This window comes from Sellimonas intestinalis (assembly GCF_001280875.1).
In the GTDB taxonomy this organism is placed as follows: Bacteria; Bacillota; Clostridia; order Lachnospirales; family Lachnospiraceae; genus Sellimonas; species Sellimonas intestinalis.
Genome location: NZ_LGAJ01000006.1, coordinates 1 through 57671, shown reverse-complemented (window position 1 = coordinate 57671; position 57671 = coordinate 1). Strand labels below are relative to the sequence as shown.

Genomic DNA, 57671 nt, shown 5'->3' with positions numbered 1-57671 from the left:
CATCCACCGAATCGGGATCCTGCTCCACACGGTCAAAAATCCGCTTTGTCAGTTCCTCCATACGAGATATCTTCTCGGAAACAAGTTCTCCCGGAATTGCATCATTACATGCCCGGAGCTTTTGAATGTATGCCTGTCCTGCTTCCATCATCGACCGGATCTGTGGATCCATCTGCTGCCTTTTCTTTGCCCTCTCCTCTTCCATGGTCTTCTTTTCCCAAGCTTTCTTTTTTGTAGCTTCTTCCTCATTTCTTCTGACTTCATCCTGCTTCCGCATCAGTTCACGATATGCTTCATATGCATCGTGACTGGTAATGAGGCAGGTATTATTATCATCCAAATGCCCCTCTATAAACCAACGCTTGTCAATCATCCACTCCAGGTCTTTTAATACTGCCTTATCCTTCTTTCTTGTCCTCTTTGCCAGCTCACTGATGTTGCAGTATTCTTTCCCCTGTAACTCAGAAAGATAGCCCTGAAACCTCCGTACCCGTCCAAGCTTTTTCATCCCTACTATTCCGACACCGCCAAAAATCACAGTGAACATTACAAGAGAAAGGAACCCAAACATCACTCCCGTGCTGGATTCTATTAACAGCATAGTAAGACCTGTTAAAATCACCCCTACAAGAAAAGCTCCTCCAATTCCAAGCCCTATTATCGACAACGCCATTGCTGCGGCTTTCTTACCACCTGTCCCTGCATAGAGCATCGGTTGTTTCAATTTACTCAAATCTACTTTTGCCCAGTCATTACCTGCTGTGCCACACCCGTTTCCAGCAGTCCGGCGACGGTAGTCTTTCTTACTTTTCTTAAAACTGCCTGCCGCACTGTTGATTGTATCGGTAATCGTCTGATTCAGGCTTCGGAAATCCATCGAATCCACCGCATCCTGAACCGTACGCCTGATATCCTCTCCAAATCTGTCCCAATCGAAGTAATTCCTCATGTTTCTTCCTTTCTTCCGTCTCTGAAACGGATCCATGCAATCATTATACTTTATCATTTTCTTCACTTCAAGAGATTCCGCCCAGACAGAAAAAAAAGATTGGAATAAAAAAAGAAACGGAATGACCGTTCCTTCTATACAATGTGTAAAGACGGATACCGATATCTATATATCAGCACCCGCCTCTACTTTGATTCTTCAATCATTCTTTTACCTCTTTCTCCCGGATTTTGGTAATAAAGTTTACGTTTTTGGTGGTCCGTACCTCTCTTTCATAAACTTGATGTTCCGATACATAGCGCCTTTCTTTTCCCGGAACCTTCAACACCTGTGTTGAAAGAAATAACAACCGACTGTTTACGGCTCGCGTCCGTCCTACAAATCTGATCTGTTATTTTATAGTTTTACTATAGCACTCTTGATTTCTTTTGTCAATAGATTTATTTCTTTTTTCTTTATTAATTTGTTATTTTCTTTCCATGTCTAAAATTGTCTGAATTTTCAGTCAATTTTAGACATGACACAAATACCTAAAATCGGTTAAATCTGACAAGTTCCCCTGCCCAGGCACTATTTCATCCGCTCTCCAATCCCATTGATAAAATCATCAATGGACTGAAGTCTTCTCACACGTCTCAACTTCGTTTCGGTTAGCGTGCAGATATCTTCCAGCGCAGCCTCCACGATCAAATTACTGACACGGATTTCCTTTGGAGCGCCAAACTGTCCAATAAACTCGATCAGGCTGTCAGCCAGTACCGCAATCTGGTCTTCCTCAGGCTTCAAAAGCTGTGCTTTCATAATGATCTCCGTTCTGGACTCGGCGATAACTACCATTCTCATATTCCCCGGTCTGTCATAACTTTTGTCGTTCATTTTCGCCGCCTGATAGACGATATCCATCTCAATCACATAGCGGTTTCCCGGTACTTCTCTTAACGCCTCCCGCATCTCTTGATCATCCAGCTTCAACGTCCTGTAATTGAAGGAAATAAACGGAAGTTCCTCCGCGCCCCAGTAGTGGTTTTCTGTCTCCGGATCAATAGAATAGACATACATTTCACCGCCCTGGAAATCGACCTTGACTTCTTCACTCCGATATTTCAAAACCGCTTCCTCCAGAAGTTCCAAATAATAGCACATCCGATGTACCTCATCCTGATTCATACGGTATGGAAAATATCCTTCTTTACAGGAACGGAAATACAGCCACTGGTTTCTCCCTCTATATTTATATCCCGTCTCCTTAATGATTTCCCGTTCTGCCTCCGTCAGCTCTTCACGGTTCCCCCAGTAGCAAGTCAGATTACTCTGGTTTCCCATCGCAAACTCCGGTGTCAGATTGAGCCGCTCCCGATTCAGCATCATCATAAAGGTGTTGAGTTCCTCGTATCCTTCATACACAACAATCCCATAACACTCGCCGCCTCTTCCAAGGACACTGACAAAGGCTGCATCTTCCCGCTCGCCTTCGCGTAAACAGATCAGGTCCAGATCCCAGAAATCCTCCCATGGCTTTAGTTCCTTGATTCGAGTCGCCACATCATACAACTTTTTCCATTCTTCCTTGCTGGCTTCTTTCCTCATTCCTTTCACCTCAATTCCCTCTTCTTATAACTCTCAAATAGTTTTATGTACCTTCCTTTTGCAAACACCGTCAACCCGAACTTCACCGCTGAAGCGGATCATCTTTTTCCAATTATTCTCTATCAGTCTCAAATTGGTCTGAATATGTATTGCTACCTTCATATCCACATATACCCATTCTGAGAGAATTACAAATCGGCAACAGGAACTTCGCCTCATAATATTCTCCGTTTAATTTCAATCATACCACATATCAATATAGCTAAATTCTACCACAATTCTCTAACAAAAGAAAGAAAACCTCCCAAGGATCACGACAATCGGATGAATAATCCTGCGCTGCCTGTTTATCTAACGTTGTGTTCGCATCCTCACATCATCCGTCTGGTAATATTCCTTTCTTTTCACGCTACACTTCGGCATCTCTGAAATGCAGCTTTACATCTATTCTAATCGCATTTTGTGTGTATCCCAACTATTTTTAATGATAATCATTGAAAATTATATGATTACCGTAAATACTTCTCCACAATTCTTTGCACAATCGCAGTATCCAAAACACTTTTTTTCTGTCTCAAATGTTAGAATCAATCTTTCTCCCGGATATATGTCATTCTTTTCATTCGCATGCATTTTTCTGACAGCATTCCGAACGTATGACGGATCATCCATCCTTCCATCATGTTCCCAGTATATTTCCTGTTTTGTTTTTCTGGAAAGGAACGTAAAATCCGGATACACAATTCCAACACCTTTCAAGTACAAAGGCTTCTCGTATTGATACGGTATCGCATTTCTATAAAAGTAATCTGCCAGAATTTTTTTCGGATTAGGATCGTACTCGTTCGCCTTTCTCCGTTAAAATAATTAGCGCTCCTTCCCGGAATTCTTTCTTCTTATACTCCTCGCCAAACCAGTTTTCTAATTGCTGCTCTCATGTCAGCTCTACCGGCTGGATTAGCTTTTTTCTCTCATCATGTTCTTTTAAATAGATCTTTTCTATCTCGTCATCATCGTAATCCCTTAAAATTCTCCCGATCTGACCAAGTCTCTTTCTGGCTAATCTTACTATCCTTTCATCATAGGACTTCTGGGCAAGAGTTCAAATCCGTTCCTTCTTTGCTTTCGGAATATAAGAACCATTCTTTTCATTGTCATTCATATGATGGTAATACTGAACACTTTTTTGTTCTTTTGATAACATTTCTTTGAGATTTGCCATATGCCTTTCTCCTTTGCTTATTGATCTTTCATGGGTTTACGATTAAGAATTGATTTTAAAGCGATTAAACCGTACCTTTTTCTATTCTTTACGGTTATAAATTGACTTTCTGACATTTGGCCGTACGTACCTGTTCTCCCTTTAGCACGTGTATAAATGTTATTTTTGAGAATCTGACCGTACAACCTCCTGTCCGGATACGGTTAAAATCTGTCTTTTGGAAATTTGATGGTATGCTGCCCTGAAATAGTAAGGTCAAAAATGAGAAACTAAATATTGTGACTGTATCGGACCACCGTCCGTACGAATAAAGACTATAGGATAAAGATTCCGAATTTCAAAAATCCCGGGAGCCGAAACTCCCGGGATAAACAATCTGAATATTAACGTTTGGAGAACTGAGGTGCTCTACGAGCTGCTTTGAGACCGTATTTCTTACGCTCCTTCATACGTGGATCACGTGTAAGGAATCCGTTCGCTTTTAATACTGGTCTGTACTCAGCGTCAGCCTCGAGTAATGCTCTTGAGATACCGTGACGGATGGCACCAGCCTGTCCTGTGTATCCGCCTCCGTGTACATTTACTAATACGTCAAATTTATCTGTTGTCTCTGTAGCAACGAGCGGCTGACGAACTACAACCTTTAATGTCTCAAGTCCAAAATACTCGTCAATGTCTCTTTTATTGATTGTGATTTTACCTGTTCCCGGTACTAAATATACTCTTGCGATGGATTTTTTTCTTCTTCCTGTTCCATAATATTTTGCATTAGCCACTGTATTTTCCTCCTCTCAACCTTTCCTTAAAATGTCAGCACTTCTGGTTTCTGAGCTGCGTGATCATGCTCTGCACCTGCATAAACATGAAGTTTCTTGATCATTGCTCTTCCTAAAGGTCCCTTCGGAAGCATTCCCTTGACAGCAAGTTCAATTACCTTTTCCGGTTTCTTAGCCATCATTTCTTTCAGTGTTGTCTCTCTCATACCGCCGACATACTCGGAGTGATTGTAGTAGATCTTCTGATCCATCTTTTTTCCTGTCACTTTGATCTTGTCAGCATTGATTACGATTACGTAGTCACCTGTATCAACGTGCGGTGTATAAACCGGTTTATTTTTTCCTCTTAAAACATTTGCAATTCCAGAGCAAAGACGACCTAAAGTCTGTCCTTCTGCATCAACTACATACCATTTTCTTTCAATCTTATCTGGATTAGCCATATAAGTTTTCATTGGTTGACCTCCTGTTTACATTCTCTATTTTCTACTAACATTCATGTATCTATTGGGAAATCAGTCCGCTCCGGGGCTTTGGTGCAAACTGTTTTCTTCTCACGTCATACTTTTTTATTATATTATTACCTTCCTACTGTGTCAACCTTTTTTTGCGTTTTTCTTCCATTTTTCATAGTCATCTCATTTCCCTCCCTTTTCGGGCTCCACCCGTTGAATCTTGATTTTTAACATGGTACACTGTTACTGTTTATTTCTTTATATAGAATAACAGAAACCAAAAAGAATGAGGAGGCTTTTTATGTGGGCTTATCATAGTATTTTCTATCAGATCTATCCCATCGGATTCTGTGGAGCTCCTGTACACAACGACGGGCAGACCGTCTCCCGAATCCGCAAACTTCTGGACTGGACGGATTATTTGGCAGACCTGGGCGTAGATTCTATTCTCCTGAATCCGGTTTTCGAATCGGACAATCACGGATATGATACAAGGGATTTCCGTAAAATCGACTGTCGTCTTGGGACTAATGAGGACTTTGCCGGGGTCTGCCGCTCTCTCCATGCGAAAGGAATCCGTGTAGTATTAGACGGCGTGTTCAACCATGTAGGGCGAGGATTCTGGGCTTTCCAGGACGTACAGGAAAAGAAATGGGATTCTCCTTATAAAGACTGGTTCTATATCAACTTCAATGGAAACAGTGGTTATGATGATGGATTCTGGTATGAAGGATGGGAAGGACACTACGAGCTTGTGAAGCTGAATCTTAAAAATCCTGCCGTGGTGGATTACCTGTTAGACTGTGTCCGCTTCTGGATCGAAACCTTTGAAATCGACGGGCTTCGTCTGGATGTAGCATACAGTCTGGATCACGGATTTATGAGAAGACTGCGGAGTTTCTGTACCGAATTAAAACCTGACTTCGCTCTCATTGGGGAAGTTCTGTTTGGGGACTACAATCAGATCGTCAATGATGAAATGCTCCATAGCTGCACGAACTATGAATGTTACAAAGGGCTGTTCTCCAGTTTTAACGATATGAATCTTTTTGAAATCGCCCATTCCCTGAATCGTCAATTTGGCCTGGAACAGTGGTGTATCTACCGGGGCAAGCATCTGATGACATTCGTAGATAACCATGATGTTACACGGATCGCCAGCATTTTAAAGGATAAACGCCACCTTTATCCAGTCTATGGCACATTGATGACCATGCCGGGAATTCCGTGCATTTATTATGGAAGCGAATGGGGAGCGGAAGGCATAAAAGCTCCTGACAATGACTATGCTCTCCGGCCTTGCTTTGAGTCACCAAAGCCGAACGAATTCACCCAGTACCTACGGCGGCTGATCTCTTTTCGTCAGAAAAGCGACGCCCTGTGTAACGGCTCATATCGGAATGTCCTCATCACTAACCGTCAGCTCATTTTCGAGCGAAAGACAGACCGAGAGCGGGTATTCGTTGCTATCAATGCGGAAAACTCTGACTTTACCGCCAACCATGGCGAACTTCAAGGAGAGGTACAGGATCTCCTTGGAGGAGAACGTTTCCATATGAATGGACAGCTCACGTTAAAACCTTATAGTGTCCAGATCCTTGTGTTTGATCCGGCCTCTCACCCGGAATACGATTCTGCATGCATCCATGCATGGAATGAAAAAGAAACAGTGCCGAGTTGTGACGCTTTGGACTCCTCCTCAGAATCCCGTCAGGATCAAACAGAACGGTTGTCCCTTTCTGACCTCACTGTCGTTCTTGGGTCTGCTTCCCCACGACGAACGGAGCTGCTCGCCCAGGCGGGAATCGAACATACCGTACTCCCATCTTCCTGTGAAGAGCGGATCACCTCCTCCCGTCCTGAGGAAGTCGTGCAGGAACTTGCAAGGCAAAAAGCGGAGAATGTGTATTCTACATGGAAAGCTGCCCATCCTGGCGAATCATTTCTCGTCATCGGATCCGACACCGTTGTGGCAAATAATGGACAGATCCTCGGCAAACCATCCGGAAGAGGCGACGCTTACCAGATGATCTCTTCCCTTCAGAATCACATACACCAGGTATATACCGGGGTCAGTTTGATGCTTTATAATGGCACAAAAGAGAAGACGCATACATTCTACGAATCGAGCGATGTGGACGTCTATCCGATGTCACCGGAAGAAATTGGGGCCTACCTGAATACAGACGAGCCTTACGACAAAGCCGGCGCTTATGGAATCCAGGGCGCTTTTGCCGTCTATATCAAAGGCATCCACGGCGACTACAATACTATCGTCGGACTTCCTATTGCACGGATCTACCAGGAATTAAAGCGCTGGATCCGGTTTTAAGATCTGAAAACATGATATTCTGTATCGTATTTTTGGGGGCAGATTCCTGTATGAGAAATCTGCCCCCATTGTATGACTCTTTATTTTCTGTACCAAATCATCGTTTCATAAGGACGAAGTCTCCATGTCCCTCCCTGTGGTTTCGTGTAATCACTGTAATTTCCAAGGATACAGTCGTACCCGGTCAAATCCAGATCGATCTTCCAGTCGGTGTCTTTTCCATAGAAATGATTGACAACGATCATATCTTCGTTCTGATAGCTCCTTCTGTAAGCGAAAACGGATGGATGGTCTTTTGCTAGTGGGGTGATATCGCCGTATGCCACAACATCCAGCTCTTTCCTGATACGAATCAGTTTCTGATAATAAGCAAAGATCGAGTCATCCTCTCTCATCTGCTGTTCGGCATTGATCTTTATATAATTCGGATTCACCGAAATCCAAGGCTTTGTATCCCCGGACGTGAATCCTGCATTCGTACCTGCATTCCACTGCATTGGCGTCCGGCTGTTGTCCCTGGAATGAATCTGCAGAATCCGATAGGCATCGGACTCTGTTAATCCCTTTTCCTGGAGAATCCGAAAGTGGTTAATACTTTCTACGTCCCGGTACTGGGAAATATCCGTAAAGCCTGCGTTCGTCATCCCGAGCTCTTCGCCCTGGTAGATATACGGTGTTCCTCTCAGCATGTGAATCACTGTTCCCAACATTTTGGCAGATTCTTTCCAGTATTTATCCTCACTTCCGAATCTGGACACAACTCTAGGCTGATCGTGGTTGCACCAAAAGACCGCATTCCATGCATGGTGTTCCGACATCTGTGTCTGCCAGTCAAAAAGGATCTGCTTCAGTTTTCCAAAGTCCGCCGGCACCAGGACCCATTTCTCGTTTCCCATGAAGTCCACTTTCAGATGGTGAAAATTAAATACCATAGAAAGCTCTCCGGTATCGGCTCCTGCATACTGATAGCAGTTTTCCATGGAAGTACTGGACATCTCTCCTACTGTCACGATTTCCGCGTCAGTGCCGAATGTCATATCGTGCAGCTCTTTTAAATACTTGTGGATGTTTGGTCCGTCCGTGTAGAATCTTCTGCCGTCTCCCTCATAGTCATCCTCGAACTGACCTTTGCTGATCAGATTCACCACGTCAAATCGGAAGCCTTTGACTCCCTTTCCCATCCAGAAACGCACGACGTTCTGCACTTCTTTGCGGACATTTTCATTGTCCCAGTTAAGATCCGGCTGGGTCACGTCGAAAAGATGCAGGTAGTATTCATCGAATTTCTCCACATACTCCCAGGCGCTTCCGCCAAACTTACTCTCCCAGTTGGTCGGAGGCTCTCCGTTTTCCTTGCCTTTTTTGAAGAAGAAAAAGTTTTTGTAGTACGGGTCGCCCTCCATCGCTTTTTTGAACCATTCGTGACGGTTTGATACATGGTTGAATACCATATCGAACATCAGGCGTATTCCCCGTTTGTCCGCTTCACGGATTAACTCTTCCACGTCCTCCATCGTGCCATAACGTGGATCAATATTGTAATAATCCTCCACATCGTATCCGTTGTCATTCTGTGGGGATACGAAGAACGGTGTCAGCCAGATGTAGTCTGCTCCAAGTTCTTTGATGTAATCCAGCTTCTGGATCACTCCACGGAGATCACCCAGTCCATCGTGGTTGCTGTCATAAAATGATTTCGGATAAATCTGATAAACCGTACTTTTCTTAAAATCTGCTGTTTTCATCACGCGCTTTCCTCCCTTTTCTTCTTCATTTTTCTATTCAAATGAGATAACGGCTGTCTTTCCTGCCTCTGCTGTCTGCCCTGTTCTCATCTGGATATTTCGGGCAGTTCCTTCTCCTGTTAGAATCAACATGGTAGTCGTCGGATGTCCCGCAGCTTTAATTTTCTCCGGTTCAAACTGAATCAACGGTGCTCCGCATGATACATGATCTCCCTGAGCAACAAGGAGCTTGAACCCGTCTCCTCCCATGTCCACTGTATCGATTCCCACATGGATAAGGATCTCCATCCCATTGTCAAGGGTCAGTCCACATGCGTGTCCGGTCTCCGCCATGACAATGCTGACCTCCGCGTCCGCCGGAGCTACCACTGTCGTATCGGTCGGCTCGATTGCCACACCGTCTCCCATGACTTTCTGAGAGAATACATCATCATCTACTTCTTCAATCGGAATCACCTTTCCGCTTAAGATAGCTTTTATTTCTGTCAGTGATTCTTCCGGGGCTTTGTCTACTGACGCCGCTGTTTCTTCTTTTAGTACCGTCTCTGTCGCTGCTGTTGTCCCTTTTGCCGCAAGTCCTCTGTCTTCCTTAGAGAGCTTCTTCTTTCCCACAAAAAACGTGAGAACAAACGGTACAACGATAGCTTCTGCCATTGCCAGCAAAAAAATCAGGTAGAATTCCGGCTTGATGGAAATGATACCAGGGAGTCCGCCTACTCCGATACTTAATGCCTGCACGCCGCATCCGACAGAGATCATCGCCGCGATGGCAGAACCGATCATACCGCAGATCAGCGGGAATCCATATTTCAGGTTGACACCAAAGAGTGCCGGCTCCGTTACACCAAGATAACAGGAGATACATGCTGGAACATTGACCTGCTGTGCTCTTTCGTTTTTCTTCTGAAGAATGGACATTGCCAAAACGCTGGAGCCCTGCGCAATGTTAGAAAGCGCAATCATCGGCCAGAGAATCGTTCCGTCATACGTGTTGACCAACTGGGTGTCAATGGCATTCGTCATGTGATGAAGCCCTGTCATAACAATCGGCGCATAGAGCAGTCCGAACAGCCCAGCAAACAACCATCCGAAGCTGGACATCAGTCCACCATAGACAACATCCGCAATGGCGTTTCCTATGGTCCAACCGATCGGTCCTACCACGGTATGTGCGATGATAACTGCCGGAACAAGGGAACAAAACGGTACGACAATCATACTGATCACTTCCGGGCAGTGTTTCTTAAAGAATTTCTCCAGGTATACAAGGACAAATCCCGCCATCATGGCAGCAATAACTTGCCCCTGATAACCGATCATCTCTACCTTGGTAAACCCAAAATCCCATACCGGAATATCGGCCGTCGGTGTGTCCGCCACACTGAACCCATTTAATAGCTGGGAAGATACCAGGGTTAAACCTAAGATGATACCAAGAATCTGTGTCGTACCCATCTTCTTTGTGATGGACCATACAATGCCCACTGGCAGCAAATGGAATACCGCCTCTCCAATGAGCCACAGGAAATTATAAGTTCCCTCCCAGAACTGATACATATCTGCCAGACTCTTTGTTCCATTCTCGAAAAAATTGATCTCTCCGATGATATTGCGGAATCCTAGGATCAGACCGCCGCAGATCAGGGCCGGGATCAGTGGCGCGAAAATCTCACCAAGCGCACCCATCATCTTTTGTACTACATTTTGATTCGTCTTTGCGGCCGCCTTCGCCGCCTCTTTACTTACTCCCTCAATCCCAGCATAGGAAGTAAATTCATTGTAAAACACGGACACATCATTACCAATGATAACTTGATACTGTCCTGCCTGTGTGAAGGTTCCCTTGACTGCCGGAATCTCCTCAATGGCCTTTTCATCTGCCTTCTTCGGATCAACAAGTACGAAACGCATTCTTGTCATACAATGTGAAACAGCCTGGATATTTTTCTTGCCGCCGATCAGCTTCAAAAGCTGCTTCACGTCATTCTCGTATTTCGCCATGCTTCTCTCTCCTTTTCCATTTATTTTTACGAACTTGTTTGAACAACTTTAATATAGCACACTTGTTTAAACATGTCAATCATTTTTCTAAAAATCTACTTGCTTTCTGATCCCAATGTCCTTATACTGTATCTTAAGATGTTTAAACAAGAAAAGGGAGTGCAAAACATTGCCAAAAGCAAAGTATGATATCATCTATCACGATCTGAAACAGAAAATCGAAGACGAAACGTACGCCTATCAGGATCTGCTTCCATCAGAACATCTTCTTGTACAGACCTATGATTGTTCCAGGAATACAGTCCGGCGAGCTCTGGCTGAACTGACAGCCGAAGGCTATGTGCAGCCAATGCACGGAAAAGGCGTTCGCAATATCTTCCAGCCCGTGGATCAGGCTGCTTTTACCGTGGGAGGAATCGAGTCCTTCCTCGAATCCGCCATAAGAAACAAAAAGGTTCCATTTACAAAGGTACTTCATTTTTCTCAATTATCCGCCGACGAAAAAATCTCTAAAAAGACCGGTTTCCCTTTCGGCACCAAATTGTACTACATTCAACGTCTGCGTTACTTGGATGGAATTCCGCTCATTCTGGATCACAATTATTTCTGCATGGAGCAGGTAAGAGATCTGACCCCGGAAATCGCCCGCAATTCCGTCTATGATTATCTGGAAAATGATCTGGGGATCTCCATCTCCACAAGTAAGCGAACCATTACAGTGGAGCGCATGACCCAGGCGGACGAAACGTACCTGGATCTGAAAGATTATACCTGTCTTGCCGTCATCACCAATCAAACCTTTGACGACAACGGGATTCAATTTGAGTATACCCAGTCCCGCCACCGCCCAGACTACTTCCAGTTCCAAGATATTGCCGTCCGCAAAAAAAAGTAGAGCCGCCCGGATCTTTTCCGGACGGCTCCTGCCTTTTCCACATTCTTCCTTTAATTATTGACCTGGTGGTGCGGCGCATACGAATCCACTGTCAGCGCCCTAAAAGCATAGCCTTGTTTCCGGTAATGCTCAATGATCTTTGGCAGTGCTTCCACCGTGGTGTCTTTTGCATCTGTATCATGCATTAAAATATTGATATGCTTCGCCTGGGAAGACGTCGCATTTGCGATCAGCTTATCCACCGGAACATTATTTCCGCTTGCATCGGTGGAATCACAGTTCCAGTCAAAATACTGGTACCCTTTTTCCTGCACTTCCCTCGTGAGCTTCGTCATCAGTCCCGGAGCATATTTCCTACTGATGGTATTACTGGAACCGCCCGGGAAACGGATCAACCGGGACTTTTCTCCCGTTACCTTCTCGACCATGTTAGAAATTTTCTGTAAATCATCAAAATATGCCTGTTCCGACTCATAGACAGATGCATAGTCGTGGGTATATGTGTGAAGTCCTACAGCATGTCCTTTCTCATGCGCTATGCGGAGCATATCGTTTTTCTTTTGATTATGTCCTGTAACAAAGAATGTAGCTTTCGCCTTATATTTATCTAATATATCCAAAATCTTCTTCGTATTATCCGACGGCCCGTCGTCAAAGGTCAGATATACGATCTTTTCATTCCACTCCGGATTCGCCTCCACCGTCACTTTCTGAACGATCTCCTCCACATTGCCCGACCGGTCTCTGGCGGTATACACAGCTTTATAGATGCCTGGTGTAGCAAAATCGACGTGCTCCGAGTGAACCTCCAATGATGGCTTGGGATCCATATCATCTTTTACGGAGACTCCGCCTGTAAAATCCAGGCTCTTTCCCTGCTTGACCGTCTGATTCTGCACGCCCTGAATCTCCGGCTTCTGTGTATCCTTCTTTCTTGTAAGGCTGGCTTCCTCTATGGTCTGATTGCCGCTCGCATCTTCTGCCAGAATCCTTACGGTATACGTCCCCTCCTGGCTCCAGTCATCCTCCTTTTCAAAGCGGACTGAAACATCGGAGATGTCACTGGTCTTTTCCACAAAGAGCTCCGGCTTAATTTCCTCGGCGAGATCCGTACTGTAATCCTTCAACACAAGGGTCGGCGGCGTCGTATCCCGCACTTTCACAACGGCCTTCTCACGGTGGTCTCTCCACTCATAGACAACCGGATAATCTCCCTCTTTCGATGTATCCACTTCCGACCGCACGCTGACTTCACCTGGACTTCCAAGCCAGACCCTCGTAATATATGCCTGTGGGTCAAAAGGCTCTCCCATCTCCTGCTCCACCACGTCTCCCTTCAGCTTCAGAGGATGTGTAGAAACGTAGTAATACATCCCCCCGAATATCAGGACAGCAAGAGTCAGAACAGTGATCCCTACCCGCAGAAATAATTGTTTCTTTCTGCTCTCCCTGCTTCGTGTTCTTCTTTTGTGTTCATTCATAGCTTTTTCCATTTCTCTTTCGTAAGTTCATTTTGGGTACCCGTTTACTGTAGTTCCCAGAATAACACCCAGGATAGGGACCGTCAAGGAAACATTTTTTAAGAATTCTTAAATTTTATTTATAATATTCATATTTGTAATTTTTTTAATAAATTCACTATTTTCTTTTCTTTTTTATTACAGATTTGTTACCAATTTTTTTCTATCTGCTTCTATAAAAATGACAAAGTTCTTACCTCAGACCAGACTTCTTATCAACAATCAACTCACGAACGCTCCCCCTTTCTACCTATAAAAAAAGGACCCCAAAGAGTCCTTTTTTGTTCGTTCTATATTCTTGCCGCAAAATTGATGCCGCATTATTCCCCGCCCCTGTCTCTCCTTGTTTCTAGTTCTTTTACAAGTTGTTCCAGGTTTTTTTTGCCAAAGAATACTGTTTCACCGTCGATCACTATACAAGGAACGCTTAGGATTCCGTACTGTTTCTTTTCCTCCGGGAAATATCGAAGATCACACATTGAGGCACTGATCCCTGGATGACAAGAGGCGATCTTCTGCGCTCCCATCACCACCTCCGGACACATGGTACAGGACAGTGAGACGAAGATCTTGAGATCACAGTCCGGAAGTCCCCGGATCTTCTCTGTTAGTTCCCCGGAAATTTCCTTTCCCGGGCCTGCCGTATTATAAAGAGCCGAAAGAAAAGAATTGATTTCATGCCCTCCTGGAACGCCATAAAAGGAAATTCCGGTGCGGGTATCATCCGCCTTTCTGATCTCTAAGGAAGGCTTCTCCCCTTCTTCCTCCTCAATCTCATACCATACCGGATTCGCAAAGGAGACCAATTCCCGCATAAATCCATCCAGCTCCTCCCATAGCGCGTCACCCGCTTTTCGCTTTCCGACAACTTTAACCGGGGCCTCAAACCGTTCAAACAGGCTCTGCATCTGTTCCCTTAACGCTGGCTCAAAAAAGGCTCTATCCTTCCCAGAATTCCGGCCATCCAAATCCACATCTGACGTCATATTCGAACTCATATTCTGATCCCCATCAGAGGCTGATTTTTCATTCCGACATTGCTTTTTTTCGCTCTCCTTTGATACAGGCACCTTCGGAAGCCCCAGCTTTTCCCTCTGGACTGAAACATATTTCTCCAGTGAGGTGGCAGCCAAGGCTCCGTCGCTGACCGCAGTCACTACCTGGCGGAGCTGCTTGATACACACGTCCCCCGCCGCATAGACCCCGATCCGGTCTGTCTGCTGATCTGGCCCGGTCAGAATATATCCTTTCTCATCCAAGGCGATTGTTTCCTTTAACCATTCTGTAGCAGGCTCGTATCCTGCAAAGACGAATACTCCAAAGAAATCCCCTTCTTTCGCTTCGTAGACCACTTCTTCCTGTCTGTGCCTGTCCCAGAATACGACCCGGTTCATCAGGTTATCCCCGGATACCTCGCGGATCTCCGTCTCATAGTGTAGCTCGATCCCCGGATGGCGCTCCACTTTCTCCACAATGGATCTGGCGCAGCTCATCTCGTTCTTCCGCACCATGACATGTACCTGACTGGCGTATCTTGTCAGAAACATGGCCTCCTCGGCCGCCGCATAACCGCCTCCGATTACGAATACTTCTTTTCCTGTGAAAAATTCTCCGTCGCAGGTCGCACAGTACGCAACACCTCGCCCCTTCCATGTCTCTTCTCCTGGAAATCCAATCTTCTTCGGACTAGCACCTACCGCCAGAATAACGCCGAATGTCTGGATTTTTCCTATGCCAGTCCGCAGCGTCCATACATCATCCTCCTGTTCCAACGAATAGACCTCAGCTTTGGCAAAGTCGGCTCCAAAACTCTCTGCCTGACGCTTCATCTCTTCTGTGAGCGCCCTCCCACTTGTCTTGGGGACGCCTGGATAATTGACTACTTCCGAGGTAATTGTGATCTGACCACCGAAAGTCTCCTTTTCCAGCACGAGGGTACTGTACCTCGCCCGTGCCATGTATATCGCCGCCGACAGGCCTGCAGGACCGCCTCCGACAATTACCGTATCATATCGTTTTGTATATTCCATAGGTAATCCTCATCTTAAAGAAGACCGATAAGATCCAAGCTCGGTTTCAGTGTCTCCTGCCCCGGTTTCCATTTCGCAGGACACACCTCGTCCCCGTGCTCCGCCACAAACTGGAAGGCCCGGATTTTCCTGTAGAGCTCATCTGCGTTCCGGCCCACATTACCGTCATTCACTTCGTAGCCGACAATCTTTCCTTGCGGATTAACAATGAAAGTGCCTCGCTCCGCAACTCCGTCGCTTTCGATCATCACACCGAAATCCCTTGCAAGACATCCTGTCGGATCTGCCAACATCGGATACTGGATCTTCTGGATTCTCTCGGAAGCATCGTGCCATGCCTTATGTACAAAATGCGTGTCGCAGGATACACTGTATACTTCACATTCCATTTTCTGAAGCTCCCCATATTTTTCAGACAGATCTTCCAATTCTGTCGGACACACAAATGTAAAATCCGCCGGATAGAAGAAAAATACCGCCCATTTTCCAAGCACATCATCCTTCGTCACCGTCCGGAACTCTCCTTTCTGATAAGCCTGTACATGAAATTCATTGATTTCTTTTCCAATTAATGACATAATTAACCTCCTTTTAGTTAGTTTAAACTAACCACAGAATACCATATCCTTCCATGTTTGACAATAGGAAATTAAAAATTTAATAATAATTATTGTTTCTAATTATCCTATGTAGTGCAAGCGAATCACAAGAAGTATTAAGAAGCACGTTCCAGTATTATAAGCGATCACTAAGCTCCTTGATAGACTCGGACTTCGGATCGTCGCATATAAAAAATCAGAGAATGTTACTCCTCTGATTCTTCGATCGTCTGTAAAATTCGTTTCTTATAGAAAAGGAAACGGTCTGTGAGCTGAAAGTCATTCTGTCTCGGTCTTGGCTCTTCGATGCGGATCTCATCGACAATCCGCCCCGGTTTCCCTCCCAGAATATAAATCCGGTCCGACAATAAGACCGCCTCATCAATATCGTGAGTAATAAAAATCGTGGAAAGATGGATCTGCTCCATTACATCCAGATACCAGCGGTGCATGGCACGCTTCGTCAATGTATCCAACGCTGAAAACGGCTCATCTAAAAGCGCCAGACGGTCAGAAAACAAATACGTCCTCAAAAGTGCCGCTCTCTGCCTCATTCCACCGGAAAGCTGCGCCGGATACTTCTTCTCGGTTCCCAAGAGACCGAATTCCTCAAAATACGGCGCTACTTTCTGCCTCGCCTCTTTTTTCTTCATGCCGCCGATCACAAGCGGAAGCGCTACGTTATCCTCCACCGTACGGTATGGAAGAAGCAGATCCTTTTGTAACATATAGCTGACTTTCCCCGGAATTCCCGTGATATCTTCCCCATCTAGGAGCACCTGCCCCCGATCCGGAGTAAGCAGACCGGAGATCACATTAAACAGGGTTGTCTTGCCACCGCCGCTCACTCCAAGAAGGCTTACCAGCTCGTGATCTTGAATCCGAATGGAGACATCCTGTAAGACCGTTTTCTCTCCAAACGCCTTTGTCACATCTGACACTACTAAATCTGCCATGTTTCCTCCTTGCTATTCCGGAAGATAATCATTAGAAAATCCTGTATTTTCCGGAATCTCAGTCTCTGTCAGCCCATTCTCATTCAGCCAGTTATAGAACCGGTTCCATCTGTCCGGGTCGATATACCCCCATTTTTTAGCGTCCGCAACATACTGGTCTTTCAGATATTCCTGACTTGCCAAGACAAGATCCTTATCAAGCTCCGGCGATGCCTCGCACAAAACCTCCGCTGCTGCTTTCGGATTCTCAATGGCGTCTTCATATCCTTTCTTTACAGCAGACAAAAACTTCTTCGCCGTCTCCGGTTCATTCTTTAAGAATTCATTGTTTCCGATAATAACCGGTGTATAATAATCGAATGATGGGTTGACATCCCTAAACGCAAAATAATCTGTCTCAAGTCCTGCCACCTCAGTAGCAATCCCCGCCCATGCATAGAAAACCCAGATTGCATCGACAGACTTGGACTCCAGGGCAGAAACCTCGTCCGTCACCGTACTTGGAACCAGCTCTACCTTACTAAAATCACCGCCGTCTGCCTCCACGACATTCTGCATCATCGCCTTTTCGATCGGTGCGTCCCAGGTAGCGTACTTTTTGCCCTCCAGACCTTTCGGCCGGTCCATGCCCTCGCCTTTTCTGGAAATGATACCGGAAGTATTATGCTGAACAACTGCCGCTACCGCTGTCGTCGGAAGCATATCCTCACCTGTCACTCCAGGTGCCATCGTATCCTGAAAAGAAATTCCAAACTGCGCTTTCCCCGAAGCGACAAGGGCGTCTGCTCCGTCCTCCGGCGGCTGTACGATCTCAACGTCCAGTCCCTCATCCTCAAAATAGCCTTTCTCCTGCGCTACATAGAGACCAGTATGATTCGTATTTGGCGTCCAGTCCAGCACAAATGTAATTTTTTCTTTCCCCTCTTTTCCCTTTTCTCCCTCGTCAGAACCGCAGGCAGCAAGTGAACATGTCATACATCCTGCCATCAGTATCGCAATGATTTTCTTTTTCATCTGTCTTCTCCTCTTTCTGTTTGTTCCCACGCCATGCATTTCCTCTGCGCCAGATCCACCAGCTTCATCAAAACCAGGCTGATGACTGAAATCAGCAGAATCACCGCAAACATCTTGTCAAATGCAAAGGCCTTTTTTACTCTTGTCATGTATACACCAAGTCCGTTAAAACCGCCAAGCCATTCGGAGATTACCGCTCCCACCACGGAATACGATGCGGAGATCCGAAGACTGGAAAAAAACTGCCCCATCGCCTGAGGAAGCTTGATATACCGGAAAATCTGAATTCTGCCCGCTCCCATGGAGCGGAGCAGATTGATCATATCCGGATCTGCCGACCGAAATCCGGTCAGCAACCCGACCGTTACCGGAAAAAAGGTTACAATGACAATCAGAATCACCTTTGGAAGCATCTCATACCCAAACCACAGCACCAGAAGCGGGGCGACAGCCACCGTCGGAATCGTCTGTGTCACCACAATGAGTGGGTAAAACGCCTGATAGAGCCGGTCAAACCTGTCCATAACGACTGCCATCACAAAACCAAGCGCCACACCACACAGCAGGCCCAGGAAAGCTTCCGCAAGCGTCACCTTCGCATTTTCCATTAAAAGTGCAAATTCGCTGATAAACGCCTGTACGACCTCCACCGGAGACGGGAGCATATAACCCGGAACCAATCCCCCTGCGGACACTGCCTGCCATAGTACAAGAATTACGACAATAGCCGCCAGAGACCAGCATTTATTCGTGATGCTTTGAAACTTTCTTTTCAATGGACAGCACATCTCCTTCCGGTCTGTAGCTGACTTTGATGTAGGCAGCAACGTGCGGCGCTCCGGCACGCACAGCAATGTGCTGGCACTCCTTTACAATGTCCATCAGTTCATCATAGTCGCCCTCAATGGTTGTCTCAAACGGCCCTACATAATAATTCAGGCCCGTACTTTTGATATACGCAATGACCTCATCTACAATACGGATTAATTCCTCGTCATTTGCCGCATCCGGTAAGGATTGGATCGCTACACTTGCATTCATTTGTTTCTCCTCCTGTTGTTTATAAAATGTAAAAACTCTGCCGGAACAATCCGGCAGAGCCACCTCTCATCTATGGATCATGGATAATCAACTATCCCCAACACTCCATCTCTCAGATATGGTCCCTACGCCGGCATGATCCGGATCAGGTTTCAGGGTAAAGGACACACACGGTCCTACTCTCAGCCGGACTGCCTCCGGCTCCCCTTTGTCTTGTTTTAGTCTAAGCCCTGTCTTTCGCATTGTCAAGAAGTTTCGGCATTTTCTACGCCTGCTCCCGTAAAGACTCCTCAAAAGAGTCCAGAGAATAAAATGGAAACCCGGAGGCGATTACACGTCCCACGTTTCCTCTTCTTTGACAAGTATTTTCTCTATGGATCCGATGTACATGGTATGATAGTCCCGGTCCGCATACCATTTACTGTCATTTTCCTTGACGTCAAATCCTTCCGGACTCATAACCTGGTGGAACTGCCTTTTACAGAGAACAATCACCTTTGCCTCCTCAAAAGCCGCCGTCTGCTCCACATTACATGGCGTCAGACCCGCCTCCGAAATCTTGTCCCGGTCTCTCCCGGACACTGTACCGCAAAGGTTTAATGCATTGCGATATTTCTCATCAAAAAAAGTAATGGAGAAGTACTCTCCTTTGTCCACAAATTCCTTCGTATAACGGCTCTGACGGATATATACCGTAACCGATGGTTTTCCCCATATCACACCCATACCGCCCCAACTTGCGGTCATCGTATTACAATTCTCCTTCTCACCTGCTGTAATCAACATCCACTCTTTCCCGATCGCAGTGAACGGGTTTACCTTCCACTCTTCTGGTTTGATTTCTCTCCATCCCATCGTTTTCTTCTCCTTTCCTGCCATGTCCTCTGACCTTTTTCCTGCCGGATCTTCCAATCACTCCTCCAGGAAGTGCCGTTTCCGGAGCTCTTCTTCAATCGCATCAAGTACCTCTTCTGTCTCCGCACTGATTGTGTGAAAATGTCTCCCGCTTGTCACATTTTTCAGCGGACTGGACTGTCCGCTTCGGATCTTTTCCACAAAATCCTGTACCTGCTTTCTCGTACGGATCCCCAGTGCCGCCCGGAGCGTTCCGTAAACCTTATGGTGAATATATACGTCCTCCGCCGTTCCCCCGAAATCTACAATCACGTTCAGCTCTTCCATGATCTCATCGTCCGTATGCCGTACCTGGATCGTACGTCTGGCATATGAGCTTTTCTGGCAGACATAGCCCCTGCAGGTAGAAACAATATCATTTCCGGCAGCCCGCAAAATAGCAATATCCTGCACAATCACCTGACGACTGACGCTGTATTTTCCGGCAAGCTTATTCCCGGATACCGGAGTCCCACTTTGCTGTATCTCTTTTAAAATCTGCTGTCTGCGAAATTCTCCATCCATACTGTTCCGTCCTTTCCCCGGCACCGGTCCCTATGCTGCCGGATGCAGGTTTTTCAGTGAAATGTCCAGAATCGGAGCCGAATGGGTAAGGGCCCCGCTTGAGATATAGTCTACACCTACTGCCGCAAGCTGTGCAACGTTTTCTTTTGTCACATTGCCGGAACATTCCGTTTTGGCGCGCCCGTCAATATAGTCTACCGCATCCCGCATCATCTCCGGGGACATATTGTCAAGCATGATAATGTCAGCCCCTGCCTCCACTGCTTCCCTTACCATGTCCAGATTTTCCGTCTCAATCTCGATCTTTCTTACGAACGGCGCATATTCTCTTGCCATTTCCACCGCTTTCCTGACACTTCCTGCCGCTCCGATATGATTATCCTTTAACAGCACGCCGTCGGAAAGATTATAGCGGTGGTTATATCCGCCGCCCGCACGGACAGCATATTTTTCAAAGATCCGCATATTAGGTGTTGTTTTTCTCGTATCAAGCAATTTGGTCTTACTGCCTTCCAGGAGTTTTGCCACGCTTCTTGTGTAAGTAGCGATCCCGCTCATCCGCTGGAGATAATTTAATGCGGTACGCTCCCCGGAGAGGAGTACCCGGATATCCCCCGCCACAGTTCCCATCTTCTGACCTTTCTTTACCTCGTCTCCGTCCTTGACAGAGAGCGAAACCGTGACATTAGGATCCAACAAGGTAAATACCCGCTCAAAAACCCAAAGACCGGCAATAACTCCGTCCTCCTTACAGATCAAATCAACCTCCCCCATCTGCTCCTTTGGCATCACGGCATTCGTACTGATATCTTCACTTGTGATATCCTCCTCAAGCGCCTGCATAATCAATTTATCCGCCACTAATTTCATTGTAATTTCGTTCATTTTGCTTTCCTTACCCTTTCTATTTCCTCCAGAATTTCCCTTCGGTACTGCTGTGGAATACTTTTCTCTTTTTGGAGCTCTTCCCATGCTTTTTTTGCACACGAAACAACCTCTTCCAAATCCTCTCCTGTATCCGCCTCTTTATTGTTCAAAAGATGCCAAACTGCCCGTCTTGCAAAGACCAGGCTCTCCAGAAGAGAATTGCTGGCAAGCCTGTTAGCACCGTGTACACCATTACAGCTTGTCTCACCCACCGCATAAAGACACTTCAAAGATGTGCGGCTGTCCTGATCTACATGAATTCCGCCCATAAAATAATGCTGTGCCGGGACAACCGGAATCCAGTCCTTCGTCACATCGTACCCTTCCTCCAAACAATGCTCATAAATATGCGGGAAATGGCTTTTGATCACTTCTTCTCCAAGTACCGTCATATCCAGCCAGACATACGGCTTTCCATCCTTTTCCATCTGCTTTCGGATTTCTTCTGTCAAAAGGTCTCTTGGCAGTACTTCATTGGCAAATCTCTTTCCGTCTGCTCCATAGAGCTTGGCTCCCTCCCCACGCACCGACTCAGAGATCAGAAATCTCCTGCCGGATCGCTGAGAATAAAGGGTAGTTGGGTGAATCTGTATGTAATCAATATGCTCCAATTCCACATGATGACGCATGGCAATCGCGAGAGCGTCCCCTGTCAAATGTGGATAATTGGTGGAATGTTTATAAAGGCCGCCAATTCCTCCACTTGCAAGAATCGTATTTCCGGCTTTCAGAAAATATGCCTCTCCTTCCTTGTCCACCGCCACCACACCATGGCACTGCTGTTTTTTCTCTACCAGATCCAACATCGTCATGTGTTCCATGATCGTGATATGCTTCTGTTTCTTTGCTTCTTTCAGAAGCTTTCCTGTAATCTCCTCCCCCGTAATGTCCTCGTGGAATAAAATCCGTGGTTTGGAGTGGCATCCCTCTCTCGTGTAGACAAGCTCTCCCTCTTCCTTTGCGAAATCCACGCCGTAATCAATCAGTTCACGGATCACATCCTGGGAAGAACGGATCATAATATCCACCGATTCCACCCGGTTCTCATAGTGTCCGGCTTTCAGCGTATCTTCCATAAAACTGTCGTAATCTGACTCATCCCGCAATACACAGATTCCACCCTGAGCCAGAAAAGAATCACTTTTTTCGACCTCTTCTTTTGTGATCATCAACACCTTCTTGTTTTCCGGTATATGGAGAGCGGCGAACAGGCCGCTTGCTCCTGTCCCGACAATCAGGATATCTGTCTGTATTGTTTTCATTGCTGTACACTCCCCGATCATTTTGCAAGCTGTAACATCAGTTCCATCGCTCTATTTGCCTTTTCGCTGACCTCTCTATCCACATAGACTTCATTCGTCTCGTCACGAAGACAGTCCCGAATCTTCTTAAGCGTCACTTTCTTCATATCATAACAACACTGCTCTGCCTGGAGTGGATAAAACTCCTTTTCCGGATTCTGCTTTTTCAGTTCATATAACACTCCCAGCTCTGTTCCAATCAGGCAGGTCTTTGCTTCGTCCTCTGCCACCGCACGGATAATTCCTGACGTACTCCCTACATAATCCGCCAGCTCTGTCACCTCTTTCGGACATTCCGGATGAACGAAAACCGATGCTTCCGGGTGGACTTTTTTGGCCTGCCGTACCTCTTCCGCTGTGATCTGGTGATGTACCGGACAGTACCCGTCTCCCAGAATCACCTCTTTTTCCGGCACCTGAGCCGCCACGAAGCTTCCGAGATGTTGATCCGGAATAAAATAAATGTGCTTGTTCGGCAGGGCTTTTACTACTTTCACCGCATTTGCTGACGTCACACAGACATCCGCATACTGTTTTAACTTAGCGGTCGAATTAATGTAACATACTACCGCAAGATCCGGATATCGATTACGCATTGCCCGGATCTTCTCTACATCCGCCATATGTGCCATAGCACAGTCCGCCGCCGGATCCGGAAGCAGCACTTTCTTTTCGGGATTTAAGATTTTGGCGCTCTCTCCCATGAACGAAACTCCGGCAAAGACAAGGATTTTCGCGTCTGCCTCCTTTGCCACCTTGCTCAGATAAAACGAATCTCCGGTCACATCCGCAATTTCCTGCACCTCATCCGGCACATAGTAGTGCGCCAGTATCATCGCCTGCTTCTCTTTTTTCAGTATCTGTATCTCTTCTGTTAAAGAACTCATCTCGGTTTCCTCCGTCTGTTTACTCATTTACACCGCATTATACACCCTTTTTTTACATGTGACAAGACACATGTTTTTTGATTATAACAACTGGCAGGATAATGATATAGAACCACCTAAAAGAAAACAGCCGGCCGAAGAACTTGAAAAGCTCTTTGGCCGACTGTTTCTATGCGCTTATTCTGTTTATCATTAATGTGTATGCATAAACATCATGCCGAGCAGGATACCAAGTACCGTGAAAAATGCGGGTGTTTTCCCTCTGTACAAGGCATTCGACTCCGGCAGGATTTCACCGAAATTCACGTACAGCATGGCACCGGATGCAAAGCTCAGGCTGACTGCAAGTCCCATCTGACCCATGTCGCCGATCCAGTACCCCAGGATGCCGCCGGCTACAATTGCGGCTCCGCTCAAGGCGGTGAACAGTACTGCTTTTCCCCTTGTCATACCCGCTGCCAAAAGGGGCGCACAGATTGCCATTCCTTCCGGTACATTGTGGATTCCGATAAAAACTGCCAGTGTCATGGCCGGACTTCCAATCAGTCCGCCATGACTGATGGCGGACGCCCCAATGGTCATGCCCACCGGAATATTATGGCAGGCTACGGCAAACATCATGGCAATCCCGGCTGTCATCATCTTCCTGCTCATCCGGCTTTTGGCCCGCTTGGCCTTCTCATCCATCACCCGCTCCAGCAGATACACCGTCAGAAAACCGATGATGACAAAGAGGGCGATCCCGCCCTTAGACATTCCAGTCTCCAGTGCATCGTGAAACAGGTCCAGGCAGACAATACTGATCATCGTTCCGGACGCAAAGCTTAACAACAGGCTCATCGCCTTGTTGGAGCTCTTCTTTACTGTGGAACTAAGCGCCGCTCCGATCCCGGTTCCTCCAATCCCCGACAATGCTGTCAATACTATAATCATAATAAGCATATTCATATTATTTCACCACTATTTTACGGAAATTTTTCTTTCCTCTCCTCAGGACAAAATCTTCATTAAAATCTTCCTTCGTATATGCAGTGAATGTATCTGTCACCTTTTTTCCGTTTACGGCTGCCCCACCTTGCTGAACAGCACGTCTTGCTTCAGATTTGGATGGCACCAGTCCGCTCTTATGAAGTAAAGTCAGAATATCAATCTTTCCGTCTGTAAAATCTTCTTCTGTAAGTTCACAGGTCGGCATTTCCGCGGCATTTCCGCTGGAGAAAAGCGCTCTCGCACTATCCTGGGCTTTCCTGGCCTCTTCCTCGCCATGAACAAGCTTTGTCAGCTCGTACGCCAGAATCTCTTTTGCCTGGTTTAACTGGCTGCCCTCCCAGGTATCCATCTTGTCGATCTCCTCCAGCGGAAGAAAGGTCAGCATCCGAATACATTTGAGTACATCGTCATCCGCTACATTTCTCCAGTACTGGTAGAATTCAAACGGTGACGTTTTCTCCGGATCCAGCCATACCGCACCAGACTGGGTTTTGCCCATCTTCTTACCTTCGGAATTCAAAAGCAGCGTAATTGTCATAGCACATGCATTTTTTCCTAATTTCCTGCGGATCAGTTCCGTACCGCCAAGCATATTAGACCACTGGTCGTCCCCGCCAAATTGCATATTGCATCCATATTTCTGGTACAGCATGAAGAAATCATAACTTTGCATAATCATGTAATTAAATTCCAGGAAACTTAATCCTTTCTCCATTCTCTGCTTGTAACATTCTGCACGAAGCATATTATTGACACTGAAATGCGGCCCTACTTCCCGCAGAAAATCCACATAATTGAGATCCAGAAGCCAGTCCGCATTATTGACCATGAGCGCTTTTCCCTCTGAGAAATCAATAAAACGGCTCATCTGTTCTTTGAACTTGTCACAGTTGTGCTGAATCTGCTCTGGCGTCATCATCGAACGCATATCGGTTCTTCCGGACGGATCTCCTACATAGCCGGTTCCGCCTCCGATCAGAGCAATCGGCTTGTTCCCTGCCATCTGGAGACGTTTCATCAGGCAAAGTGCCATGAAATGTCCTACATGAAGGCTGTCCGCAGTCGGGTCAAACCCAATGTAAAACGTTGCCTTTCCATTGTTGATCAGCTCTCTGATCTCTTCTTCGTCTGTCACTTGGGCGATCAGACCTCTCGCCTGTAATTCTTCGTAAATCTGCATCATTCTTACCTCTTCTTTCTTTTATTTATGATAGAAAACAAAATATCATAACTCTTTTCTGTTCTGCTTCCTTTTATTTGGGATAATTACCCGGAATAAACCTGCCTTCCTTTTCCGCCTGTTCCACAAATCGGTTGACTTCTTTTCTTGTCTTCAGCACAATCAGCTTTGTGCCGGAAAGCTTTTTCATGTACCCGTAATAGTGTGCTTTGCTTCTTTGGTCAAAATTCCATATCCGCTTTAAAAATCCCGGATCAAACTTCTCAGGACATCCTTCATTCATGCTTGGCCGCGGTTTCCCGTAGCCCGTCAGCACTCGTTTCAGCACACTCAGAATACAGAACCAGCGTGGGAAATCCAAATAGACTATAGTATCACATACATCCATCCTGTGCTCCACTGTCCGAGGGAAATTCCCATCCATGATCCACTCCGGCTTCCGGATCTCCGCCTCCGTAAGCCGGTCAAACTCCGCAAAAGGCTTGCGCTTCCATCCTGCATCCCAGGACAAAGCGTCCAGATAGACAACCGGAAGATCCATAATCCTGCCAAGCTTCTTCGCAAGAGTGGATTTTCCACTCCCGCTGCATCCAATGATAATCATCTTTTTTGATTCCTGTCTCTTCTCTCCCCGGCAGGCCGGGTATCGCTCCTTCCTTGACTCCTCCCTGATGAATACGTCCAGCTTGTCCTTTAGCCTGCAAAACCTTCGATAGATCGGCGGCGCAATCTTCCCTTCCTCTCCAAGCCTGCAAAACTCATCAAGGCTCACCCATCTGGCATCCACAGTCTCACCTTCCTGGAGCCGGATCTTCTCCACCGGAACAGATTTTCGGACAACATAGACATCGATAAACGCAGCTTCTTCCATCTGAGAATCCAGGAGATGCAATTCATTCTCCCGCACCCGGATTCCGGTCTCCTCAAAAAGCTCCCGTACCGCAGCAGTACGGCTTTCCTCCCCGGCCTCCAGAGCTCCTCCTGTGTTCTCCCAGGTTCCCGGATATTTCTCTTTATCCGGTGAGCGAAGCGTCAACAGGATTTCATTTTGCTCATTGATGACACATACCACTACTACAATATGAAATTCTCCTTTTACTATCGGCTCTCTCCGGCCTGCCTGTTTCCCAAGCGGCCGCCTGTTCTCATCAAACAAATCCCATACTTCCATTTCATTGTCCTCACAGGATATTTTTATTTCATTAGAACGCAGTCCCTATAAATAAAAATCCCCCGTCCTTAGAAAGGACGAGGGGAAAACTCGTGGTACCACCTTAATTCCCGGAACAGCTCCGGCTTAACAGGACATCTCCTGATCCAAAAGGACCCCGGAAATCTCCCGACACGGTAACGTGTGCCTGACGTCACAGCCTACTTCCCTTTCGGTGTGAAGCTCCAAGATGTATTCACAACAAACTTTTCCTGCACCTCTCATCAGCCGGTTACTTTCTGTACGAACCTGATCTGTTGCTACTTCTTCTTTTCTCTGCCTGTTTCTTCTATATGCTTATGACAAATACTACCCGATTCTCTGGTACTTGTCAAGACTCTTTCTTTTCATTTTCCAAGCTCAGTGTCATGCTTTCCATCCTCTGATCTCTTGCAGCCCCGGCACCAGTACTCTCGCACTCGTTTCTAAAATGATACGCCCTTTCTCAGCGCTTGCTCCGGATGGATCCCCACCGATTCCAATCGGCTTGCCCTCCGCTGTTTTCCAATCTTCTGAAACCCAACCGATGGTTACATTTCCCGCAGGTTTTAACGTCTGGTTCCCAACAAAATCACTTGGTATACCAGCCTCCGCAGTTTCTAGTTTCACTAAAGATTCATCTACCGCCATCACCATAGACGTTTCCATCTCTCCCCCATGAAAATCATATATATTTCCTTTTGAGATGGTAGCCTGCACTTTTGGATGTCCAAACGCTCCGGAAGAGAGAATAAATGGAGAAATTCCAAGTTCGCTTCTCAATTCTCTGCTTAAAATCTGGACAATAGGTGCATTCCCACCGTGACAGATAAGAAATGCCAGCTTTTGAAAGCCATGGCGAGCCAGACTTACACAAATATCATAAAGAAGATGATAATAGGTATCCGGCTTCAATGTAACTGAGCCACAGAAATTTTTATGCTCTGTACTTAACCCTATTGGAATTACCGGGAACGCAAGAATCGGAAAATCAGTCTCTCCAGCCTCTTCCAATGCTTTCCCGATATAGCCTACCATAGCCTCCGCAATTATATCATCTGTCCCTAGCGGTGCCTGATTCCCATGCTGCTCCAATGCGCCTACCGGAATCAGAATAATTGTTTCCTCCTTATCAATTTCTTCCATCTCAAGCCGTGTCAGATCTCGATAATTTCGTATCATACTCTTTCCTCCATTCTTCTATCAACGCTTAGTGATTTCAGCCTGTCATAAAGAAGATAACCAATAAAATAGTTCAATAAAAGTTTGATTAAATTAAACGGAATCGTTGCCAATACCAAAAAAAGCGGTATATTTCTGATTAAAGGATTAACTGCCCCTACTGAAAGCACCACTTCATCTAAAGAAACACCCATAGCTTTAGCATACAATGGCAAAGTAATATATACGTTTATCACACAAGATAAGGCTATACGAAATGGAAGTGTCACTCCAAGCGCCACGACTGCGGCTTTTCTTGTCTTACCGAGTTTTTGGAACAAAAACCACAATGGCAAAATAAACAGCAGGACTCCCAGAAGATTCGCTAATTCACCGACAAACATTGTGGTCGTACCAACTGTAATCAGCTTAATCAAAATTTTAATCACCTCTACACAGATACCAGAAACCGGTCCCAGCAAAAAGGTGGCAATCACAGATGGAACATCACTGAAATCCACCTTATAAAACGGCGGCATCAATGGCAACGAAAATTCCAAAGACATCAGGATTCCGGCAACAGCCGAAAGCATTGCGGTGACAATAAAGTAATAAGTTCTGTTGTTTTGTTTCACGCTAATTTCCCCTTTCAGAATGATTGATACAAATACAGTAAATCCTCCGAAAGGAATAGAAAAAATCCCAGCACGCGGGGTACTGAGATCCATGTTCTGAAACTTTCTTCTCCCATCCAGACTGTCACTGTCGGTTTTGGAATTTCACCAAATCAGCCACTTGCGTGGGTCACGGACTATACCGTCGGTAGGGAATTACACCCTGCCCCGAAGAATTTATTCATTTGTTCTTTTTTATCATAGCACCAAACTCTTCTGTACGCAATACCCTTTTCTCTATCCTCCTACTTTTTCAACGCTTTAGCCGTGTCTTCCAGAAAAGCGTCAATTCTCTCTTTATTCTCCTCCAGACAATATGTATAAAGAAGATCCATCATAACAAGAATCGGGAACTGTGGGGAAATCACATCCCCATATTCCAGATTGTCGAGAGCAGGAACGAGAATAATTTCGTCGCAGTACTCCAGGCAGTCCGGATTATTGCGGGCTGTTACAAGGATACATTTCGCTCCTCTGCTTTTAGCTTCCCGGAGCATATACTGCACTTCCTCAGTTTCCCCTTTCATACTGAATCCGATTACAAGGGAAGACGCATTTTGGAACACTGCTCTCATCCGGATCATGTCCCGATCCACTAAAGAATTGATATTCAGTCCGATCCGCATAAATCGAAGCTCCGTCTCCCTGGATGCGATTCCAGAGCTTCCTACCCCACACACAAAAATCTTCTCCGCTCTCGTAAGCATTCCCGCAATCTTCTGAAACTTTTTCTCATCAGCCAAATTATATGCCTTATTTAAAAGTTCCTGATATGTGTCAAGCACCCGCTTCGTATTATCCGCAAAGGGTCTGGTCTTTTTTTCCCGAAACGTATCTTCGTATTGATAAATAAACTCCCTATAACCACGGAATCCACATTTCTTCGCAAACCGGGAAAGTGACGCCTCTGATACAAACAGACGCTCCGAGACCGCCTTGGCGGAAAAATCCCGCTTCTTTTTGTTCTGAATGAAAAAATCCGCAATCGTCCTCTCCAGCGCTGTAAAATTCTCATAGTTGTATTCAATCACCGGTATAATCGACCTTGCGTAGTGCTCCATAATTCTTCCCTTTCCTTCTTGGTTTTGATTTTTCATAACGAAAGTATAACACAGGTTTCACAAAAATAATACTAACTCTCCCCTTGTTTTTGTGTTATAATGAGTTTGTTTGAGAAATGGCTTTATGGCCGGAAAATAGGAGGTTTTTATTATGAATGTACCTGAAAGAATCGCAAAGCTGCGTTCTCTTATGGAGGAGAAAGGAATCGACATTTATGTAGTACCGACAGCGGACTTCCATCAGAGCGAATATGTTGGGGAACATTTTAAAGCAAGAAAATTTATTACAGGGTTCTCCGGATCTGCCGGAACCGCTGTCATCACAAAAACAGGCGCTTATCTTTGGACAGACGGAAGATATTTCATCCAGGCCGCAAAACAGTTGGAAGGCTCCACTGTTGAGCTGATGAAGATGGGTGAGCCAGGTGTTCCGACGATCCATGAGTTCCTGGTTGATACATTACCTGAAAACGGAGTACTCGGATTTGACGGCCGCGTCGTTTCCATGGGAGAAGGACAGGATTACGCATCCATCGCTGCTCAGAAAAACGGCAAAGTTATTTACGAGTACGATCTGATCGACCAAATCTGGGAAGACCGTCCGGTACTTTCCGAGGAGCCGGTTTTCGCTCTGAATCTGAAATACACCGGAGAGACTGTTGCTTCCAAGCTTTCCAGAATCCGTGAAGAAATGAAAAAGGCAGGGGCAACCGCTCATGTCCTCACCACATTGGACGACATCTGCTGGACACTCAACATCCGTGGAAATGATATTGAGTTCTTCCCGCTTGTTCTGTCCTATGCAGTGATCACCATGGACAAAGTAGACCTTTACATTAACGAAGCTAAGTTAAACAGTGAAATCAAAGCGGATCTGGAAAAAGACGGCGTGGTCCTCCATCCGTATAATGATATTTACGAAGATATCAAAAAAACAGCCTCAGATGAAGTTCTGCTGATCGACCCTGCAAGACTGAACTACGCTCTTTACAACAATATTCCGGAAGGAGTTGCCAAAGTGGAAGAGCGCAATCCGGAGATCCTCTTCAAAGCAATCAAAAATGAAGTAGAGATTGAAAACATCCGCAAGGCTCAGATCAAAGACAGCGTCGCTCATGTAAAATTTATGAAATGGCTGAAAGAAAATGTCGGCAAAATGACAATTACTGAGGTCAGCGCTTCAGACAAGCTCGACGAGTTCCGCGCAGAGCAGGGCAATTTCATCCGTCCAAGCTTTGAGCCGATCAGCTCCTACGGTGAACATGGCGCCATTGTTCATTATACCTCCACGCCTGAGACAGATGTAGAGCTGAAAGAGGGAGGACTCTTCCTGACTGATACAGGGGCCGGATTCTATGAAGGTTCCACAGATGTGACACGTACTTATGCGCTCGGAGAAGTTCCGCAGATTATGAAAGACCATTTTACACTGGTTGCCATCAGTAATCTTTCCCTTGCAAACGCACGTTTCTTAAAGGGCTGCACCGGAATGACTCTGGATCTGCTCGCAAGAAAACCGTTCTGGGACAGAAACTTAAACTTCAATCACGGAACCGGTCACGGAGTCGGATACCTTCTGAACATCCACGAAGGTCCGGCAGGTTTCAGATGGCAGTTCCGCGCAGGTGAAATCCAGCCATTTGAAAAAGGTATGATTATCACAGACGAGCCTGGTATCTATATTGAAGGAAGCCACGGTATCCGTCTGGAGAACGAACTTCTCACTTGTGAAGGCGAGAAGAACGAGTACGGCCAGTTCATGTATTTCGAGCCAATCACTTTTATTCCGATGGATCTCGATGCCATCAACCCGGATATGATGACAGCAGAAGAAAAGAAAATGCTCAACGATTATCATAAAGACGTCTATGAGAAAGTTTCTCCGTATCTGGACACAGAAGAGAAAGAATGGCTCAAGACATACACAAGAGAAATCTAAATCCGGACAGGTTTCGATACTTGGCAACTCGGCTCCGGTGCCTTTAGGCGCCGGAGCCGTAACTGTCACTACCAAAATACAGGAGGTAATAAGATGCCATCCATCTATGCACATTACACCTTCGGGGAAATGATGAAACAGAATTTTCCTTCCGATATAAAAAAACGGATTGACCTTCATAAAGACCTGTTTGAGATCGGTCTGCACGGTCCGGATCTGTTCTTTTATTATTATGCCCCTCTGAAAAACCGTGTCAGCCAGACCGGATACCGGATGCACGACGTCTCTGCAGCTCCCTTTTTCCGGCGCGCCAAAGACGTGATTCTTTCCGGTTCCACAGTGCCTGAAAAAAATGCCGGACTCGCCTATATCCTGGGTTTTCTCTGCCATTTTACACTGGACAGTGTCTGTCACAGCTACATCGAGAAAAAGCTTACGACAGACCCTGTCACGCACTCAGATATCGAGACAAATTTTGACCGCTATCTTCTCCTAAAGCAGCATCGGCGGCCTTTGCACGCAAAAGTGACCTCTCATCTTCGGACAAGCCAGGAGAGCGCAAAAGTGATTCGAACCTTTTTCCCGACTCTTAGCATCAGGCAGGTGGAAGCTTCCATTTCCTCCATGATCTGGTACAATGACCTGTTTACCACATCCGACAGGCTCATCCGCAGTCTGGTCAAGGCCGCCCTCCATGCCACCTTTACATACAAAAGTTTAGGGGGACTTCTGATGAATGAAACGGACAATCCGCTCTGTACGGACAGCAATCTGAGACTGGACAAGTTGATGGAAGCAAGCGTTCCCCTCTGCCTTTCCCTTACGTCCAACTACCTGGGGTTCCTGCACAAAGGCGTCCCGCTCTCACCGTATTTCCGTCACACATTCGGGCCGAAACCGGGCTGGAGGGAGATACCGGTTCTAAGTCCAAAGGAGGAAAGCAGCTATCAACCTGACAGGGAGGAACTTTCACAATGAAATGGAAGACAACATCACTGGAAAAGAAATGGATTTTTTATGACGTAGGGAACTCGGCTTTTACCCTCCTTGTTTCCACTATTATGCCGATTTATTTTAATTATCTTGCATCCAGCGCCTATGTCTCAGAAGTCAATTATCTTGCGTTCTGGGGATATGCTACCTCCGCCGCAACCATTATCACTGCTCTGCTTGGCCCGGTTCTTGGAACTATCTCCGACTTCCGTGGTTGGAAGAAACGGCTCTTTTTGATTTCCCTTTTGACAGGAGCCTGCGGCTGTATCGTACTTGGTTTTTTAAGCTCCTGGATCTGGTTTCTCCTGATCTTTATCCTGGCAAAGGCGGCATACTCTCTGAGTCTGATCTTCTATGACTCTATGCTCACTGACGTCACGACCGAAGAACGTATGGATGAAGTGTCGTCCCGCGGATATGCCTGGGGCTATATCGGAAGCTGTATTCCATTTCTCACCAGCCTTGCGTTGGCTCTCTTCTATGAGACACTGGGACTTACGATGAAAACAGCCATGGGAATTGCTTTTCTCCTCATCGCAATCTGGTGGATCTGTTTTTCCGTTCCTCTTCTGAAAAGCTACCGCCAGATCCACTGTATTGAAGAACACCATCATGCGATATCCTCCGGCCTTTGCCGCCTCGGACACGTCTTCGGAGAATTAAAAAGAAACCGGAAAGTGCTTTTCTTCCTGATTGCGTTTTTCTTTTATATTGACGGCGTTTATACCATCATTGATATGGCGACCGCTTACGGAACCGCCCTCGGTCTGGATACGACAGGACTTCTCCTGGCCCTTCTGGTAACCCAGATTGTCGCTTTCCCGGCAGCGCTCCTCTTTGGACGGCTGAGTGGAAAATATAAAAACGCAGTTCTGATCCGGATCTGCATTGGCGCCTATTTTCTGATTGCCCTTTATGGTATCACTTTAAAAGAGCAGTATCAGTTCTGGATCCTGGCTGTCTGCGTCGGTATCTTCCAAGGAGCCATTCAATCTCTCTCCCGCTCCTATTTCGCCCGGATCATCCCGGCGGAACGTTCGGGAGAATACTTTGGAATCTATGATATCTGCGGGAAAGGCGCGTCCTTTCTCGGCACCACGCTTGTCTCCGCTATGAGCCAGCTCACAGGAAATATGAATCTCGGCGTCGGTTCTCTCGCTATCATGTTCCTGATCGGCTTTTTCTTCTTTTTAAAAACTGAAAAAATCTCCTAAAATGCAAAGAACGGATCTTCTGCCCCTCTGCCACATCGGCAGCCGGCAAAAGATCCGTTCTTTCTTTTCTGATTATTTATGCATATTTCCGAACAATTTCCCGCATCTTCTCAAAACACTGTTCCATCTCGTCGACCAAACGGAACTGCGTTCTTGCTCGTACCAAATTGTGTTCCGGATAATCGGTTTTAAAATAGGTATCTCCCTGGAGATAATCTGTCAGAAAACGGATGCCACATTCCAGGGTCATCAACCTTGCCCCCCAAGGAAGACTTTCGATCTCCTCTTTTGTCAGGACGTCTTTTGTCTCCTCCAGATATCCTTTCACATACAGCTCGTATAGCGAAAGATCAAAATGTACCAGATCCAGATTCTTCTCATCCTCTGCCGCTGTCGCCGCACCAAAGCGGATAGAATCGCCGAAATCATTCGCCGCCAGTCCTGGCATAATCGTATCCAGATCGATAATGCACAGACCCTTTCCACTTTTAGAATCAAAAAGGATATTATTTAACTTCGTATCATTGTGTGTTACACGAAGTGGAAGCGTTCCGTCCTCCTGCCGGCTTACCAGTACCGCACAGTCATCTTTTCTCTTCAACACAAAGTCGATCTCCGGCCGGCATCCCGCTTTACGGTTTTTCAAATCCCGCTTCAGAGCAACTTCAAAAGCCTCAAACCGCTTGACCGTATTGTGAAAATCCGGAATCGTCTCATGCAATTTGGACGCAGGATAATCTCCAAGCTGCTTCAAAAAATGACCGAAACTGCTTCCGGACTGGTAAAACTGTTCCGGCTCCTCCACAAGCTGATAGCACTCGGAATCTGGAATAAAATTATAGCATCTCCACGGCTCTCCCTCGCTGTCCTCGAAATAATTGGCGCCGCTCTTCGTCTTGATATATGCAAGCGTCTCCCGGTCAGGATCTCCACCCTCACTGCGGATTACATTTCTCAGATACTCGGTAACGCCGAAAATATTTTCCATGACTCCCGCAGGATCCTTGAATACATTACTGTTGACCCTCTGGAGCACGTAAGATAGCTCATCCCCGTCCTCTCCCGGCATATAGACCGCATACGTTTCATTGATATGACCTGCTCCGAACGGCTTCACATAACTGCATCTCGGGCCAAAGCCAAAAGCATAGATCGCATCTTCCAGATCCCGATCCTCTACGCCATCAATCTTTCGCCTTGTCGAGAAAATCACTTCACCAGCCTCCACTTTCTGTTTTGCCGCAATATTGCAGTTCGCTTTTACGACACTGTTCAGACTGATATGAGCCCCTTTTGCCACATAGGAATCATGGTCTACAACCGCACCACTGTTGATCAGAACACCATGTTCAATGACCGTGTGCGTATTCACAACTGCCTTCTGCATCACAAATGTGCCGTTTCCAATCACTGCGCTTTGACTGATCACGGCTGACGGATGAATGATCGCAGGGACATGATATCCCGCCTCCATCAGCTTCTCCGTCCAGTAGAGACGCATATTATTGTCACCAAGCGCCGCAACCGCTGTATCATACTTCTCGAGAAAACTTTTATAATCACAGCACTTTCCGACAACATCTTTATCCTTCACTGCATCGTCCAGAAATACCACATCTTCATAGCCTAACAGGAAGGCTGTCTCCTGGATCATATGTCCGAAGCCACCGGCACCTAAAATTAACAAACTCTTCATCGCACTTCTCTGTAAGAGATTCTGCTCTCTTAACTCCCTTTCTCAATATTTGTTTCGTACCCCTTCTCCGCAGGTAAAAGCGCTTTGCTGCCTCTGCCCGCAAAACGGAAAAAAGCCGGAACCATCTCTTTTGTCCCGGCCCCAAGTAACAATATTATATCAGATTTTACAGGAAATGTCCGTCTTCCGGCCAAAATTCTTTGGGAAATCGTGGCGATTCAGACATACAGAACGGATCAGGAGGAAAAACTCTTTCATTTACACTATTAAAATTTTCTCCATACCATCTTATTGACTACTCCAGTATAGCTCTGAATGATCTTTACTACTTTTGTACTGACGTTCTCTTCTACATAGTCCGGAACCGGAATCCCATGATCTCCATTCTGATCCATTTCGACCGCCGTATCGACTGCCTGAAGCAAAGAAGTCTCATCGATTCCAGCCAGAATAAAACACGCTTTGTCGAGCGCCTCCGGTCTCTCTGTGGATGTACGGATACAAACTGCCGGGAACGGATTCCCGATAGATGCAAAAAAGGAACTTTCCTCTGGTAATGTCCCTGAATCAGAAACAACCGCAAATGCGTTCATCTGCAGATGATTGTAGTCATGGAAGCCCAGTGGTTCGTGCTGCACTACACGTGCATCCAGTTTAAACCCTGATTCCTCCAGCCGTTTCCTGGAACGTGGATGACAAGAGTATAGAATCGGCATGTCATACTTTTCCGCCAGTTTGTTAATTGCAGTGAACAAGGATCGGAAATTTTTCTCTGTATCGATATTCTCCTCCCTGTGGGCAGAAAGCAGCATATATTTACCCGGTTCCAGACCAAGCCGGTCCAGAATATCCGAACTTTGAATTGCTTCCAGATTCTGATACAGTACCTCTGCCATCGGACTTCCTGTTACATAAATACGCTCTTTGGGCAGTCCGCACTCATGCAGATACTTTCTTGCATGCTCACTGTAGGCCAGATTGACGTCAGAAATAATATCCACGATCCGGCGGTTCGTCTCTTCCGGCAGACACTCGTCCTTACAGCGGTTGCCTGCTTCCATATGAAAAATCGGGATATGCAGCCGTTTCGCCGTAATCGCGGACAGACAGGAATTGGTATCTCCAAGAATCAACAGTGCGTCCGGGCAAATCTGATTCATTAATTTATAAGAACAGTTGATAATATTTCCCACCGTCGCTCCCAAATCATCACCTACTGCGTCCATATAAACTTCCGGATCTTTCAGTTTCAGATCCCGGAAAAAGACACCGTTCAGATTATAATCATAATTCTGTCCCGTATGAGCCAGAATACAATCAAAATAAGTTCGACATTTGTTGATTACTGCTCCAAGGCGAATAATCTCTGGCCGGGTTCCAACAATAATTAATAACTTTAGTTTTCCATTTTCTTTAAAATGAATATCTGAATAATCTGTTTTCATATTTTCTCCTATTCTATATCAATCGCATAATACATGGGAATACAGCCCTCTTCCGTTTCTTCCATGGAAAAATTCATATCATCGTCCAGTTTTTCAAATCCATTTAGCAAATATAGATGATAACCTTCCCGGGTAGAACTTAATATCACAAAAGTAAAGCCAAGATGATCCCGCCTTATATCCTCTATTCTCTGCATACAGTCTGTAAGCAATACATCAGATAATTTTATCTGTCCACCATTCAGGCTCCAAATTTGCAACCCCTGGTATGTTTCATCTAAAGCGAAACAGTTAATGTGGATAGATCCTCCAATCTTTCGTACAGTACCGTCTACAATCTGTTCAATATACCCTACTCCAAGATTATAATATCCTAAAATAGTTTTTCGATCTTCAGACGCTAAAACGTATGTTTTTCCAATATTGTCGTCTAATGAATCGGGAATTCGTAAGAATCGATCAAGCTAATCATTACCAGAATGGAAAGACGATGCCAGCTTTTGTAAGCTGGCATCATAAAGAACAACAGTAATCTTTTGATTCATTTTACTCCTTTATGACCTGTAATTCTGTCTCCTGCGTCGAAGGATTAACACTGATAGAAAACTGATGATTGCGAATATATTCTCTTCTCGCTTTTACCTCTTTTGCCAATAGCTTTCTGACAGTTAAATCCTTTGCTGTAACAAAAGGCTGGTCTGAAATACGAGCATAATTCATGATAATCCCCCTTTCTGTTTTTCCAAGTATAACACTCGTAAAACAGATTGTAAAGATTCCAGATACTGTTCTTTTTTATTCTTTCCAAGTGACAATGATTTATTACACCGGCTCTCCGAAAGTGTCCGGATGCTCTGGATCAAACGGTTCGTTCGCCCACATTACTGTCACCAGATTTTCTGTCTCTGACAGGTTGATAATATTATGCGTATATCCTGGGATCATCTCCACCACTGTAATATTGTCCCCACTAACTTCATAATTTAAAATCGGATATGGATTTCCATTTTCATCTTCTCCGATTTTACGAAGTTGAATCAGACCCCTTCCGGATACCACTACGAATTTTTCATTCTTTGTATGATGCCAGTGCTGCCCTTTTGTAATGCCCGGTTTGCTGATATTGACGGACACCTGTCCACGGTCTTTCGTCCGGAGGATCTCTGTAAAACTTCCTCTGTCATCCTTGTTCATCTTTAACTTATAGGCAAATCCGTCTGTCGGCAGATAGGAAAGATAGTTGGCATACAGCCGTTTTGTAAATCCGTCGCTCATATCCGGCACGGATAGATTGTTTCTGCTCTTTCTAAATTGATATAAAAGATCCACGATCTCTCCCAGCGTCACATGGAATGTCACCGGACAAATGCAGAATCCCTTCTCATCCCGATGCTCCTCCCCATTGATTGCCAACAGCATCTCCTCGATCAGGTCATCGATATACACAAGCTCCAATTCCGTATTCCTGTCATTGACCTGGATCGGAAGTCCATTGGCGATATTATTGCTAAATGTCGCAACCGCTGAATTATAATTCGGGCGGCACCACTTCCCAAACAGATTCGGGAAACGGTAGATCAGGACTTTTGCTCCTGTCTCTTCGCCGTATTTCTGGAACAACTCTTCTCCAGCCAGCTTGCTTTTTCCGTATTCACTTCCCACATATCGCCCCGTCAGGCTTGCCTGGATACTGCTGGAAAGCATAACCGGAGCCTTGTTTCCGTATTTCTTTAGCGTATCCAAAAGCATAGACGCAAATCCGAAATTCCCTTTCATAAACTCTTCGTCATTCTTCGGACGGTTCACTCCCGCAAGATTGAAGACGAAATCCGCATCCTGACAATAGGCGTCCAGCTCTTCCGGCGTAGAATCCATATCGTATTCATAAATTGTCAGGTCTTCCGGATGCTCCAGTCCTTTGATCGGGTGTACCCGGTCTTTCCCGTCCCGGATGTTCTTTAAAGAGGCGACCAGATTTTTTCCGACAAATCCTTTCGCCCCTGTCACTAAGATTTTCATACCTGATTCTCCCATTCTTTTAATTCATTCTGAATATAAGAAAGTGAAAGCAGTTTTTCTTTAACCGCTTCCACTCCCAAAAGTTCTGTATTATTTGAATTAAATTCTGTTAATGGATTTCTTTTTGTATCTCCGTCTTTAAAGTATTTATCGTAGTTCAGGTCACGCTTGTCCGCTGGAACCCGGTAAAAATCACCCATGTCTACAGCATGTCCGCACTCCTCATTCGTAAGCAGCGTTTCATACATCTTTTCACCATGCCGGATGCCAATTACTTTCAGTTCATTCTTTGCATGGAACAGTTCCTGCACTGCTTTTGCAAGGACTTCGATTGTACAAGCAGGGGCTTTCTGTACCATGATATCCCCGCTCTGCGCATTCTGGAAAGCAAACACAACCAGTTCCACCGCCTCTTCCAAGCTCATAATGAAACGGGTCATGGTCGGCTCTGTCAGAGTCAGATCTTTCCCTTCTTTGATCTGACTGATAAACAGCGGAATGACCGATCCTCTGGAACACATGACATTTCCATACCGAGTACAGCAGATCGTCGTTTTCTCCGGATCGACAGTTCTGGATTTTGCCACAATGACTTTCTCCATCATGGCTTTACTTGTTCCCATGGCATTTACCGGATAAGCGGCTTTATCTGTGGAAAGGCAGATGACTTTTTTCACTCCTTCCTCGATCGCCGCCGTCAGAACATTCTCCGTACCAATCACGTTGGTTTTTACCGCTTCAATCGGGAAGAACTCGCAGGACGGAACCTGCTTTAACGCTGCCGCATGGAAAATATAATCTACCCCGTGCATTGCGTTTCTCACAGAATTGATATCCCGCACATCTCCTATGTAAAATTTCAGCTTGTCACTGTACTGCGGAAACTCTCTCTGATAGTAGTGCCTCATGTTATCCTGCTTTAATTCATCTCTGGAAAAGATACGGATCTCTTTAATATCCGTCATTAAAAAACGGTCCAGAACTGCGTTTCCAAACGAGCCTGTACCGCCTGTGATTAAAAGTGTTTTGTTGTTGAATTGTGACATGATTCGTCTCCTATTTTCCTTTTTGTTTTATAATTAATTTTCTCAATTCTATTTTTAGTTTTTGTATACTGTACGCTAATATACAGCCTGAAATCACAACCGTAATCCATAGCATCACTTCATTAATATCTCCCATTAATTTTTTATACACATTAATGAAGCCATATTGTGAACAATATATAATTAAACTAGCGCTTTTCAAAAAATTAGTCATCCAGTTCTCTTTTATAACAGAAATATTTAAAACTATTCCTAGCAACGTTCCAATTACTAAAGGCAATGAAAAATACATACTGCAGTCTTCCCCTTTTGGAACATGAAGTATTACGCAAGTAACTTCTACAACAAATATAATATATGTTATTATACAAAGTAAGACTCCATTTATTTTCTGTTTCTTATATGCGATATTGATCCAAGCTCCAACAGCTAAAAAAATTGGTGTAAAAAACACACCATTTCTACTTGTCAGAAAGAAATCATAAAAGAACTCAAAAGAATCTAAACCAGTAATAGTCCGGTAGCCATTCAAGAGCGTACCCAAAATATAAAATAAACTTGCCCCTATTGTATATTGAGTTAGATGCGAAACCCCATATAAAACGAATGGAATCAGACCTATTATTCAAGCGACCAGATACCACATATATGCAGGAGCCATAAAAACCAGTTCTCTCACATATGCTAAAATACCAACTAATACGTTACTGTCATGATTAATACAAGAAGAATGGAAAGTAATAGGAAAATAAATTAAAGTCCATATTGAAAATATGCGAAGTAATTTTATTTCCTGTCTTTTTAAATACTCCCGCGGAGAGCCAGCTTTTACTTTCTGATATGCAAAAATCCCGAGACCGCAAAAAAGAACGGAACCCCTATTCGTCCAACATATTGCCCTATTATATATACTATGCTTTTCTGATCATTCCCAGATATATGCAAACATACAATCAAAATAGCAAACACAAATTCCAGTACATCTATTTGTGCATATCTATTACTTTTTTGATTCATCCTAAACTTTCCTCAATTCTTTTTATTTGTTGCCAACTTAACTGCCACTGCTATTTCCTGTATATCCGAATGTGACAAATATGGATGTATTGGTAATGATAAAACAGTATCGCACAGCTTTTCTGTATTTGGACATTCAACGTACATTTTATTACCCGAAAACGCCACCTGCTGATGCATTGGTTTTGGATAATAAACCATTGTTGGAATGCCTTTTTCTTTCAAAGCTTCCTGCACTTGATCCCGCTCATTTTTTGATGAAAGTTGTAATGTATATTGAGCCCAGCTTGAGTAGAACCCTTCTCTAACAACAGGAATCTTTACAACTCCCATTAACTCTTTTCTATAAGTATCCGCAACTCTATTTACTTCTTCTAATTCATACTCTCTAAATGCCCTAAATTTCACTTTTAAAATCGCAGCCTGTAAAGTGTCTAGTCGTGAATTCCACCCTATTCGCACGTTATCATATTTAAAACTGCCTTTTCCATGTACCCGGATGGACTTTAATAATTCTGCTATGTTATCATCATTTGTAAATATAGCTCCTCCATCGCCATAGCACCCCAAAGGCTTAGCCGGGAAAAAAGACGTAGTTGCTGCATCTCCAAAGCTGCCCACTTTTCTTTCTCCTATTTTTCCTCCAAATCCTTGGGCTCCATCTTCCAATAATAGCAATTTATATTTTTTTGCTATTTCTTCTAATTTTATATAGTTTGCCGGCAATCCAAATAAATCTACTGCGATTATAGCTCGTGGTGTAAGCTTCCCTTCATTCAAAACATTAATGATAGCATTTTCTAGTGATGTTACATCGGCATTAAAAGTGTCCATACACACATCATAAAAAACTGGAGTAGCCCCTTCAAAAGAAACTACTTCTCCTGATGCAAAAAAAGTGAAATCTGGTACAAATACCGCATCCCCTTTTCCTATATTCCAAGCCATCATCATCATCGACAAAGCATCTGTTCCGTTTCCACATGTAATACAATGTTTAACCCCTACATACCGTGCCAATTCTTCTTCTAATTCTCCGACCTGCCGTCCACTAATAAAATTAGCATTTTCTAAAACTTCTGCAATAGCTGCATCTATCTCGGGCTTCAGATGCTGATACTGGGTTTTTAAATCTCTAAATTGCATTTATCTGCCTCTTTTCTTTCATAATTCCATCTTCTATTTTGTACTCTCTTCCGCAAGATGGGCATACATAGTTATCTTGTAGTTTCATTCCACATTCACATGCCCAACCAATTTGCTTTGCTGGTACTCCTGCCATCAAGGCATAATCAGGAACATCTTTAGTAACTACTGCTCCTGCGGCAATCATTGCCCATCTTCCTATGCTATGTCCACAAACAATAGTCGCATTCGCTCCTATAGTTGCTCCTTGTTTCAATATAGTTTTTTTATATCTTGCAGATCCTTTTGGGTATTTCGCTCTTGGTGTCAAATCATTTGTAAAAACCATCGATGGTCCGCAAAAAACACAATCTTCCAATTCTACACCTTCATAAATCGATACATTATTTTGTATCTTTACACCATTACCAATTTTTACATTATTTGATATATTAACATTCTGTCCCAGCGAACAGTTTTTTCCTATTACAGCCCCTTCTTGAATATGCGAAAAATGCCAAATTTTTGTTCCATCTCCAATTTTAACATTTTTATCAATATAACTACTTTCATGAACAAAAAAATTACCCATTTAAAATTCTCCCATCATATCAACACTTGCAAATTTTGTTAATGGAAGTTGAACTGCCTTTCCTTCTTTTTGGCTTTGATAAATAGCAAGCACTAACTCTAAAGCATTCTTCCCAGCATTGGCATCTACATATGGTTTTCTATCGGTTTTAATCGCATCAATTACATCTGCATAAAGGCTGGTATGACCATTGCCGTACACATTATTAGTTACTTCTTCCAATCCTTTTTTATTCTGATCTGCATCTGTTTCATCAGAAAAATCCCACACATCGATGTTATTAGTAGATTTTCCACCTAACTTTACTGTGCCTTTTTCGCCAAATACGTATAAAGTTTCTTCAAGATTCTTCGGATAAACATTTGTTGTACCTTCGATTGTTGCAATTGCACCATTTCTAAATTTTACAACTGCCATTCCCAAATCTTCAGCTTCCAGATAGCAATGAAATTGTTGTCTTGTCACTCCATAAACCTCTTCAATTTCATCCCCCATCATCCAACGCAACAAATCAATACCATGAATACACTGATTCATCAGTGCTCCACCATCCTGTGCCCAAGTTCCTCTCCATGGTGCCTGAGTATAGTAATCTTTATTTCTATTCCATCTTACATGAATGGAGCCATGGGAAAGTTTCCCAAATCTTCCTGATTCGAGCGCTTTTCGCATTTCTTGCACCGCAATATTAAAACGATTTTGATGACATGCTGATACTTTTACTCCTTTTGCCTCTGACAACTGAATAATTTTATCTGCATCTTCTATACTCATAGCCATTGGTTTTTCGATAATTACATTAATATTATGCTCAATGCAATACAAAGCAATCTCAGCGTGTATACCGCTCTCTGTAGCAATGCCGACAAGTTCTAATTCATTTTCTTCTATCATTTTCTTATAATCGGTATACCTTTTAATCGAAGTAGTTTTGTTTAAGTCATGCTTTTCTAATAATAGTTCCATGTGCTCCGGTATCACATCACACACAGCCACCAATTCTAAATTATTATTAATAACCGCTTTAATATGATTGGTTGCAATTCTTCCACATCCAATTAATGCATATTTCATATCTCATTTCCTCCAAATAAAAAAAGCCCTAAAGGACTTCAATATTTTCTCTATTTTCTATTGCTTTCATTACATTTTTTGTATCAAATATTGCTAATGCATTTTTTTGAATCATATCATAATCGACATTACTATGAGCTGCTGTAATCATTATAAGATCATAAGATGCAATGATTTCTGGATTAATTTCCTTTATTCCCTGATTTTTTTCTCCTTTATACTTATATTCAGCAATCCATGGGTCATAAAAATCAGCATCTGCTTCTTCTCTTTTTAAAATTTCGATAACGCGAAGAGCTGGACTCTCTCTATAGTCATCAATATCCTGTTTGTAAGCCACTCCTAAAACAAGTATCTTAGCGCCTTTCATAGGCTTCATTTGTCTATTCAAAATTTTACTTGCACGTTCTACACAATATTCCGGCATTTGATCATTAATCATCATAGAACTTTCAATCATGGACGTATGGAACCCATACTCTCTAGCTTTCCAAGATAGATAATATGGATCTAATGGAATGCAATGTCCACCAAGTCCTGGTCCTGGATAAAACGCTTGAAATCCATATGGTTTTGTTTTTGCAGCATCTACAACTTCCCACATACTGATCCCCAGTTTTTGACAAAGCATTGTAAGTTCATTAACCAAACCGATATTTACATTTCTATATGTATTTTCGAGAATTTTCTCCATTTCTGCAACTGCTGGTGAGGATACTTCATACACTTCTCCCTCTAATACAGCTCTATACATTGCTGCAATCACTTCAGTTGCATCTTTTCCAATTGCTCCCACTACTTTCGGAGTATTCTTTGTCTTGTAAATTAAATTACCTGGATCTACCCGCTCAGGTGAGAAGCCTAAATAAAAATCTTCTCCACATTTCAACCCTGATCCTTCTTCCAAAATCGGTTTGATCAATTCTTCCGTCGTCCCGGGATATGTCGTTGATTCCAATACGACCATAGTACCTTTAGTCAAATATTTTGAAATTGCTTCTGTAGATGAACAAACGTAACTAATATCTGGCTGTTGATGTGCATCCAATGGTGTTGGCACACAAATTGCGATAAAATCTACATCTTTAACAAAACTAAAATCCGTAGTGGCTGTTAACATTCCACTACGGACCAAGTCTGCTAAATCACTATCTACTACATCTCCAATGTAATTATGACCTTCATTTACTAATTTTACCTTTTCTTCCTGCACATCAAAACCTATTGTTTTAAATCCTGCCTTTGCTTTCTCTACCGCAAGCGGTAAGCCTACATATCCCAAGCCAACAACTCCTACTTTGATTTCTTTGGAACTAATTTTTTTCAGTAATCCTTCCTTCATTTTTTTTTCGACATTGCCTTTTACAATGTCTCCCCCTTTCCAATTTAATAAAATTAATATAAATATTATTTATTTCACTACTAAACTATTTACCCATTCAAAATCTTCCAAAAGTCCTCTTTGACCTGTTTTTTAGCATTAAATAACTCTTCAGATTTTTTTGCCAGCACCTTACGCTTTTTTTCATCAGATAAAATAACATTTAATATTTTCCCCATATACTTTGGATCATTTATACAACAAGCCGTATCTTTTAAAAATTGCATAGAAGCAATATTTTCTGGACCAATAGCCAAAATTGGCTTTCCTAAAGATAGATATTCATATATTTTTGTAGAAATTGAAAATCTTGTATCATAAATGTTTTTCTTATCAAAAGCCTCTACATGAACAAGTATATCCGCTTCATTTAACTTAACTTCCAAATCTTTTTTTGCTAATTTCCCACCATATTTATTTTCTCCCAGACAAAGTTTTTCTCTTAAATTTTCTGTAATGTTCGAGTTAGTATAAGTTTCCAGTCTAACTTTTCTGTTATTTTCTAAATTGAATTGATATATAATCTTACTAAGTTCTACTAATACCTTATCCCGATTATACTCTAAGTTTCCCGCATAAACTAATACTAGATCACTATGTTTGGATGGAACATGTACCTTTGTGATCTTTTCCATATTCATAATCACATAACTCTTTTTTTGAAAAATTTTTTGATATTCAGCACACATAACCTCTGAAATTGTAAAAAAATAGTTAGCTTCTTTTAAAATTCTTTTGATATTCTTTTTTATAAGGCTCCTTTTAAATTGCCAAAAAATATCAATATTTTTACGTGGCATAATATAATCATCCGTTATAAATACTGCCAAAGATGAATGATATCTTTTTTTTATCAATCTTGTTAAATAATATGTAAATAAAGTATCACCACAAGTCGAAAAAATAACCTCGGGCTTATACTTATCCAACCAACGGAAAAGTTCCTTTTTATTCCAAGGCAATTTCCATACCACTTCCCGCATTAAACGTATTAATGGCCATGTTTTCCATTTAGTTTCTTTACTTTCTTGATATATTAACTTTGAAACACGATTTGAAATTTTTTTTCCACACTTCTTATCCCTTCCAAAAACATTATATAAAATGTCTTTTTCGGTAATACGGAAAAAATTATCAAATTTTTTACATAGCGGTTCTCCATCATGTAAATATAACTGAGCAATTTTCTCTTTCGGATAACCCGAAAAAAAAGACAATAATGTTTTTCCATTATTACTGCATTCATCAAATGGATTTTGACTAATGACCAAGATTCTTTTACAATCCATGTAAAGATATCATCCTCTCTTCTTTATTTTCTTATAGAAAGATTTGCATAAATTTTCATAGTAAATAAAATTTTTATTTTTTTTATAAATGCCGATGTAAATCACATTAAATCCAAAAACACATATTAAAAGTCTTTCTAAAAAGCTAATAATTCCATTGCCAGGTATCTGTCTGCATACAAACCATAAAATCGTTCCAACAATAATCATTAAAACAAAATATATCGCAAATTGTTTAAAATATTCTTTAATTTTTGATTCAAACTTTTCTTTATATATGATATATGGCTCGTACCAAAAATTAGTCAAAAAATTACTTATGGTAGTTCCTAAGAGAATCCCAATTATTCCTAATCTTAGAGGGAGAACAAATAAAAGCGACACTCCTAAATTAATACCTGCCTCTGCAATACACTTTATTTTTATATTCCAATATAACCCATATGTATCAATGTAAGCTAATTGAGTATTTCTTATGTACCTCATATACAAATTAAATGCAATTAAAAAAACAATTCCCTCATTTAATAAAAACTTTTTACCTATCCATATTTCTATGAATGGATTTATCAATATAAAAAAACATACTGAACAAAATGCAATTAACCAGTAATTAGCAAACCATAACCTCTCAAATGTTTCTTTTGATTCTTCTTTGGTTTTCACTGCAACAAAATTCCCCAAACTTCCCGTAATTGCCTCGAAAATCTTTGTTATAACAGTTCGTACTAAATTTACAAAAAGTAAATAATTTGAGTAGTATCCTAATATTACTGTGCTAACAAATTTTGAAATCATAATATTTGATGTAGAGGTAACCACAACTGAGCTGATTTTACTTAGAAACATTGCGAAAACATTTTTTTTCAACTCAGCACTAGTATTAGCATCTACTTTAGCATTGCTAAAATCCTTTAAAAATTTATATTTTTTATCTACATATAATGAAATAGCTATATTATTTCCTAGAGTACACACTACCTGTATGATTAAATATAAAATAAAATTTCTATAAATAATAAGGCCTATTATTTGCAACACATTCTGTAACACACTAATTACAATTTGTATAACAGATGCAATATATACTTCTTGTTCAACAATTAAAATACTTTTTTTGTATGAAAAAAAATATGTGACTGTTGTATTTAATAAATATAAAATGTAAATAATATTTAATTCTCTGATTTGTGGCAAATCAGATATAAGAAGATGTAAAAATGGTGTACACGCTAAACCTATACCGGTCATTAATACTCCAACTATATGATAGATCTTTTTATATAAATTCAACAACGCAGCAACTTTATAATAATTTTTTTCTGCTGCAGGTTTATACATGGAATATAAAATAGCCATTCCAAATCCCAAATCAGATAACGATAGTAATGTGAGAATATTACTAAATAATCCATTGAGGCCTAGAAATTCGTTACCTAAAAAATAAATAAAAAATGATCTATTTACGAAAAGCAACAAATTTGTAACTATTTGTTCCATCATAGATACTGATACATTTTTTATTGAGCTAAATATCCTCGATTTTTTCATGTACTAATTCCTTTATGTCCTTATAAAAATTATAATAATTGCATTTTGAATTAAAGTTTTCTTCCCAAAATTTTCTAGTGCTATGCCGAATCTTATTTTTTTCATTTTTATTTAGTTGATAGTAAGCCATAAGAGCATCTGGCAATTCCTTCTCCACCTTGTCTTTATCTACTAACCATCCTGTAATATTATTTATAACTATTTCATTCGTCCCACCAACATTTGTGGCTATAATCGGAATACCAAATGATATAGCTTCCATTATAGATACAGGTACTCCCTCATTAGTACTAACATTAATAAAGATATCTATAGGATTATTACGATAGAAATCCATTATTTTTTCATTATCTTGAAATCCCCACAAATTACATTTTAAGTTACTATTTTTACATTTTTTAACTTTATCTTCTAGCTCGTTATAAAGGTCTCCAGCTCCAAAATGATTCCATTCAATTTCTATGTTTTCTATTCTTGCTAAACATTCTAATATTAAACTTACTCTTTTGACTTCTATAACATTAGAGCATGATACTAAAATTAATTTTGAAGCTCTATTTTCTAGATTAATTCCATAATCTTGAGTCCCTAATCTGCTCACTCCACTTATTATTTTTTTTGAAAAATTATAAGTGTTTTTTATGTAATTATCTCCAGAATTAGATATCAGATAAATTTTATCTAACTTTGTATATATTTCATATCTAAACGGTAAATATTCATATCTATGACGTTCTTCATACAAATCTATTCCATGTGCTCTTGAAATTCCCAAAACCTTTTTATCCTTTTTTAGAAGCACTATTGCTAATGCCGTTGTTGAAGCCCAATATGAGTAACATACTATTTGGCTTTCTGTACAATTCTCCTGTTCTATAATAAGTTCTATTTGTCTTTTTTTGATATTAGCAAAGACCCAAAACACTATTGCTCTTTTAATAGTATTTAAGTGAATGTTTTTTGAATAGACTAAACTCCTTATCTCTTTTAGCAATGGTCTGCAATGTATGCAATTAAACAAAATAGCTAACCAATCTTTTTGTTTTAAACTAGGTGTTAAAACCACATTTTTATATTCAGTCTCCTTTTTTTTTCCTTTATATTCAAGTGGACATATACTTATTTCCTTTTGGCTAAACACTATTGACTCTAACTCGTCTTTAATAAATGTCTCCCCTCTTCCAAACGGAAAATTATTAGCCAGCAAATAAATTTTCATCGATTATCTCCTCTAAATTTATATCGCTTACTGTACAGCTCTATAAAAATCCAAAAAATAAATATATACAACAAATTTGTTATGGTAAATGTGTTACAAATAAACCCAAACACAGCATCGCGGGGTGCCAATAAAAGATTACTTTGCATAATAAACATAAAGCATAACAAATAAACATTTTGACTATTACTATTTGAAAATTTAAACAGTAACATTCCTATTAAAATACTAAAAAATATAATTCCAATATAACCAAAATCTTTATAGGCTTCTGCTATATAACAAGAACCAAGTCCACCACCTCTAAAATATACATTAGAGTTCACTAAATACGTTATAGTCTGTCCAAATGAATTACCTTGCAATGCCATATCAACCGTTTGATTAGCAAGAGGTTCAATTCCTAATAATTTCCCAAATATTGACTGATTCCTGATTAAAGCCATCCAGAGCATTCCGAATGTATATCCATTATCAGGTATAATGTCATCTAACACTTTTCCATAAGATATTATATTTACACTTGATTCTTCAAATGCTTTTCTAACATTTTGCACAATCGAATAATCTGCCGATAAATTCAATCTTATATAAGTAAATTGTTGTGCAATTGCAATAATAAAAGGACTTAGGATTACACCATAAAGTATCCATCTTTTTTTTATCCAAATTTTCCCATCTTTTTCATCTTTATTACGATAAAACAAATAAATTATTGTCATGACTAACGGTAAGATAAAAGAACTTCGTTTCCCGCTTCTAAGTGATATTAATGCAATTAGAATATTTATACCCAAAACGAAAAATGTCTTTTTTTTAGACGGTTTTGTACAAAGAAATAACCAAAAAAATAAATTATAACCTTGTGCAATTCTTTGTATAAAGCCAGGAATACTACTGGAATACCCTAAGTAGCTTTCAACATATCCTATTTTATTTATAATTCTACTTCTTTCTATTTCTACTACTATCTTAGGTATAACTGTAATCACCAAACACAACATACTTGTTGTTTCAATTAGTTTCATTTTTTCTAAACTGATGATACTAGAAGTTATATTTTTCTTTTTCACCAAAAGATCCTGTATTTGATATCCCAAATACAAGGCAATCTGACTTATATATAAACAAAAAATAGTATGAAAAATTATTTTACTACTAAATAAATTTTCTAATCCAGTATTTTTATCCACAAAAAAATTCATAAATACTGAACCACTCAAAAAAAGTATTGTAAATACCTCAAAAAAGAAAAGTCCGATATTCTTCTCTAAACTTTGAAAAGTTTTACATAATATAGTAATTGTAACTATTCCCAAATCAATTACTAATATGGAAGTGGAGTTATTAATCAGCGAAAAAATACAGATTATAACTGATATGCAAATTACTATGTTATATATAGACACAATTTTTCTATTCATTATTTAGCTCCATAAATTTTAAAATTTTATTTGTATACTCTTCCACATTTGATATGTAAATTCGACGTCCCTCTTTTTTCTTTTCGGCTTTTTTTAAAGCTTCAACGAAAGATTCTACATTTCTTGGCTCGTAGAAATAAATATTCTCTTTACATTTTTCTATATTGGGTAAACGCTCTATATCTTGTTCATTCCCTGGAATAATCACATCATTTCCTGAATATAATCCTTCATAAATCGTACGCCCAACGCAAAAGAACTTTTCTCCACGAATAACCGCATTTGAAATCGCATATATTTTATTAATATCTTCTATTTCTCCTAAAAAGATAATATTATTATATTTTTCCGCCTTTTTTATGCATTTTTGAGCATATTGTCCTTTTTTCTTCCCAGCAATTAATAAGTAGGCATCTATATCGGCCTTTACAAAACCATCTATAACAAACTCTACTCCTTTCTGCTCATAAATCATGCCAATTATGGAATATATTTTTTTATTTTCTTTTAGCTCTAAGTTCTTTTTAATTTTATCTTTTTGAATAAATTTGACATTTCTCATATCAAACGGATTATTTAATACTATTTCATTTTTTAAATTGTAATTTTTAAACACCTCATATGTTGCATGGTCTATATATATTATCCCTTTTGCATCTCTTAAAGATTTAAGTACTTCTTTAAAAAGTCTGTTACTTCCTTCGAACACCTCTCTTATATGTATATAGTAATTACCTTTTGAGGAAATCAAAGGCCACAAGACTAAGGAATTCAAATATACCTTATCGTATTTTTTCATGAGGTTTTTCACTTTTTTTCTATTCATTCTCCACAAAATATTATTCATTTTTTGATATAAAAACCCCAACTTAGAAACGTGCATTCTCCCAGAATAGCACCGACTAAAAGGAAGCCACATGGTATAAATTTCTTTCACATTGTTCCCGAAGCCTTGCCTAATCACTTCCTCTTTAACACTGCGCGGAAAAGCTTTGGGACGTAAGACATCTATTTCTATATTTGTATTTGTCACCCAATTGACTAAACTTTTTCCTGCTCCATACAGCAAATTGTTGGCGTGCATTATAACTAAAATTTTCATAATTTCCTCACATTTTAATTTTATTATTTATAATCTTATACGCCGTTTCAACAGTATAATGCTTCATTAAAAAGTTATAGCTTGCTTCTTTAAAAGAGCCTAATCCATTTTTATTACTTGCTATTTTTTCTATTAACCTATTGACATTATGAATATCATTGCTTTCGCACCACCATCCAAATTCTCCATCAACAATAACCTTTCCTACATCTGTGTTAGGATCTGTAACTGCTAGTACTGGAAGTTTCACCTGCATATAATTAAGCAAACGGCTCGGAAAATTAGGAATTGTAAATCTATGATCTAGAAAAATCATTCCTACATCACAGGATGCAATCATTTGATCATATTCTTCCTTGGGCAGTTCCTTCATTAATTTCATATTTTGGGGTCGATATTTATTAAAAAATTTTTCAAGCAGATTATATTCTGTTCCCTCTCCTACAATTAATATAAAAATCTCTTTATTATCAATTAACTGTTTTAGACATTTAATTAAAAAAGGAATCCCCTGTGGTTTTCCAAGATTTCCACCATAAACAAACACTATTTTATTTTGCGGAATTTCATATTTTTTTCTCATCCTTTTTTTTTCGTTTTCGTCAATACTCATATCCAGCACTTCAATACAATTAGGACAAACCTCTACCCTTTGTAGAGAAATTTCATGATTGTGCTTTAATATGTAATTTTTATTGGCTTCTGACATACAGCCTATATAATCAGAAATAGCATATAGCTTTTTCTCTTTGATACGGAAATATCGATATATAAGTTTTTTATATCCACTCTTTTTTAACATTCCCAAATCAACTGCATTCTGTGGAAATATATCCTTTAAAAGCAAATATGTCTGAGCTTGATCACGCTTTTTCACATATTCAACAGCCTTTTGTAAAGTAATTGGCGGAGTCGAATATAAAACTAAGTTGAATTTAACATTTGCGAAATACTTTTTTATAGCATGAATAAATATGTACTCTAATGTAATAGTAGAAATTCCTTTTTCAATGAGATTTGTTTTTTGAATATTTCCGATTTTTACTTTTAAAATCGTTGCATTTTTTTCTTTTAAGACCTGTGTTCTTTTCCCTGTTCGCCTCTCCGCAGGTGAAATCACATATATATGATGCTTTTCTCTAGCAAATTTGCGTAAGAGATCCGTGTATATTCCACTTTGATTCAATGTATCAAAATCAAGTAATGTCAGAAAAAGAATGTTCATCGTATTATCCTTTCAAAAATGATTATAATAAGTATTACTCTCCTAGTTTCTGTATTACTGCTCCGTCATACATCAACATAGCAATATTATCATCATAATTATTGAAACATGGTTCATTTTCTTTCCCTTTAACGTTATTTTCAATTAAGCGGACAAAATCAACTCCTGCTCCATATGCATGTAGATATGCCCCACCAAACCTCGGATTAATTTCAGATAAATAATACCTGCCATTGCGGTACCATAAATCCATATCAATAGGTCCATTAAATTTAAACACTTTAAGAGCCTTTTTTACAAACTCAACCAACTTGTCATCTTTAAAGGAAATTGTCTTATTAGCTCCTCCTATCTTTGTTTCCAGTTTTTTCTTGCTAAATAACGCTACAGGTTCATGCGAGATTGTATCAATATAAATGTCAGCATCCAGGTCTATGCTATCCCCCATATATTCTTGAATAATCAGTCTTGGGTCTTCCACCATCGCTTCCTTCAACTCAGACAAATTTGTAATTTTTCTAGCCCCTACAGATCCGCTGCCTTCCCTTGGTTTTACAAAAACAGGAAATTTAATCTTATTCTCATCTAATTCTTTTACAAAAGATTCAATATCGCCATATGTCATTACAGTATCGATTCCATTCTCTTTTAAGTATTTAAACATCTCATACTTATTAAAACAGATTTCTGCTGTTTCTCTAAATGGAGCTAAAACTTCCACACCTCTCTCTCCAAATTCTTTCCTATGTTCCGCTAAGATTTTGATTTCTGGATCAATCAGTGTTGTAATAACATTGATTTTCTCTTTCTCACAAATATCCAAAATAGTTGCTATGTATTTTTCATCATTCACTTCTGGCACAATATAAAATTTATCCGCCATATAAATTGCCGGCGCTGTATTGCTCATATCAGTGGCAATAATTTTTCCGTCCATCCCCATAGTCTGTCTAAAATTTTGTAAAAGCTGACATCTTCTTCCAACGCTGCAAAATAATATATTCATAATATTGTTCTCCTATAATCCCAACTCTAAAATAAGTCATTATATTACTCAATATTAAAGTAATTTCTTTATTTCTCTTCTATAAGTAGTAATAACACCAAATAGCCTTTTTCATAATTTTTTCTTATAATCAGTTCCCATAAACTCTTCCATCGTTTCAGATGTTTCACTGCTAATTCCCTCTTTTCCCAGTACTATCTTCACAGTCCTGGAAAGAATTCTCATGTCTCTTTTAAATGATACATGTTCCGTATACCATACATCCAATTCAAATCGTTTTTCCCAATTAACTGTGTTTCTCCCGTGAATCTGAGCATATCCGGTAATTCCAGGTCGAACATCGTGACGATGTTTTTGCTGCTCATTATAACGGTCTAAGTATTTCACCAAAAGTGGCCTTGGTCCGACAATTGCCATATCACCCTTCAAAATATTGAATAGTTCCGGAAGTTCGTCAAGACTTGTACTCCTTAACCACTTTCCAAATTTTGTAAGACGTACTTCATCCGGTAATAAATTCCCCTTTTCATCTTTTTCGTCAGTCATTGTCCGGAATTTATATAGAGTAAAAATCTTCTCATTTAATCCCGGTCTCTCCTGCTTAAAGATAACCGGGCTTCCCAGCTTTATTTTCACAAGTCCTGCCGTTGCCAGAAGCACCGGGCTTAATACAACAATCCCTCCAAGCGCACACAAAAAATCCAACGGTCTTTTGATGTATGCTTCATAAAATCTTTTTCTTTTCCTCATATCCGGTACCTACTCAAAACATCCTTTGATAATCTCAATAATCTTTTCCTGTTCTTCCGCCGTCATCTTATTATCGCTTGGCAGGCACAGTCCTCTCCGGAAAATATCCATTCCCACATCCAGCGGTTTCCCGTCTTGTCCCAAGGCTCCTCCTGCAATATAGGCGTTTGTCTTTGCCCGTCCGTTTCCTTCTCTTGTGACAAATCCATGCATCCGGTAGATGGGTTGCATATGCATCGGTTTCCAGATCGGGCGCCCTTCTGCGTTATAAGATGCCAGTGTCTCCAAGATCTCGGTCGGACAGCTCTTTCCTGGCTCGCTGATATAAAGGGATTCCTGCTCTCCTCTTACCTGCTTACACATGGCTTCCGGCTCAATCAGCATACAGCTCAACCAGAAGTTCGGCTCGCTGTTCTTCTCATCGTATGGATTCATGCTGACCGGAAGATCTTTGAATCCTTCTTTGTACCGCTCGTAAATCGCTTTTTTCTGGGCGATATGCTCTTCCAGATACGGGAACTGTCCCCGCACCACACCTGCAATGACGTTGCTCATCCGGTAATTGTAGCCAAGCTCTTCATGCTGATACCAAGGAGCATTTTCTCTGGACTGTGTGGACCACTTCCGAACTTTATTAGCTGCTTCCTCATCATCCGTCAGAAGCATCCCCCCGGAAGATCCGGTGATAATCTTGTTTCCATTAAAGGAAATGCAATTGTAAGTTCCAAAGGTTCCTGTCTGCACACCTTTATAGGTCGCCCCTAGGGACTCTGCCGCATCCTCGATGATCGTTGCTCCATGGCGGTCGCAGATTTCCCGGATTTCATCGATTTTTCCCGGTGTGCCGTAAAGATGTGCCACTACGAATACTTTGACTTCCGGATACAGCTCAAATGCTTTCTCCAGTGCTGCCGGGTCCATGTTCCAGGTGTCGTATTCAGTGTCGATAAAAACCGGCACGCCTCCCTCATAGACCACCGGATTGACTGTGGCATCAAAGGTCATATCCGAACAGAATACCCGGTCTCCCGGTTTTACTCCTGCCAGTTTGACCGCCATATGAAGCGCCGCAGTCCCGGCAGAAAGTGCCACCGAATAATTGCACCCGATCTTCTCGCAGGCAAGGCGCTCCGTTTCATTGATATTTTTCCCAACGGTAGACATCCAGTTCGTTTCGTATGCTTCTTTGACATACTCCAGTTCCGGCCCGTGCATTGTCGGGCTGGAAAGCCATATTTTTGTTTTAAATGGTTCTATACACTTCGTCATTCTTTCCCCACTCCTCACTTTTTCTACAAAAATAAGGATCTCCGTTTCCGAAAATCCTCCTCTTCTCTATACTCTTTCTCCTGTTTCTGCTTTTTCCTATTGTGTTTCTTCTATATATAATAGGTCCGATATTGCTTTCTGCAGATCCCTTATTCTTCCCCTTTTAGCCGAACACTCAGAAGAACGGTTCGCTTCTTCCCAAACAGCTCTTTTTCTATGACTACGTACCTCTTCCGTATCCTCTTTCTCACCACATTGCCGATATAACGAGAGAGCGGCGTTCCGGCCCAGACGATATTTCCTTCTTCATCGACTTGGATTTCTGATCGTTTGACAAGATAAACTTCTTTTCCATCTTTCTCCTCGACTGTGATCAGGCTTTCCAGAAATTCCTGTTCATCTTCACGAACCGGAAGAAATTCTTCTTCTCCATCACTTAAAAGTTTGGAAAGCTTCGGTACTTTTTTTAGTTGATAAAATAAAGTTTCCGGAGCCTGTGTCTGCACGAACACATATCCCGGAAACAGCACTTCCTGTTGAATCTTATGTTTTCCTTTTAGCCTCCAGCAGGTCTCCCGCCGGATGAAAAAGCTTTTTTCGCATATCGTCTGTGGCAGCATGGATTTTAGTACGTCTGTTAGTTCTTCTTCTCTTCCAGTCGTCGTCTGTATGACATACCACATGACTTCTCCTCTCCTGGGAAGTATGTCCAAATTTGACATAGCTTCGCCATATCTACAGTGAAAGATTTTTTAAGTCTTTCACCCCAGACTTCAAATTTTCTCTTTGTCCGTTCTCTTCCACAGCCATGGCTTCTTACCACAGATGTTTCTGGAACTTCTTGTCCTGTCCGCACTTCCTGTTTGGAAATACTATTTTAGCTCTTTGATACAATTTCAAGGCCAGCCCAGAGTCCTTTTCTCTGATACTGATCCATCCGGCAGTCCAGATACGCCAGACGTTTATGTCTGTCGATTTTTTGGATCTGACTTTCATGCCCACAAAGCGGCCCTTCGGTCACGCAGGTTTTCCCTTCTCTGATATATCCCCGTGACATGGGTACGTGATGGTCTCTTCCACCCAACTCTTTCAGAAACTGTTCTTCACCAGAATCAATCGGGATGGAATCCTGCGCCTCCTCCAGTACTTTCGACTCTTCTGTTTTCAGAAAGAAATATCCTGACAGAAGAGGCTCGCAGATCAGATGCCAGCTTCCTTCATATCGTTTCATCTTCTCATAGGTAATGATAAAGGCCCTGCAGGCCTTCCCGTCATGTCTTTGATTCCATTCTTCTGCTGTCTGTTGTTCCATTCCTGCTTTACATCTTACTGCGTACCAGATGACGTCCACCACCTACTGCAATTTCGCAGAGTGTAATACTCT

Annotated in this window: 52 protein-coding genes, 1 pseudogene, 2 riboswitches and 1 other annotated feature (1 of these 56 running past the window's edge); of the genes and pseudogenes, 6 read left to right on the top strand and 47 right to left on the bottom strand. The window is 42.1% G+C overall.

Translation table 11 applies throughout. The annotated features are described in order from the left end of the window. From AOA56_RS07415 to rplM, 4 genes are all read right to left on the bottom strand, one after another. A protein-coding gene (locus tag AOA56_RS07415) for a 5-bromo-4-chloroindolyl phosphate hydrolysis family protein (protein ID WP_024733422.1) crosses the window boundary here: on the bottom strand, positions 1–949 show its 5' portion. Its footprint begins 278 nt before the window's first position; only the first 949 of its 1227 coding nucleotides appear in the window; it begins with the start codon at positions 947–949; its stop codon lies beyond the left edge, outside the window. A 570-nt stretch (positions 950–1519) separates the two neighbouring features. Beyond that, positions 1520–2536 carry a DUF7309 domain-containing protein gene (locus AOA56_RS07410; RefSeq protein WP_053769304.1) on the bottom strand — a complete coding sequence of 339 codons (1017 nt, stop codon included), beginning with the start codon at positions 2534–2536 and terminating at the stop codon, positions 1520–1522. 1605 nt (positions 2537–4141) lie between these two features. Continuing rightward, on the bottom strand, positions 4142–4534 hold the full coding sequence (gene rpsI, locus AOA56_RS07400; RefSeq protein ID WP_024733425.1) for a 30S ribosomal protein S9: 393 nt from the start codon (positions 4532–4534) through the stop codon (positions 4142–4144). A gap of 26 nt (positions 4535–4560) precedes the next feature. After that, positions 4561–4989 carry a 50S ribosomal protein L13 gene (rplM, locus tag AOA56_RS07395; protein ID WP_024733426.1) on the bottom strand — a complete coding sequence of 143 codons (429 nt, stop codon included), beginning with the start codon at positions 4987–4989 and terminating at the stop codon, positions 4561–4563. A gap of 301 nt (positions 4990–5290) precedes the next feature. On the opposite strand from rplM, the pseudogene AOA56_RS16720 reads away from it, so the two are divergent. Then, positions 5291–6595: pseudogene (locus AOA56_RS16720) on the top strand (alpha-amylase family glycosyl hydrolase); the annotation flags it as partial. After that, positions 6590–7321 (top strand): Maf family protein, encoded by a 732-nt coding sequence (locus tag AOA56_RS16715; protein ID WP_238117675.1) that lies wholly within the window; start codon positions 6590–6592, stop codon positions 7319–7321. The pseudogene AOA56_RS16720 and the gene AOA56_RS16715, both read left to right, overlap by 6 nt. Before the next feature lie 80 nt (positions 7322–7401). Here the strand turns inward: AOA56_RS16715 and treC are convergent, their stop codons facing one another. Both treC and treP read right to left on the bottom strand, forming a co-directional pair. After that, entirely contained in the window at positions 7402–9066 is a 1665-nt protein-coding gene (gene treC / locus AOA56_RS07385; protein WP_053769301.1) for an alpha,alpha-phosphotrehalase, read from the bottom strand. A 33-nt stretch (positions 9067–9099) separates the two neighbouring features. Further along, on the bottom strand, positions 9100–11067 hold the full coding sequence (treP, locus tag AOA56_RS07380; protein WP_053769300.1) for a PTS system trehalose-specific EIIBC component: 1968 nt from the start codon (positions 11065–11067) through the stop codon (positions 9100–9102). 169 nt (positions 11068–11236) lie between these two features. On the opposite strand from treP, the gene treR reads away from it, so the two are divergent. Further along, positions 11237–11962, top strand: a complete 726-nt coding sequence (gene treR / locus AOA56_RS07375) for a trehalose operon repressor (RefSeq protein ID WP_024733430.1) — start codon at positions 11237–11239, stop codon at positions 11960–11962. A 50-nt stretch (positions 11963–12012) separates the two neighbouring features. On the opposite strand, the gene AOA56_RS16315 is transcribed toward treR, so the two are convergent. The 18 genes from AOA56_RS16315 to AOA56_RS07285 all read right to left on the bottom strand — a co-directional run bounded on the left by AOA56_RS16315 (position 12013) and on the right by AOA56_RS07285 (position 29911). Beyond that, entirely contained in the window at positions 12013–13443 is a 1431-nt protein-coding gene (locus AOA56_RS16315) for a polysaccharide deacetylase family protein (protein ID WP_162224690.1), read from the bottom strand. 359 nt (positions 13444–13802) lie between these two features. Then, positions 13803–15512: an FAD-dependent oxidoreductase gene (locus AOA56_RS07365; RefSeq protein ID WP_053769299.1), complete on the bottom strand. Its 1710-nt coding sequence runs from the start codon at positions 15510–15512 to the stop codon at positions 13803–13805. Positions 15513–15526: 14 nt separating this feature from the next. After that, on the bottom strand, positions 15527–16090 hold the full coding sequence (gene ahpC / locus AOA56_RS07360) for an alkyl hydroperoxide reductase subunit C (protein WP_053769298.1): 564 nt from the start codon (positions 16088–16090) through the stop codon (positions 15527–15529). A 227-nt stretch (positions 16091–16317) separates the two neighbouring features. Continuing rightward, positions 16318–17067, bottom strand: coding sequence for an ABC transporter ATP-binding protein (locus AOA56_RS07355; RefSeq protein WP_024733434.1), 750 nt, complete (start codon positions 17065–17067; stop codon positions 16318–16320). 12 nt (positions 17068–17079) lie between these two features. Continuing rightward, positions 17080–18081 carry an ABC transporter substrate-binding protein gene (locus tag AOA56_RS07350; RefSeq protein WP_024733435.1) on the bottom strand — a complete coding sequence of 334 codons (1002 nt, stop codon included), beginning with the start codon at positions 18079–18081 and terminating at the stop codon, positions 17080–17082. Then, entirely contained in the window at positions 18078–18857 is a 780-nt protein-coding gene (locus tag AOA56_RS07345) for an ABC transporter permease (RefSeq protein WP_053769297.1), read from the bottom strand. The genes AOA56_RS07350 and AOA56_RS07345 overlap by 4 nt, the downstream gene beginning before the upstream one ends. After that, entirely contained in the window at positions 18826–19122 is a 297-nt protein-coding gene (locus tag AOA56_RS07340; protein ID WP_048620836.1) for a thiamine-binding protein, read from the bottom strand. The genes AOA56_RS07345 and AOA56_RS07340 overlap by 32 nt, the downstream gene beginning before the upstream one ends. 103 nt (positions 19123–19225) lie before the next feature. Beyond that, a riboswitch (TPP riboswitch) is annotated at positions 19226–19340 on the bottom strand. A 112-nt stretch (positions 19341–19452) separates the two neighbouring features. Next, entirely contained in the window at positions 19453–19977 is a 525-nt protein-coding gene (locus tag AOA56_RS07335; protein ID WP_053769303.1) for a flavin reductase, read from the bottom strand. A 57-nt stretch (positions 19978–20034) separates the two neighbouring features. Beyond that, complete coding sequence (locus AOA56_RS07330) at positions 20035–20541, bottom strand: transcription repressor NadR (protein WP_048620854.1); 507 nt, start codon at positions 20539–20541, stop codon at positions 20035–20037. Between the two features lie 30 nt (positions 20542–20571). Continuing rightward, positions 20572–21426: a carboxylating nicotinate-nucleotide diphosphorylase gene (nadC, locus tag AOA56_RS07325; protein WP_053769296.1), complete on the bottom strand. Its 855-nt coding sequence runs from the start codon at positions 21424–21426 to the stop codon at positions 20572–20574. Then, entirely contained in the window at positions 21423–22730 is a 1308-nt protein-coding gene (locus AOA56_RS07320) for an L-aspartate oxidase (protein WP_053769295.1), read from the bottom strand. Before AOA56_RS07320 ends, nadC begins: the two co-directional genes overlap by 4 nt. Before the next feature lie 17 nt (positions 22731–22747). Further along, positions 22748–23656 carry a quinolinate synthase NadA gene (gene nadA, locus AOA56_RS07315; protein WP_053769294.1) on the bottom strand — a complete coding sequence of 303 codons (909 nt, stop codon included), beginning with the start codon at positions 23654–23656 and terminating at the stop codon, positions 22748–22750. A 192-nt stretch (positions 23657–23848) separates the two neighbouring features. After that, a complete protein-coding gene (locus AOA56_RS07310; protein WP_053769293.1) occupies positions 23849–24604 on the bottom strand; it encodes a ZIP family metal transporter in 756 nt (251 codons plus the stop codon). 1 nt (position 24605) lies between these two features. Further along, positions 24606–25826, bottom strand: a complete 1221-nt coding sequence (gene tyrS / locus AOA56_RS07305) for a tyrosine--tRNA ligase (RefSeq protein WP_053769292.1) — start codon at positions 25824–25826, stop codon at positions 24606–24608. Positions 25827–25899: 73 nt separating this feature from the next. Continuing rightward, on the bottom strand, positions 25900–26997 hold the full coding sequence (locus AOA56_RS15530; protein ID WP_082349894.1) for an NUDIX domain-containing protein: 1098 nt from the start codon (positions 26995–26997) through the stop codon (positions 25900–25902). 70 nt (positions 26998–27067) lie between these two features. Next, positions 27068–27322, bottom strand: a binding site (T-box leader). A gap of 80 nt (positions 27323–27402) precedes the next feature. Further along, complete coding sequence (locus AOA56_RS07295) at positions 27403–28197, bottom strand: creatininase family protein (RefSeq protein ID WP_048620860.1); 795 nt, start codon at positions 28195–28197, stop codon at positions 27403–27405. Continuing rightward, entirely contained in the window at positions 28194–28904 is a 711-nt protein-coding gene (locus AOA56_RS07290; protein WP_082136381.1) for an ECF transporter S component, read from the bottom strand. The genes AOA56_RS07295 and AOA56_RS07290 overlap by 4 nt, the downstream gene beginning before the upstream one ends. Positions 28905–28911: 7 nt before the next feature. Then, a riboswitch (FMN riboswitch) is annotated at positions 28912–29030 on the bottom strand. A 65-nt stretch (positions 29031–29095) separates the two neighbouring features. Then, on the bottom strand, positions 29096–29911 hold the full coding sequence (locus AOA56_RS07285; RefSeq protein WP_053769291.1) for a MurR/RpiR family transcriptional regulator: 816 nt from the start codon (positions 29909–29911) through the stop codon (positions 29096–29098). 151 nt (positions 29912–30062) lie between these two features. Here AOA56_RS07285 and AOA56_RS07280 point away from each other — a divergent pair, with 151 nt between their 5' ends. The 3 genes from AOA56_RS07280 (at position 30063) to AOA56_RS07270 (ending at position 34057) form a co-directional block, all read left to right on the top strand. Continuing rightward, positions 30063–31850 (top strand): aminopeptidase P family N-terminal domain-containing protein, encoded by a 1788-nt coding sequence (locus AOA56_RS07280; protein ID WP_053769290.1) that lies wholly within the window; start codon positions 30063–30065, stop codon positions 31848–31850. A 93-nt stretch (positions 31851–31943) separates the two neighbouring features. Continuing rightward, positions 31944–32828: a zinc dependent phospholipase C family protein gene (locus AOA56_RS07275; RefSeq protein WP_053769289.1), complete on the top strand. Its 885-nt coding sequence runs from the start codon at positions 31944–31946 to the stop codon at positions 32826–32828. Beyond that, positions 32825–34057 carry an MFS transporter gene (locus AOA56_RS07270; protein ID WP_053769288.1) on the top strand — a complete coding sequence of 411 codons (1233 nt, stop codon included), beginning with the start codon at positions 32825–32827 and terminating at the stop codon, positions 34055–34057. Before AOA56_RS07275 ends, AOA56_RS07270 begins: the two co-directional genes overlap by 4 nt. A 76-nt stretch (positions 34058–34133) precedes the next feature. Here the strand turns inward: AOA56_RS07270 and AOA56_RS07265 are convergent, their stop codons facing one another. The 23 genes from AOA56_RS07265 to AOA56_RS07155 form a co-directional block, all read right to left on the bottom strand. Then, a complete protein-coding gene (locus AOA56_RS07265) occupies positions 34134–35753 on the bottom strand; it encodes a phosphotransferase (protein ID WP_024733447.1) in 1620 nt (539 codons plus the stop codon). A 266-nt stretch (positions 35754–36019) separates the two neighbouring features. Next, the gene (gene wecB / locus AOA56_RS07255) at positions 36020–37198 is read right to left on the bottom strand and encodes a non-hydrolyzing UDP-N-acetylglucosamine 2-epimerase (RefSeq protein ID WP_053769286.1); all 1179 of its coding nucleotides are present in this window, start codon (positions 37196–37198) and stop codon (positions 36020–36022) included. Positions 37199–37206: 8 nt separating this feature from the next. Beyond that, the gene (locus AOA56_RS07250) at positions 37207–37395 is read right to left on the bottom strand and encodes a hypothetical protein (RefSeq protein WP_156316916.1); all 189 of its coding nucleotides are present in this window, start codon (positions 37393–37395) and stop codon (positions 37207–37209) included. A 349-nt stretch (positions 37396–37744) separates the two neighbouring features. Then, positions 37745–37918, bottom strand: a complete 174-nt coding sequence (locus AOA56_RS15835; protein ID WP_156316915.1) for a hypothetical protein — start codon at positions 37916–37918, stop codon at positions 37745–37747. A 102-nt stretch (positions 37919–38020) separates the two neighbouring features. After that, the gene (locus AOA56_RS07245; protein WP_053769284.1) at positions 38021–39217 is read right to left on the bottom strand and encodes a capsular polysaccharide biosynthesis protein CapF; all 1197 of its coding nucleotides are present in this window, start codon (positions 39215–39217) and stop codon (positions 38021–38023) included. Next, entirely contained in the window at positions 39214–40263 is a 1050-nt protein-coding gene (locus AOA56_RS07240) for a polysaccharide biosynthesis protein (protein ID WP_053769283.1), read from the bottom strand. Before AOA56_RS07240 ends, AOA56_RS07245 begins: the two co-directional genes overlap by 4 nt. A gap of 10 nt (positions 40264–40273) precedes the next feature. Then, complete coding sequence (locus AOA56_RS07235) at positions 40274–40795, bottom strand: hypothetical protein (RefSeq protein WP_156316914.1); 522 nt, start codon at positions 40793–40795, stop codon at positions 40274–40276. 296 nt (positions 40796–41091) lie between these two features. After that, positions 41092–41280, bottom strand: coding sequence for an acyltransferase family protein (locus AOA56_RS16800; protein WP_053769281.1), 189 nt, complete (start codon positions 41278–41280; stop codon positions 41092–41094). Between the two features lie 12 nt (positions 41281–41292). After that, positions 41293–42426 carry a DegT/DnrJ/EryC1/StrS family aminotransferase gene (locus tag AOA56_RS07225; RefSeq protein WP_053769280.1) on the bottom strand — a complete coding sequence of 378 codons (1134 nt, stop codon included), beginning with the start codon at positions 42424–42426 and terminating at the stop codon, positions 41293–41295. Continuing rightward, the gene (locus AOA56_RS07220) at positions 42416–42997 is read right to left on the bottom strand and encodes an acyltransferase (protein WP_053769279.1); all 582 of its coding nucleotides are present in this window, start codon (positions 42995–42997) and stop codon (positions 42416–42418) included. Before AOA56_RS07220 ends, AOA56_RS07225 begins: the two co-directional genes overlap by 11 nt. Then, complete coding sequence (locus tag AOA56_RS07215) at positions 42998–44071, bottom strand: Gfo/Idh/MocA family protein (protein ID WP_053769278.1); 1074 nt, start codon at positions 44069–44071, stop codon at positions 42998–43000. Between the two features lie 28 nt (positions 44072–44099). Further along, a complete protein-coding gene (locus tag AOA56_RS07210) occupies positions 44100–45413 on the bottom strand; it encodes a nucleotide sugar dehydrogenase (protein ID WP_053769277.1) in 1314 nt (437 codons plus the stop codon). 89 nt (positions 45414–45502) lie between these two features. Further along, positions 45503–46741: a glycosyltransferase family protein gene (locus AOA56_RS07205; RefSeq protein ID WP_053769276.1), complete on the bottom strand. Its 1239-nt coding sequence runs from the start codon at positions 46739–46741 to the stop codon at positions 45503–45505. Positions 46742–46750: 9 nt separating this feature from the next. Further along, complete coding sequence (locus AOA56_RS07200; RefSeq protein WP_053769275.1) at positions 46751–48292, bottom strand: lipopolysaccharide biosynthesis protein; 1542 nt, start codon at positions 48290–48292, stop codon at positions 46751–46753. Continuing rightward, positions 48270–49511 carry a glycosyltransferase gene (locus AOA56_RS07195; RefSeq protein WP_053769274.1) on the bottom strand — a complete coding sequence of 414 codons (1242 nt, stop codon included), beginning with the start codon at positions 49509–49511 and terminating at the stop codon, positions 48270–48272. The genes AOA56_RS07200 and AOA56_RS07195 overlap by 23 nt, the downstream gene beginning before the upstream one ends. Then, on the bottom strand, positions 49508–50935 hold the full coding sequence (locus AOA56_RS07190; protein WP_053769273.1) for an O-antigen polysaccharide polymerase Wzy family protein: 1428 nt from the start codon (positions 50933–50935) through the stop codon (positions 49508–49510). Before AOA56_RS07190 ends, AOA56_RS07195 begins: the two co-directional genes overlap by 4 nt. Continuing rightward, on the bottom strand, positions 50928–52037 hold the full coding sequence (locus AOA56_RS07185) for a glycosyltransferase (RefSeq protein WP_053769272.1): 1110 nt from the start codon (positions 52035–52037) through the stop codon (positions 50928–50930). Before AOA56_RS07185 ends, AOA56_RS07190 begins: the two co-directional genes overlap by 8 nt. A gap of 7 nt (positions 52038–52044) precedes the next feature. Continuing rightward, complete coding sequence (locus tag AOA56_RS07180; RefSeq protein ID WP_053769271.1) at positions 52045–53262, bottom strand: glycosyltransferase family 4 protein; 1218 nt, start codon at positions 53260–53262, stop codon at positions 52045–52047. Positions 53263–53296: 34 nt separating this feature from the next. Further along, entirely contained in the window at positions 53297–54268 is a 972-nt protein-coding gene (locus AOA56_RS07175) for an ATP-grasp domain-containing protein (protein ID WP_053769270.1), read from the bottom strand. A 111-nt stretch (positions 54269–54379) separates the two neighbouring features. Then, positions 54380–55018 (bottom strand): sugar transferase, encoded by a 639-nt coding sequence (locus AOA56_RS07170; RefSeq protein ID WP_053769269.1) that lies wholly within the window; start codon positions 55016–55018, stop codon positions 54380–54382. A gap of 9 nt (positions 55019–55027) precedes the next feature. Next, on the bottom strand, positions 55028–56287 hold the full coding sequence (locus tag AOA56_RS07165) for a DegT/DnrJ/EryC1/StrS family aminotransferase (protein ID WP_053769268.1): 1260 nt from the start codon (positions 56285–56287) through the stop codon (positions 55028–55030). A gap of 149 nt (positions 56288–56436) precedes the next feature. Further along, positions 56437–56970 (bottom strand): transcription termination/antitermination NusG family protein, encoded by a 534-nt coding sequence (locus tag AOA56_RS07160; RefSeq protein WP_048620881.1) that lies wholly within the window; start codon positions 56968–56970, stop codon positions 56437–56439. 194 nt (positions 56971–57164) lie between these two features. Then, positions 57165–57638, bottom strand: coding sequence for a transcription termination/antitermination NusG family protein (locus AOA56_RS07155; RefSeq protein ID WP_330376444.1), 474 nt, complete (start codon positions 57636–57638; stop codon positions 57165–57167). Positions 57639–57671: the final 33 nt, after the last annotated feature.

Coding starts and splice junctions, on each gene's coding strand:
- AOA56_RS07410 (WP_053769304.1), bottom strand. CDS start 2,536: ATGAGGAAAGAAGCCAGCAAGGAAGAATGGAAAAAGTTGTATGATGTG.
- rplM (WP_024733426.1), bottom strand. CDS start 4,989: ATGAAAACTTATATGGCTAATCCAGATAAGATTGAAAGAAAATGGTAT.
- treC (WP_053769301.1), bottom strand. CDS start 9,066: ATGAAAACAGCAGATTTTAAGAAAAGTACGGTTTATCAGATTTATCCG.
- treP (WP_053769300.1), bottom strand. CDS start 11,067: ATGGCGAAATACGAGAATGACGTGAAGCAGCTTTTGAAGCTGATCGGC.
- AOA56_RS16315 (WP_162224690.1), bottom strand. CDS start 13,443: ATGAATGAACACAAAAGAAGAACACGAAGCAGGGAGAGCAGAAAGAAA.
- AOA56_RS07365 (WP_053769299.1), bottom strand. CDS start 15,512: ATGGAATATACAAAACGATATGATACGGTAATTGTCGGAGGCGGTCCT.
- ahpC (WP_053769298.1), bottom strand. CDS start 16,090: ATGTCATTAATTGGAAAAGAAATCAATGAATTTCATGTACAGGCTTAT.
- AOA56_RS07355 (WP_024733434.1), bottom strand. CDS start 17,067: ATGGCAGATTTAGTAGTGTCAGATGTGACAAAGGCGTTTGGAGAGAAA.
- AOA56_RS07350 (WP_024733435.1), bottom strand. CDS start 18,081: ATGAAAAAGAAAATCATTGCGATACTGATGGCAGGATGTATGACATGT.
- AOA56_RS07340 (WP_048620836.1), bottom strand. CDS start 19,122: ATGAATGCAAGTGTAGCGATCCAATCCTTACCGGATGCGGCAAATGAC.
- AOA56_RS07335 (WP_053769303.1), bottom strand. CDS start 19,977: ATGGGATGGAGAGAAATCAAACCAGAAGAGTGGAAGGTAAACCCGTTC.
- AOA56_RS07330 (WP_048620854.1), bottom strand. CDS start 20,541: ATGGATGGAGAATTTCGCAGACAGCAGATTTTAAAAGAGATACAGCAA.
- nadC (WP_053769296.1), bottom strand. CDS start 21,426: ATGAACGAAATTACAATGAAATTAGTGGCGGATAAATTGATTATGCAG.
- AOA56_RS07320 (WP_053769295.1), bottom strand. CDS start 22,730: ATGAAAACAATACAGACAGATATCCTGATTGTCGGGACAGGAGCAAGC.
- nadA (WP_053769294.1), bottom strand. CDS start 23,656: ATGAGTTCTTTAACAGAAGAGATACAGATACTGAAAAAAGAGAAGCAG.
- AOA56_RS07310 (WP_053769293.1), bottom strand. CDS start 24,604: ATGAATATGCTTATTATGATTATAGTATTGACAGCATTGTCGGGGATT.
- tyrS (WP_053769292.1), bottom strand. CDS start 25,826: ATGCAGATTTACGAAGAATTACAGGCGAGAGGTCTGATCGCCCAAGTG.
- AOA56_RS15530 (WP_082349894.1), bottom strand. CDS start 26,997: ATGGAAGTATGGGATTTGTTTGATGAGAACAGGCGGCCGCTTGGGAAA.
- AOA56_RS07295 (WP_048620860.1), bottom strand. CDS start 28,197: ATGATACGAAATTATCGAGATCTGACACGGCTTGAGATGGAAGAAATT.
- AOA56_RS07290 (WP_082136381.1), bottom strand. CDS start 28,904: ATGGATCTCAGTACCCCGCGTGCTGGGATTTTTTCTATTCCTTTCGGA.
- AOA56_RS07285 (WP_053769291.1), bottom strand. CDS start 29,911: ATGGAGCACTACGCAAGGTCGATTATACCGGTGATTGAATACAACTAT.
- AOA56_RS07280 (WP_053769290.1), top strand. CDS start 30,063: ATGAATGTACCTGAAAGAATCGCAAAGCTGCGTTCTCTTATGGAGGAG.
- AOA56_RS07275 (WP_053769289.1), top strand. CDS start 31,944: ATGCCATCCATCTATGCACATTACACCTTCGGGGAAATGATGAAACAG.
- AOA56_RS07270 (WP_053769288.1), top strand. CDS start 32,825: ATGAAATGGAAGACAACATCACTGGAAAAGAAATGGATTTTTTATGAC.
- AOA56_RS07265 (WP_024733447.1), bottom strand. CDS start 35,753: ATGAAGAGTTTGTTAATTTTAGGTGCCGGTGGCTTCGGACATATGATC.
- wecB (WP_053769286.1), bottom strand. CDS start 37,198: ATGAAAACAGATTATTCAGATATTCATTTTAAAGAAAATGGAAAACTA.
- AOA56_RS07250 (WP_156316916.1), bottom strand. CDS start 37,395: ATGCAGAGAATAGAGGATATAAGGCGGGATCATCTTGGCTTTACTTTT.
- AOA56_RS15835 (WP_156316915.1), bottom strand. CDS start 37,918: ATGAATTATGCTCGTATTTCAGACCAGCCTTTTGTTACAGCAAAGGAT.
- AOA56_RS07245 (WP_053769284.1), bottom strand. CDS start 39,217: ATGAAAATCTTAGTGACAGGGGCGAAAGGATTTGTCGGAAAAAATCTG.
- AOA56_RS07240 (WP_053769283.1), bottom strand. CDS start 40,263: ATGTCACAATTCAACAACAAAACACTTTTAATCACAGGCGGTACAGGC.
- AOA56_RS16800 (WP_053769281.1), bottom strand. CDS start 41,280: ATGAATCAAAAAAGTAATAGATATGCACAAATAGATGTACTGGAATTT.
- AOA56_RS07225 (WP_053769280.1), bottom strand. CDS start 42,426: ATGCAATTTAGAGATTTAAAAACCCAGTATCAGCATCTGAAGCCCGAG.
- AOA56_RS07220 (WP_053769279.1), bottom strand. CDS start 42,997: ATGGGTAATTTTTTTGTTCATGAAAGTAGTTATATTGATAAAAATGTT.
- AOA56_RS07215 (WP_053769278.1), bottom strand. CDS start 44,071: ATGAAATATGCATTAATTGGATGTGGAAGAATTGCAACCAATCATATT.
- AOA56_RS07210 (WP_053769277.1), bottom strand. CDS start 45,413: ATGAAGGAAGGATTACTGAAAAAAATTAGTTCCAAAGAAATCAAAGTA.
- AOA56_RS07205 (WP_053769276.1), bottom strand. CDS start 46,741: ATGGATTGTAAAAGAATCTTGGTCATTAGTCAAAATCCATTTGATGAA.
- AOA56_RS07200 (WP_053769275.1), bottom strand. CDS start 48,292: ATGAAAAAATCGAGGATATTTAGCTCAATAAAAAATGTATCAGTATCT.
- AOA56_RS07195 (WP_053769274.1), bottom strand. CDS start 49,511: ATGAAAATTTATTTGCTGGCTAATAATTTTCCGTTTGGAAGAGGGGAG.
- AOA56_RS07190 (WP_053769273.1), bottom strand. CDS start 50,935: ATGAATAGAAAAATTGTGTCTATATATAACATAGTAATTTGCATATCA.
- AOA56_RS07185 (WP_053769272.1), bottom strand. CDS start 52,037: ATGAAAATTTTAGTTATAATGCACGCCAACAATTTGCTGTATGGAGCA.
- AOA56_RS07180 (WP_053769271.1), bottom strand. CDS start 53,262: ATGAACATTCTTTTTCTGACATTACTTGATTTTGATACATTGAATCAA.
- AOA56_RS07175 (WP_053769270.1), bottom strand. CDS start 54,268: ATGAATATATTATTTTGCAGCGTTGGAAGAAGATGTCAGCTTTTACAA.
- AOA56_RS07170 (WP_053769269.1), bottom strand. CDS start 55,018: ATGAGGAAAAGAAAAAGATTTTATGAAGCATACATCAAAAGACCGTTG.
- AOA56_RS07165 (WP_053769268.1), bottom strand. CDS start 56,287: ATGACGAAGTGTATAGAACCATTTAAAACAAAAATATGGCTTTCCAGC.
- AOA56_RS07160 (WP_048620881.1), bottom strand. CDS start 56,970: ATGTGGTATGTCATACAGACGACGACTGGAAGAGAAGAAGAACTAACA.